Here is a 57,671-nt window from a genome sequence, read left to right as displayed (position 1 = left end):
ATCACCTCCCTGGCTCCTTTGATGATGGCTGCTGCCAGCTTCTGGATCTGTTGAAAGCCGGTCCAGCCTTTTCCCGAAAAAGCGATCGCTACCTGCTCCATCCTGCCCTCGGTGTAAAACATGGGGAGCTGTGTCGCGATTGCCTGACTGAATGTTTCAAAATCAGTCTCGCTGTCCTCCGATATTTTCAGAACCGGTACGTTTTTCAAAGGAAGCTTGCCTTTGTCATACCGGATGGTGCTGCCGCTTACATCTGTAGAATGTGTTCCTGCACCCACGACCGTAGCGCGGATTGTCTCCTTCGCCTGATAGCGGGTCAGTGCCGCGATCGTCCTGTTCTCGCGGATGGCCTTCCCCAGCAAAACGCCGATATCCCCGTAGCGGAACAGTTCACTGTCGTTTTCCTGATAAATGCAGTCAGCGACACCTCCGGAATATGTGACCGCACGGATGCCGATATCTTCTCTCAGCATCTTGCCGTCATTGGTATACAGGGCGCGATGCTCGTCGTCAGGCTGCACCAGACGCAGCGCTTTCGCGAGCTCATCTGCCATGATCCGGCAGACCTTCATCAGCACCTCCGGATCTGCACGGTCACCCTCAGCGATTCTGATTCCGTGGTTTGCCGCCAGTTTCACGATTTTGTGGAAAATATAAGAAATTTTCCCATCTACGATCTTGATCAGGCGTCCGCCGATATCCAGGCAGCAAGTGCCTTTAAGCGCGCCTTTTTCATAGACCGCAATGTTGGTGGTGCCGCCTCCGATATCCAGGTTTGCCACCGTCGTGTGATTTTCCTGAGAAATCGCATCTGTGCCGGCGCCGCGTGCCGCCAGCACCGACTCAAGATCTGGTCCGGCAGTGGCTACCACAAAATCGCCGGCCATATCCGAGAGAGCTTCCAGCACCTCATTGGCATTTTTCTTGCGCGCTGTCTCACCTGTGATGATCACGGCGCCGGTTGACAGATCCTCCGGTTTCATACCCGCAGCCTGATACTCACTCCGGATAATTTTCTTGATCGCGTCCGCATCAATCTCGGTTGCGGATTTCAGCGGAGTGAAATAAATCCTGCTTCGGTAAATAACCTCTTTTTCAATGATCGAAACCCGCGGAACCGTGTAGTTTCCGGCAACGTTTTCGATCACCAGCCGGCTGAAAACCAGCTGTGTAGTTGATGTGCCGATATCAATTCCGATACTCTTGATTTCCTGTCTCATTTTTTTATAGCCTCTTGTCTCCTACGATCACTTATCGATAGGTTTCATGATCTGATTAAGCCAGCTGAACCAGGTCCTTGTTCCGCTGCTGTCAGAGGAGATTCGAATATTCCCTCTCAGCTTGTCACGCACGAAGGAACGTACAATCAACATGCCGAAATTCTCGCTGCTCTGATCAGAAGCATCATATCCCACGCCGTTATCCTCGACCGTAAGCTCCGAATACAGCTCTCCCTGATGCACATGGATACTGATCTGACCTTCCTCCCGATCCGGAAATGCGTATTTCACGGCGTTCTGTATCAACTCGTTGACCACAACGGAAACCGAAGTCGCGACATCCGAATCGACCTTGAAATCCTCTCCACTCACAGTAATGGCAATCTTTCTATTTCCGGAAAACGCAAGGGTGATATTATTTTTCAGGTTCTCCAGTACCTCCCGGAGACTCACATTGTCCGCAACCTCGCTTGACAGCAGCTCGTGGGTATTTGCAATGGAAAAAATGCGATTCATCGTCTCCATCAGCACTTCCCGTACTTCGTCATTATCCGATTTCCGCATCTGAAGATTCAGCAGGCTGATAATTGTCTGAAGACTGTTCTTGACCCGGTGATGCATCTCCCGGATCGCTGTCTTTCTCAGCACCAGCTCCTTCTCCTGTTCCTTCTGCCGCGTGATATCGCGCATCAGCACAGCTTTGGAATAGTGCCCGGATTCGATCGGAACGGTTTTTACGCTGATGATCCTGCTTCCAACCAGTACCTCTTCGTACGAATAATCATGATCATACGTGTCGACGCTTTCCGCAGTCAGTCTCACGTTCGCGTAAGGCTGATGCAGAAGATCTTTCACATAGCCAAGTTCTTCATACATTTCTTTCGCGACATGGTTCCTCAGCGATATGATTCCTTTTTTATCCACCAGCAGCAATGCCTCGTCGATACACTCCGCAAGCCAGTTGTTGTCCGGCATGATTTTTGTGACCGCCGCGGCGATCTCTTTATAACCGCTCATCGAGATATGCAGTTTTTCGCGTGGCTGTATTTCGTCACTGGTCTGTTTCTCGAAGATCAGCACACCGATCACGCGGTCATGCAGTTTGATCGGCTCTACCGTCTGAATGGTGATGCCCTTTTCCTGTGTCGTTGCCTTCATCTGCCGTGTGCCCACCCCCAACCGGAACGTTCTGGCCACAGCAGGCTCATTTTCCTTCGCAGCGATCATGCCGACGACACTGCCCTTATAAGCGGACGGAACCTTTGTCGGCTTTGCTTCTGCCACCACAAGAGAATCTCCGCTATGCATCAGGCAATCAATGAATACATCCGCCTCTTCGATATCGGCGATTGATGGAAGCAGTTTCGCCATCGTAAGAATCTGCGTGATTTCCTCTTCCGTCAGATCCACATATTTCCTGCACAGTTCGCACAGGCTTTGCTCATCCATATTCATATACTCCTAACAAGTATCATCTCCGAGACCCTTCTCATGGACAGATGCTTTTGCTGACTGATCTGCCTGATATAACTGTAAGCATCTTCCTCGCTCTTTTGATCGCGCAGCATGATCAGGCCCTTGGCCTTTTCAATAATGACGCGGCTTTCCAGTCTTTCCTGTGCCCTTTCCACTTCTGCGCGTATCTTCCTCATCTCCCGGCTGCGGCTGACAGCCAGCTCAATGCTCGGAATCAGCGATTTCTCGTAATACGGCTTCACCAGATATCCAGATACGCCGCAGTCCTTCGCCGACTCAATAAATTCCGGATCCGTATAGGCAGTCAGCAGAATGATCGTGTCCGCCAGCTTTTCCTGAAAAATAATCTTTGATGCCGAGAGTCCGTCGAGAAACGGCATCTTGATGTCGAGCAGGACAAGATCCGGCTTGTTTTTCCGGCACTCCTCCACCGCATCAAAGCCGTCGGAGGCCTCTCCGACAACCTCATATCCCGAATCTTCGAGAAGTTCTCTTAAGTCCATCTTTGCGATCGGCTCATCATCTGCTATTACTATTCTTAATGCGTGTTCTGTCTTTTCCATTTATCAGAGCCTTCATTCAGCCGCGTTCGTTTATCCGCGACATTGTCAATCCTCCGGCATATCCAGTGCCCGGAGCAGTTCATCCACACCTTCACCTGTCACGCTGCTGATGCGGTAAATTTTTTGTGCTCCCGCTGCTCTCAGATACACCTCTGCATCATTGATTTGTTTTATACCTGCGATATCGATCTTCGTCACAACACCCAGACACGGTTTGGTGAACATCGTCGAAAACTGTGCCGGATACATTGTTCCGTTCTCCGTCGCATCCTGCAGAAAAAGAATGATGTCCGCATCGGCCGATGTGACCATCAGCGCTCCCCGGTATCCCCTCCGCTCCAGGTATTCCCCCGGCGTGTCAATCATCACCTCATGTTCCACGGTGACGGTCTGGGTTTTGTGATACCGGATATCCTCGTTGAAAATTCTCTGGCACAGCGTCGTTTTTCCGGCCGTTGACCGCCCGATCAGCATAATTCTTTTTCTATTCTGATTTGTCATCTGTCTGTCCGTCATGTCCTTGTGATCACCGTGGAAGAAAATCCCATCATGCCGCAGAGAACATTCATGACGTTTTTCAACGCCTCCCCCACAGCCGCAACATCGCCGGTAATCACCAGCGATCCGTTGAAGCGGTCCACAAAGCCGATTTTAATATCCGCAGCCTTCGAAGCCACATCAGCAGCGATCATAGCGCCCTCACTCGGCGTGATCGTCATGATTCCGATTGCGCCCGATGCGTCCAGAAGACCCAGCTTCGAATATAAATCCGCATCCGGGCTGGCGATCACATGCGCCAGAGTAACCTGTTTTCCGGGAACAAATTCCTGGATAATTCTCTCTTTGTTCCCGCCGTTCCCGGCGTTCGATTCAAACATAGCCCCTCCTTCCGGCCTGCATACCGGCAATCATCCCTGGTAAGCTATTTCTTACGCCCTGCCGGTAAACGCCTGACGATAAAGCGTCTTGATATCCTCCAGCGTGACCTCTCTCGGGTTCGATGCAGTGCACGGATCAGCAAGCGCTGCCTTTGCCATCTCATCCAGCTGTGCATTAAAATCATCTTCTGTGACACCTGCCTCTGCGATTGTCGCCGGCATGTTCATTTTCTCCATAAAGCGTTTTGCAGTGCGGATCAGCATCAACGCGCTCTGACGCGTTCCCACGCTGTCCATGCCCAGCTGCGCGACGATCTCCGCGTATCGGCTTGCGGCCGGTGTCAGATGGTCATGGCATCCGGCATTGAAGCTCATGACATACGGAAGAAGAATTCCGTTTGCCCGCCCATGCGGAATATGAAAATGCGCACCCATGGCGTGCGCCATACCGTGGTTCAGCCCGAGACCGGAATTTGCGAACGCAATACCAGCCATGCACGAAGCGTTGTGCATGCTCTGCCGCGCGTGAAGGTTCTCGGGATTTTTATACACTTCAAGGAGGTTGTTCTGTAAAAGCTGCAGTGACTTGATGGCCATGGCATCCGTAAAATCATTGTGTTCCCTGGAGACAAAGGCTTCCACCGCATGTGTAAATACGTCAATGCCCGTATCTCCGGTGACCTTCGGCGGCGCGCTGACGACCAGACTTGCGTCCAGTACAGCGATATCCGGCACCAGACTCTCGTCCACGAGCGGATATTTTGTCTGCGTCGTTTTGTCTGTAATAACGGCAAATGTGCTCACCTCGGAACCGGTTCCGCTGGTCGTCGGAATCGCGATGAAGCGGATGTTTTTATATTTTTCATTTACACGTCTCGCGATAAAAACGATCGCTTTCGCCGCGTCGATGGACGCGCCGCCGCCGAGGCAGATGACCGTATCGGGATCCAGCGCCTCCAGCCTTTTGATACCGGCAGTCACTACTCCCAGATCCGGCTCAGCCGCCACATCCGAAAAAACATCGTACTGCTTTCCCGCGCGATCCAGCCGGTCCGTCACATACGAAACCTTTTTGCTGACCGCAAGAAAATGATCCGCTACAACAAACACCTTTTTCATATCATTCACCAGCTGATCGAGCTGATCACCGATCATGATCCTGGTGCTGACTCTGAATTCTCCCATTGCTTCCCCTTTCTTCTGTGTTAAATTAATAGTAAATTTTTACTGTTATTCCGAGACAAAAAAAGCAGCATTTTAAACATACTGTTTAAAATGCTGCATCGCACTTAAATACATATTACCTCATTCTTCTACGGCTTCCTCGCCCGGCAGAAAAACACACTTCCCCCTGCTTCGTATTCACACTCAAAGGAAAGAACGAATACGCAAAGCGAAAAGCCGACAGGAAAATGCGGGTTTATGAAATTGTTGGCATCCTTTCAAAGCGAAAAAGAAAAGGGAAAGCACCGACCGTTCCGCCCGACACTTTCCCTTTCGACATTGCATCCGCCGGATTGATAATTAAGAGAGGTGGCGCAATGTAAAAAAATTCGATGGCGAAGCACTTAACGGTCTTCCCTGTTCATAAAGTACCGGTTCCATTCCATGGACACGGCCGAAAAGCCATCAGCTGCATCGCTGAGGGCAGGCACTCTCCCAGATCCGAGGAGAATTCATGTGCGTTATACACGGGCAGGTCTTCTGACTGCGGCGTCATCACTTTTTCTCACCTTCTCAGGTTTCCCCAATGGCATAAGAGAAAAAGCTAAGCCAACACAGCAACGGCATTGTGCAGGATTCACACCTGCTTCCCTTTTCACCGGCAACAATTTACCGACACCTATGTACCATCAAATTTATGTTGTCAGTTTATAATATTGACAACCTTTTGTCAAGCGTCATGTTTTGTATAATTTTATCAGCTGATTCTGTATATTTTGCCGGATATTTGTCCAAACACCACTGGTTAATAAATCCCGCTCCTGCTAATATAGGATGTGCGCAAAGCACGCACATGCTCAGATCTTCTGTTAAAGACCGTAAGCCCCATATGATACATCGTGCCACATACAGTATCAGCTGCGGATCGCTCCGTACTTCGCCGCTAAGATACAACAGAAGATTCATGACTCATGCAGCAATGATACAGCAACCATGACGCAGCAACTATGATACAGCACAATGATGCAGCAGCAATGACGCGGCAGCAATGATACAGCACAAAAATATTAACAACGAGGTTATTTCACAAATGTCATCATCTGATTCCAAAGCAATTACCCAAAACAAAAGAACCGCCAGAAATGAGATCGATATGATCCACGGCGGCCTGGCAGGGAAAATCATGCTCTTCGCGCTCCCGATCGCTGCCGCGAGCATTCTGCAGCAGCTCTTCAATTCAGCGGATTCCGCGGTCATCGGACAGTTTTCCTCTCCTGAAGCTCTGGCTGCCGTCGGCCTCAATGCGGAACCCATCGGCATCATCCTCGGTCTGATCACCGGTCTCTCCGTCGGCGTCAATGTCCTGATCGCCCGCTACATCGGAATGAACCGCCGGAAAGAAATTCCTGCGGCTATTCACACATCCATGCTCTTCAGTCTCATTGTCGGCGTCATCCTGATGATCTGCGGACTCGTGTCCGCCCGGCCGCTGCTGATCCTGATATCCACTCCGGACAATATCCTCGATCTCGGCGTGCGCTATCTTCAGATTTACATGCTCGGAAGTCCGTTCATCGTAATTTACAACTTCGCAAGCGCCATTCTGCGGGCTAAGGGTGACACCAGAAGACCCCTTTATGCTCTGATTTCCGCGGGAATTCTTAATGTCATACTGAATCTTTTCTTTGTTATTGTGTGCCGCTTAAATGTAACCGGTGTCGCTCTCGCGACGGACATCTCCAATGCCCTGAGCGCAGCGCTCACCGTTTCCTTTCTGATGAAGGAAACCGATGAATTTCATCTCTCCCTGCGCAATCTTCGTCTTAAGGGAGGTCATGTGAAGCGTCTCCTGGCCATCGGCCTGCCGGCAGGTATACAGGAGGCAGTGTTCTGCGTCTCAAATGTATTCATCCAGGCCGCCATCAACGGCTTCGGGTCCGACGCCATTGCAGGAAGCGCCGCCGCCCTGAATTTTGAGTACTTTGGATACTTTGCCGTAGCCGCCTTCACGCAGGCCGCCACCACCTTCATCAGCCAGAACCACGCCGCCGGACAGAAGAAACGCTGCGGAAAAATTTTCCTGTACTGCCTCATCTTTGGAGCCCTGGCCGGCGCCGTGCTCAGCGTTCCGATCGCGCTCTCCGGGACCTTCTTCATGCGGATTTTCTCCTCAAAAGAGGCCGTCCTGATGTACGCCATCCGTCGGAACCGCCTGGTCCTCCTCTGGGAATACCTCGTCACCCTGTATGAGATTCCTGCAGCTGTTCTCCGCGGAAGAGGTCATTCTCTGCTCCCCTCCGTTGAGATTCTGTGCGGCACCATCCTGTTCCGGCTGATCTGGCTGTTTACCGTTTTCGCACGCCACCCGGTTTACGAAGTCCTCTGCCTCGTCTGGCCGGTCTCCTGGCTTCTGACGGCCGCAGCCCTGTATATATCAATTCTGATCATGAAGAAACTGAATCTTTACGACTGACTGTTTCCATATCCTGTCTGTCCGCTTCCATTTCGCGGCTGACCGCTTCCATTTCGCGGCTGATTGTTTCTATATCCCGGAGGAAGAAAGCACGCAGTACTTCAGCGGCTTTCCTGTCCGGAAAACGAAATCTTCCAAGAGACTGCACCGGCATGATTCCCATCAGAGAATTGGTGATGAACATGCCGGTGAATTTTTTCAGATCTTCCGTCCGCACCACCTGTTCCCGGAATTCCAGACAGTCCCCTTCCTTCGGACCCAGCGTCCATTTTTTCCCCGGATCAAGCAGATAACTCCGTATCGTTCCCTTCAAAAGCCCGCTTGTTACCGGCGGAGTCACAACTTCATTTTCCCTGGTGAAAAAAACATTGCTTACGGATCCCTCGCAGATCTCGCCCTTTGTATTCACAAAAACCGCTTCATCATATCCCATCTTCCGGATCTGCCGGTGTACCAGAATATTGTCCCCGCAATTCAATGTCTTATAGTAAGTGAACGGCGAGGTTTCATTTCGGAGAACCGGGCTGAAACGCAGCCGGAGTCCCTCCCGGAACTGCCGGGCGGTATACGGATTCTCCCGGGTACTGAACAGCAGATTCTCCTCCGTCACGGTAATTTTCAGCGCCCCTTTTTCCCATACCCGTCCTTTCTCAAGTCCCGACAGATATCCGCGGAGCGCCTCCGTCAGCCAGGCCTCCATCCCGCTTTTTTCGCCGTTTCCGCACCATTCCCCTCTGCCACGCTCTTCCTTCCACTTCAGATACGCTCTGTTTTCAATATGCAGGTCACGAAGTCCGCCTGCCAGCCTGCGGATATGCAGATCCTCCAGCATTGCCGTCCCATGGATTATTGCAATTGTCTCGAATAATCCCATTCCGAAGAAAAAGCCGTCATCCACCTTACATCTGATCTCTTCCATCTCACACCTCTGTTTCCGATTCTTTCTGTCTGAACTGTACCGCATTTCTCCCCGTCCAGAGCTCTTCCTGCTCTCCTGTTGCCGCACAGATGTTGCCGCGCAGACCGTCTCGTGCAGCGACGCCTGCTATCTTATTCCCTTATCCTCTCATTCTTTTACTGTATAAGTCCAGTCGCAATGTTCTTGGCCCACGGGGAGCTTGCTCACCAGTGGGCAAGAACATTAGCGACGACAACAGGTATGAGCATGGAGCGGTGCGAAGCAACGCGGGAATGCTCATATGCGCGGGCAGTGAGCCACATCCGCTCACACAAAGTGTGAAGCGGTGGGGCGAACGCCGCGACAGACCGACGAAGTCGGTCACCTGTTAGCGGCACGGAAGCTGCGAAGCAGCGAAGTGACGCGGGGACTTATACAGTCTGTGGCGCTGTTTACAGCATGTGGTTTACCGCACGAATCGCCTCGAGCAGTGCCGCCGCTTTCTGATTTGTCTCCTCATATTCGAATTCCGGATCCGAATCCACGGTAATTCCCCCGCCGACTCCGATGCTGCAGCAGCCATTTCGACAGACCGCCGTCCGGATCACGATATTAAAATCACAGTTCCCGTCCAATCCCAGATAGCCGATGACTCCTGTATACAGTCCCCTGCTGCTGTTCTCCTGTTCATCGATGATTTCCATCGCACGACGCTTCGGTGCGCCTGTGATTGACCCGCCCGGAAAAGCCGCATCGAGCAGATCCACCGCGCTGCAATCCGGTCTCAGCCTCCCCGTTACATCCGAGATAAGATGATGCACCGTTGCGAAGCTTTCGATGTAATACATGCGCGGCACCTTCACGGATCCCGGCACACACACCCGGTTCAGGTCATTCCGCTCCAGATCCACGATCATCAGCAGCTCACTTTTGTCCTTCTCCGACTCCGCAAGCTCCTGCCTCAGTCTCTGATCCTCCTCAGGCGTATCCCCTCTTTTTCGCGTTCCCTTGATCGGACTGGTCTCCACGGCTCCATCCCGAACCCGCAGGAAGCGCTCCGGGGAGGCGCACACAATCTCATACTCTCCGAAGGACAGGAATGCGCCGAACGGCGACGGATTATACTTCCGCAGATACCGGAACATCTGATACGGATCCCCGATGTGTTCCGCTGTAATCCTGCGGGTCATATTCATGACGTAGATATCTCCTGCCCTCATATACTCGATCAGCCTACGGATTGTCTCTTCGTAATCCTCTTCTCCGTAATCAGAGGAAAAAATCACTTCTCCGGTACCTTCTCCGGCATCCGCCCTTTCCGAATCACCGGATATGACCGCTTTTTCCCTCTCCTCCATCCTGTCCGGATCATTCCGCACAATCCGTTTGTCATTCGTAACGTTCTCCGCACAAACGCACGCTGTTTCCCCGGCCCACATCCGGACTTTCTCCCGATAATCACCAATTCCGGCCAGATTTTCCCCGGTGCAGATCCAGATTCTGTTCTCCAGAAGATCTTCAACCAGATACAGATCATAAAAGACAAATCTCCCGTCGGGCAGACCTCCGTCAACGGAAAAATCATCGTTTTCATGCCGTCCCGGTATCTCCGCCCTTTTCCTTCCGTAATCATAACTTAACCAGCCGATAGCACCTGCGGTCATGACCGGTCCGCTATCCCGCCGCTTCGAATCGGTTCCGCTCTCATCCTTCTTCCGCTCACTGCCGGATTCACAGCCTGCAAGCTTCCGCTCCCCGCCTCTTTCGCAGCCGGCTTCCTTTTGCTCACCACTTGTTCCGCAGCCGGTAGTCTTCCGCTCCCCGCCGGTCCCGGATTCCCTGTTCTGTCTATCCCGGTTATTCTCGATATAATCCTTCAGGAAAGCCAGAAGATCGCCCGTCCGCCTCTCTCCATTCACGAACAGCTCCCCTTCTCTTTCCTCCGCCTCAAGATAGGGATACAGGCCAAGAATCGAATATCTTCCGTCCGGTCCTTTCAGCGAGGAATCCAGAAATGCCCAGTCCGATCCGCTGATGCCATCCCTCCGGATGACATCCGCAAGCCGTTCCAGCGTCAGCCCTTCTCCACTCCACTCTTCCGTTATTATCCGTCTCATTGCTTTCTCCCGCTCACTTTCAAGTCCGTCACCTTTTATCTCCTGCCCATTCTGCAGTTTCTGCAAATCTGTAGTTTCTGCAAATCTTAAGAAAATTTTCCAGCAGCTCATAACCGTATGCCGTGAGAACCGCCTCAGGGTGAAACTGAACACCGTACACCGGGCAGTATTTGTGATGCATTGCCATAATTATTCCTTCCCCGTCCACCGCGTCAACCGCAAGCACTGGCGGGAGATTTTCTCCGGACACAATCAGTGAATGATAACGCGTCACCGCAAATTCACCCGGCAGACCCGAAAACAATCCCGTCCCGTTATTGTATGCAGGAAGAACCTTGCCATGCATCGGTGCTCTCCCGCGCCGGATCTCTGCTCCATAAGTAGATCCGATGATCTGATGCCCGAGGCAGACTCCGAGTATCGGCACTCTGTCCTGAAATGTCCGGATCACCGCCACCGAAGGGTCCTCTTCGGAAGGAGATCCCGGTCCCGGCGAAATGACAATTCCCTCCAGATCCTTCATCCTCCCGATGCGATCCGGGGAAATCCGGTCTCTCCGGATCACCGTCACCGCCTCCCCGAGCTCCCGGAAATAACTCACCAGGTTGTACGTGTAGGAATCAAAGTTATCAATCATTGCAAGCATTTTGTCCCCCTCAAATACTGTGCGCTTCGCAGCTTTCGTGCCGCTAACAGGCATGAGCACTTTCGTGCCGCTTGCGCGTCACTTCGTGCTCATACCTGTTGTCGTCGCTAATGTTCTTGCCCACTGCTGAGCAAGCTCCCCGTGGGCCAAGAACATTGCGACTGGACTTATACACAACGAGATAAAACACGCTGCGCGAGTTTTATCTCGCTATCGCGACGCTCGCCGCACACGAATACTTCGCATTCGGCTGCGGCTCACTGTTCGCGTAAAAAAAACCGGAGCAGAACGGGAGCATCATAATGACACTCCGCATTCTGTTCCGGCAGTATTCTTAAGCTGAGATAACGCCCAAGGCACACCAGTCAGTTTTTATAAAAATAGTACCATATCTTTACCATGCAGCCAAGGCCTTAGTTTTTACTTAGTCCCAGCCCAGCTTTTTTCTCTTCTCCTTCATATCCGCGACAATCTGCTCACCGAGCTTGACCGGGTCCACATTTACCACCATGTGAGATCCGAGTGTTTCCTCGGTTCCCTGCTTCAGGAACTCAATTACATTCTTCGAACCGAAGATCTGCGCCTCAACACAATGGTAAGAGGAAATTCCCAGAAGACGGAAGGCCAGAGCCGCATCGATTCCCTTTTCATTGCTCCACTCAGGAGAAGTGAACGCATACGGCATATCCGGCAGTTTCTGGCCGAGCGCACCCGCAATGCCTGCCATGATGGCACTCGATCTCGTGTTGTCGATACACTCTCCCACATGCCACACCGGCGGAAGATCCGGCTCAAGGAAACCGCGGAGTTTTTCTCCCGCAAGCCTGTTTGCGTCCTTCGCGCAGTAGCCGAGCTTCATCAGCGGATACGACGCGCATCCGTTCGTGAGGATGATTACATTATTCTCAATCAGCACCTTCGCCACATCCGCGATGCACCGTTCATACGGCACCTTCGGGTTATTGCAGCCGACCATGTTGACGATTCCGAGAATCCGTCCGTCCTTCAGCGCCTCCGCGATCGGACCGAAGCCTCCGAAACGGCGGCTCAGATATTCGGCAGAAAAACCGACTTCCGCGGTGACTTCATACGGCGGAATGTAGACCGGAATACCCTTCCTGTCCTCGAAACTCTCGATTCCGCGCAGGACGATCTTCCGCGCCAGCTCCTTCGCCTCACCGATGTTGGAATGATGACGGTCGAACTCCATTCTCTCGGCACCGGGCAGATGCGCGGAAGCACTCGTCGTCACAACCGTCGTGCGGTAACATTTTGCGACATCCATGATCGCCGGGAACACATCCTGAACATCCGCCACCCAGAGATCCAGCGCTCCGGTCATCAGAACCAGCTCCGCGGAAACCGCGTTGGACAGCGGAATAACGCCGTCATAGCGGTACATCGCGGAAAGTCCGCTGCAGCAGATTCCGTAGAAACGGATTCCCTTCGCACCCTTTTCCTTCGCAAGGTTAATCATTTCCTCTGTCTGGCCGCATTTCACAATTTCCTTTACCAGAAGCGGCAGATGACCGTGAACCGCAATGTTCACGTACCCTTTCTCCAGTGCTCCGATATTCACCTTCGAGGTCACACGGTCGCCGATACCGAACAGAGAATCGGTCGCGATCGACGCTCCCGCCACACCGGTGAAACAGAAGGCGAGTCCGCAGCGCAGGAAATGCTCCATCGTGCTTCTCCAGTCTCCGTCAGTTCCCACCGCCGTCTTGTGGTACGCTTCAAAAACCTCATGATAGGCGCTGATCGGCATGATATCCAGATCCTTCCAGAGCTTTACGCGCTCAGGCGGAGCACAGACCTCCGCTGTCTTGTATACGTGAGCCGGATCCGGGCTGGAAAGATCGTCCAGCAGAGCCTTTGCCAGATCGTATGCGACATCCTTCACCTCACGGCCCTCTGTCGGAATTCCGAAGCCCTTCGCCGTGGTCAGAATCTTCTGCTCACCCAGGAGCGGCACATCCAGCTTGCCCTCTGCGGCCCACATCAGCTCAAGCATCAGCTCTCTCGCATGCATGCCGTGCTGCGCGGCTCCGGCAGCTGCCGCACGCAGAAGATTCCGCGCGACAATCAGATCGGCGTCCGCCCCGCAGACACCCTTCTTCGCCTTCTGCGTGATACGGCACGGTCCCATATTGCAGATCTTGCAGCAGATGCCGGCCATACCAAAATTACACTGCGGCTGCTGTTTATCGAACCGGTCGAAAGTTGTGTCAATACCCAGCTGCTCCGAGCGCAGAAGCATCTCACGGATTGCCGGGTCCGGTGTCTTGTCAATCTGATCCTGCTTGGACGGGAAGGTCTTGCGGTATGCGGTTACGGCATTCATATAGTCCCGGATAAACGCGTTCTCATCTTCCTCTGTGTCGACACATGCCGCGCCCTCCGCAGAATGGTGCCCCATTCCCGTTCCCTCGTCTGCATGAATCTTTTCTTTTCCGTCATGCACAGATTCCGGATCTCTTCCTTCCTCTACTGCGCGGTACTCCGCGTCTATTTTTTCCGGATCATGCGCGGATGCTTTCTGAATCACGACCGGGATTCCATTTTCATCAAACCCAATCAGATTACGATGTGTGTGAATGTGTTCGAGCATGCTTCTGATATCCTCCTCTTTTTTCCTCCTGCGGCATCATCGGCTGCCGCAATCTGCCTGTGCCGGCAGCTGCAATCTGTTCTTTTCCGGACAAAAACACAACATACCTGAAAAAAACAATACCCAGCAAAATCCCGGCAATTATACATTCTACATCTGCCAGTACCAAAAATACAGACACAATATCATTTCCCCGTCCCGGCACAAATCCGGAAAGGTTTTTCCCCCAGTCCCCCGCACGAAGCGCGTTCCATGTCAGCCGGGTTCCGATTGCGGTATTGATGAACGGAAACGTAAATCCCGAAAATGACGGATAAAATGTTCCCCCGATGTATCGGGATACCTGCACCAGTCCGAGCACATAGAAGACGCTGGAGAACAGAAAGATCACCAGAAATACAGCAGGATCCTTTGTCTCAAAGGACTGATGATATCCCACCAGACACAGGCTGAACGGCGCCGCACAGATCGCCGTCAGAGGCGCAAGCGGCTTCTCCGCAGGGAGCTTACGATAGCGTACCGCCATCAGGATCATCAGTACCGACGTCGCTGCCAGACCGTAAACCGTCAGCACTCTGCCGAGCGCCTGCATCCCGAAAGCAGGGCTCGTCGCCGCAGCCGCCACAATGCCCACATAGACCAGAAACCAGGTCATGTATACGTTTTTCAGCTGAAAATAACGCACAAAGGACGCTGTAAACCACACGATCAGCAACGCGTGAAGCACCAGCGCCGCCCACCAGACTGGCACACCAGCCGGAACGCTGACACTCTTCAGACTGACTGCGAGGAACATCAGTCCCATGGAAAAAGTCCCCGCAGCGCCGGCTATGGCAGGATTCTTCATATCCCGGCGCAAATCTTCCGGATACAGAAGAGCCTTCAGAACCAGCAGCACCAGAAGCGCCACGGATACCAACTCCATGAGAACCCACACAAGATTCGAATAGCTCTTCAGAAAATTCCCAAATGCCGCAAAAGCAAGCATCACTCCTGCTATCGGAACCGGCACTCTCCTGATCATGCTCTTCATGCGTCCCTTCCTCCAGAAAAAATACACCTGCCGCTCATTATGTTACGAAACCACAGCCGGAGCTTCTCCTAATGCCAGCCCACATCCACAGTTCCTCATAACACCACTTCCACTGCCGCAGTTCCTCATAATACCGGCTCTCAACCACGTTTTTGCATTACGCTTCTGTATTTATTATATTTCCTATCAACTAAATATGATTTTGAATTATACAGGAACATTCCGGCAATGTCAACGAAAAAGAAAGCTCATTCGCGTTGCTCATTCCTGCTGCCTTCGAAACGAGATAAAACACGCTGCGCGAGTTTTATCTCGCTATCGCGACGCTCGCCGCACACGAATACTTCGCATTCGGCTGCGGCTCACTATTCGCGTAAATCACGGCCAGTCTCTTACACACGCTTCGCGTGTAACGATCCTGTCTGCGTTTTTGAGGAGCTGATGCGATACCTGGCCATATGTTCAGAATCTTCAAGCGAATCGCCGCCACCCGTGAAACGGGTGGTTCGGTCCGGGCTATAAGCCCGTGTTGCTAGGCCAGCGTCTCAAGGCGCTGGCTTTCACTTTATGGCTACGGGAAGTTTCTTTGATCACTTCCCGCAGCTCCGTTCAAGCCACATTGCTTTTTACTCGTCGCTGCCCCTCAAGGGGCATCCGTATTACTTACCCTGACCCTTAAAAGGGTCTTCGTATTCCTTTACGCTGAGCTTGTCCTGTATGATATCCGCCCGCTCCTGGTCTTGGATATATTTTCTGATGGTAGCTTCATTTAACCCTACTGTACTGACATAATATCCTTCTGACCAAAAATGTCTGTTTCCAAACTTGTATTTTAAATTTGCGTGCCTGTCAAACATCATAAGGGCACTTTTCCCCTTCAAATATCCCATAAATGACGCCACACTGATCTTAGGTGGTATGCTAACCAGCATATGTACATGATCTGGCATCAGATGACCTTCGATAATTGTGACACCTTTATATGTACATAATTGATGAAGTATCTCTGCAAGGTCTTGCTTGTATTGATTGTAAATGATTTTTCGCCTATACTTTGGTGTGAACACGATATGGTACTTGCACAGCCATTTGGTATGCGCAAGGCTATTCGCCTGGTTCGCCATGAGATCACCTCTTTCTTTTAAATAGTGGCTTGGACACCTCTATTATAGAAAGAGTTGATCTCAATTGTATAACCATTTGACTCTCACCCGCATAGCGGGTGGTTTTTTATTTCGCTCGGCTCATATTTCCGTTGGGAAATACTCGCTCGAGCTCAACAGGCTAAAGCCCATAACAAGGAAGGCCGCCACGCAACAGTTTGCGCAGCGGCCTTCTTCTACATATCTTCCGTATCGTATTATATATTTTCAGTATTATATATTTTCAGTATTCTATATCTGCCATATTTTATATCTGCAGTATTCCATATCTGCCGTATCCCACTATCTGGTTCCCCAGACGTTTACAATCACACACCCGATGATAATCAGCACGATTCCAAAGACGCCGACACCGGTCAGCTTCTGCCGGAACAGCAGATAGCCGATGACATTTGTGGCGATCAGTCCCACTCCGCACCAGATTGCGTAGGCGACGCCCACGTTCATACGATCCATGACGTGAGAAAAGGTGTAGTAGCACACACAATAACACGCGATACAGATAATTGACGGTAACGGCCGGGTAAAGTGATGCGTATACTTCAGGAGCGACGTTGCCGCCACCTCCGAAGCGATCAGTACTGTCAGCAGAAAAACAGTCATTTTGATTCCTCCTGCATGTTCACTTACACGGATGCTGTCTCATACTGCGACCGACCGGGAATTCCTGCGCTGCATCATCCACGGACATTCCGGCCTTCAGCGTCTCATACTGCGACCGTCCGGAAATTCCCGCACACGCGCCGTCTCAGTGCCTCGCCCGTGCCTTATGCCACGCTCTGTCTCGAATTACCTCCCGCAAGCGCCATCCCTCTGACCCTTATCATCGCCTTATTCACGGCCGGTATGAGAAGCAGCACAATGGTAAGTCCGCACTCCACGAAGATGTAGATCGCATTGTAGGCAAGGGAGTATCCGATCGCCGACATTCCGTATTCATTGCCATAGCTTCCAAAGAAAATGTAGCCTGAAAGAACCGCGAAGAAATACCTGCCGACAACTCCAAGCAGATAGCCTTTGATCAGTCCGTGTTTCGCCCCGGAAAACACACCGGAGAGTCCGAGAACCGTAAACGCAAACACATAATCCACCAGCATTTGCGGCAGAGAAATAATATAGGGATCGATGATCAGCTGGAGAAGACCGTAGGCAAGACCTGCAAACAGCCCTGTCCCAAGGCCGTACCAATATCCCACAAGCGATATCAGCAGCATGGAAAAGAAGGTTATGCTGCCGCCCATCGGCAGATGAAACAGCTTGATCATGGATGCGACCGTCGCAAGCGCGATTGCCATCGCCGAGAATACAAGCTTTCTTGTGCCGAGCACACCCTTCTGGTCCGGTTTCCGGATCAGGCAGACCAGAAGCAGTGCCAGAATGATCACGGCAATTACTGCAATGTAGCCGACCTGCGTCAGCTGATATACTCCGTCACTTCCAAGAGTAGCAAATACAGACATAATATAATCCTCCTCACAGTTGTCTGCGGGAGGATTTCACTTTTCAAAAATACGGAACTCTCAGAAACATTCATTTCTTTGATCACACAGCCTGCATTCAGACTCAGCTTCCCTACGCCGGCATTAACCGGATCAGGTCATCAGGGTCAGCCGCATGCACGGCACTCTCAGCTTCCGCTCCCCCAGCAGTTTTTCTTTGTATTTACAGTATAGCAGATAAAGCAAAACCGTCAATTCATTTTCCTGCTGATTCAGTGACCGCTCATTTCCCCGCTGATTCAGTGACCCGCGAAGTGCTCCTTCGCGAATTCCATATCCTGCACCAACTCCGCAGCCCCAAGATAATTGCCCTTCCGGTCTCTTACGGCAAGATAGTTCACCAGCATGGTCCTTCCGTTTTTCTCCATCCATACCGGTACACTGTCCCTGCTTCCGTCCCGGAAGCTGTCCAGAATACTGCGGACCATGGGCTCTACCTTTGGCGGATGGCAGGAAAAGACCTCCCGGTCAATGGCCATTCCCGCGCGCTTGAAGACCTTCGGTCCCTCATTGAAGTAGCGGTTGATGTTGTCCGCATCAATAAAACTGATCTCCATCGGTATGGTGTTCAGCAGTGCTGTAAGCTGCGGAACCGTCATATGTCCGCCCGGCATCACAACCTCGCCCTGGGAGAGGCCAGGCTTTTCTGCCTTTTTCTCTGCGTTCAGAGCCTGCTCCGCTTCTTCCCAGTCCGTAAAGGACTGACCGAGGATCTCCGTATAATCTCCGGAGTCCCGGTACACCGAATACCAGTCTTCCGCCGTGAAATTCACCGCGCAGATCGGGAAGAGAATATTATTTTCTTTGTAAATCATTTCCTCCGCCCGGTCAAGCACCGCCGACAGCCGGCCGTACCAGTCGTCGTCGTGATCTTCATCCTTTGAAAGCGCACTGATCTCGTCGCGGATCTCATCATCCACGGTCCACATGACATCTGACGGGCCGGAGATATCATAACGCACCTTCAGATGCGGATAGAGCAGATCTCCTTTCTTCGCGTAGTGAACTGCAATCTCGCGAAGCTGTGACATAAGCCCGTCGTCCGCACTCTTTCCGGCGACAGCCTCACGCGCACGGAGAAGAAGCGTCTCGATTGCCTGATTCTCCCTCTCAAAAAGATTCAGCGGATGGCCCGGAACCGATGCGAGCGAAGCCGCCAGCTCTTTGCGGTCGCCCGGATCTGCAGCTGCCGTTGAGGTCATCTCCGCTATACGAGAGAAGTCTGCTGTCCTCTGCTCAGCGGCAGAAGCACCGGCTCTCTTCTTCTCTGCAGCAGAGGAACCTCCTGTCGCCCCTGCTGCAACAGAGGAATCTCCGGCCTTCCCTGCTACAACAGAGGAATCTCCGGTCTTCCCTGCTGCAACAGAGGAGTCTCCGCTCTTCTTCATAAGAGAATCCTCTACCGCCTTTTCCGCATTGGCGATCTTCTCTTCTCTTGTCGCACCGTGGAAAAGCGCGGAATGTACATCGCAGAGCTTCTGCACCTCCTCAAGAGGAGTCCCGGATTTCAGAAGATCCTGCTCTGCTCTCATGATTTCGGAGGCATCAACATCACGGAAATTTTTCACAAAATCGGCTCTTACCGCTTCAAGGTCCTCACCGCTGCCGAGTCTTCTCAGGTAGCTCTTGAGAAGTTCGTTGCGCTCCTCAGTCATGCCGCCTTCTGTCTGCGCCGCCTCCCGGCTCACACTGTCGCCATCTGCCTGTGCCGCCACCCGGCTCACACTGCCGCCTTCTGCCTGCGCCGCCGCCCGGCTCACGCTGTCACCGGCTGCCTGTGCGTCCTTTGCTTCCTCCCAGGGCATTTTCAGCTCCGGCATTTCTCCCTCGATCTCAAAGCCGTGCGTCATGAGTGCCATGACCACATCCATCATCGAGATATTTTTCATCTTCGCGCCCTTCGGAATCGTCATGACTCTTCCGACAGAACCGAGCATTCCCTTTTTCGTGATCTCCCGGAATCCGACGCCGGAAAGGATGTCTCTCAGCTCCGGGTACTCCTGCACCAGTTCATACACAGATTTGTTAAAGTCAATCTTCTTTGCCATATCTCTGCTTACTCCAATACTCATATATATGTACAAGTTCAGACTCAGTTGTCAGTAAACGTCGGTCAGTCAAGTGTCAGCAGCAATGCCATCTTGAACTTTTCCGAGGCCTTCACAAAATGACGTCCTCCCTTAGCAAAATGAAAGTTCTCGCCGGCTTTGATTTTGTGCTCTTTTCCCTCATATCCGATGATTCCCTCTCCGTCCAGCGCAAAAACAATCGCTTCTCCCGGAGCCGCGTGCTCGGAAAGACCCGTTCCCTTATCAAACGACATCACTACAAATTTCATTTTATCGTTGTGGACAACATCCATATTCACAATCCTGCCCGCCTGATAAGGAACCACCTCTGCCAGCTGAAATACCTCACCCGCCTTAATTGTATTGTTCATAATATCCTCCTTCTGAATTAAAATCTCCGTGTAAACCACGCCCTTCTGCGTGCGCATTCCCATCGGGGTATCTGTCAGAGTCACGATAGCCCCGCCGGCATTCAGTTCCCTGATAAATCCTTCTCTTCCATATACTTCCATGCTTCCATCCGCCACCAGAATCAGCTTATAGCTGGAATAAATTTCAGCACTGATATCTGTGCCGGCTGCCAATGAAAAATACGTGATGGAATTGGTACCGCTGTACACTTCCCTTGAGATGGTGCATCCCGGAACCGGATTGTTATCTTTTGCAATAGAAAAAACGTCTCCAACTTTTTCTTTCATTTTCTTCACCATCCTTTCCGATACAACACGAGCATACACAAAGGAATCAAAAAAATCCGTATCCCAGGATACGGATCAAACATTTTTCTCTTTACCAAAACATATGCCGACTTATATCCCTGTTGCATTAGCTACGGGGATATAAGACGGCAATTATTTTTCTGAAAGGTATCAGATACCTGTGCTATAAAACCGGATTCACCTTCACAGATTCCTCAGACAAGTCTGCAGCATATTTCCCACCGTATCCGCGAAAAGATCAAGCTTCCGGATCCTCGCGAAATGCCTGCCGTAGATACGCTGCACTGCCGGAAGACTTTTTTCATCGCCGGTAAAAACGCACAGAACGGTAATGCCCTGCATCCTTGCCCGATGCACCTCCGCGGCGGTATCCTCCACACCGGTTGTGCCAGCATAATCCTTATATGAACCGGACGAAGTCCGCACCTTGATGGCGTCGTTCGGCTTCCCGTCAGACAGGACAATCAGCAGCCGGTGATCGGCATCATTTTTTTCGATCATTCCCGCGGCGAGACGGATCGCCAGACCATCCCGGTTGGCCCCCGTCGTAAAATACCGGAAGATGTTCCGGTTCTTCTTCACTTCATGGTAATCACGGAACAGGTTTACAACGGTATATCCATTCATCGAGCAAAACGAATACACTCTGACCGGGATTCCGCATCGCGTAAGACTCTCCGCGATCATATAGCCCTGCGCCGCGACAACCGGCTGCCGGTGTACCTGCGAGGTAGACGCGTCAAGCAGGATATCGACCGAAAGATTGCCGCTGTCCCCGGGAAGTACCTTCCGGAATATACGGTCGTCATCCAGCTCAAGCCCGCGCCAGATCAAAGACGCATCGAGTCTCCCCGAATTCGACTTCACCACCTGATTGTCCATGTGCATCAGCATGGAATTCCGGATCCGATTCGTCAGGCGGAGAATTTCCATGCGGTATTTCGCGACATTCTCCTGAAATGCCTCCTCATTTTCCTTCGCCTGCTCCACCGCCTGCTTCCGCATTTTTCCCGCAAAACCGCTCTTCAGCATCTCATCGTCATACGCGCCGTCCGTGAAATGAAGATGAACATCCGTATGATTTCCCGTGCAGTACTCCTTCTCCAGACGGCGCACGGTCTTCTGATCATAGAGAGGTTTCCCGAAATAATTTGTGATATACTCCTTTAAACCCTCGTCGGTCTGTGCAGAATACTTCGCAAAAGCAACGCTCAGACGGCTCTGGTCCAGAACCTCGCTCCCGTATTCCGACAGATGCTCGCCGTATCCGAAGGCGAGCCGGCGGATCGGGCCCATACTCCCGGCCTCTCTCCTCTGTTTTCTCCGCAGGAAAAACAAAGAAAACGGATTTACACTGCTCTTCGGCACCGGCTTCGTCGATCCCGGCCGCCGGTATGTAAAGTACGTCTCCAGAGTGTCGGCAATCCTGTCGATCACCTGATCCGTATCCAGGTCCCCGCTCACCTCGATGTCATTCAGAAGCTTCACATCTACGACATCCGGAAGTCCCTCATTCTCGCCCAGGACTCTCCGGAAGTGCCCGTGCATCACAGCCAGCACTCTCTGCCCTGCAGAGTCCTCCAGCGCGAAGCTCCCCTCCAGCGATTTCAGCTGACGCTTTGCGTACTCCCGTCTCAGATAAGGAAAAACAGGCCTCACATCCTTTTCCTTCTCGAAGGTACAATTCTCCATCGCGATCCAGAAAAGGCTCTCATAAGCCGTCTGGTCAATCTTCTCGTGAAAGGTGTTGTAGAATCTCTCCAGCTTCTCCCAGTCATAGTGCTTATGTACTGCGCCGACGATACTGTTCCAGTACAGATCGGCGTGCCCCTCTCTGTCGAAGACACGGAATCCGGGCTCAATACTATAATTCTCCGCTCCGTTCCAGATCAGATTCGCGGCGCGTTTCTTTTCAAATTCCGAGATTTCCATACCCTTTCCTCATATAATCTGACAGACGGAACAAGCCGCCTGCAGATCTCTTCCCGTCAAATTCCAACACAAGCTGCCTGAAGATCCGTTCCCGTCAAATTCCGACACACGCTGCCCGCTGCGCAGGCAGCTGTACTCAATCGCAAAAGATTTTATCTCTCCCGAGATCTCCCGGGAAACGCACGGTAATCATATCCTTGACGAGCTGCCGCTCATAGTCATCAAAGCATTTGTTGACGATTCCCAGCTCAATGGCGTCGATGACGCCGAGGCCGTGGCGGATCAGATTGATCGATGCCATCAGCCCGCGCAGATCCAGCGCCTTCGTGGAAATCTCGCCTCCCTCACACTTTCTGCGAATGTCATGGAACAGCTGCGAAAACTGCTCCGCGTACTCCTCCCGGATATCCGGGTACTTGTCGCGAATCAGCTTTTTCAGATTTTCTTCGCTGATGACAGGCATCTGAATGATCAGGAACCGCGAGGCGAGTGCCTCATTGACCTCACGGGTTCCGGCGTACCCGTAGTTCATCGTCCCGATAAACCGTGAAGCCTCATTCAGGCAGATGCGGTCGTATCCGGGAACATCGATGACCCGGCGGAAATCCAGAACGGCGTGAAGAACAGCCAGCGATTCATTTTTCGCCATATTGATCTCATCAAGAACGCCGAAACCGCCCTCCTCTGCCACCCGCAGAATCGGTCCCTTCCGCAGGCGAACCGCGCCGTTCTCAAACGTATCCGTTCCAATCAGCGAAGCGGCATCTGTATTGATATAAAGAGAAATATCCCACTCCGGTCTCCCGAAAACCGCGGCCAGATCCTGCGCCAGAACGTTTTTTCCGGTAGCCTTCGGACCGGACAGAAGCAGATGCTCGCCGACCAGCAGCGCGGACAGTGCCTTTTCCCACACATCCGCTCCGTAGTAATGGTACATCGGATCCGGTATCCTCCGTTCCATTCCCGGATTCAGCTTATAGTAAGAACGGAAGGATTCGACCTCCGAAAGTATCCGGTCCGAAATCCCCTCCTTTTTCAAAAAACTGATCATTTCCGTATCACCCATCTGATTAACGCTCCTTCTTTTCCTATTCCAGTTCGCTGTCCATGCACGGCCTTCAAGGCACACGGAAATCCACTGCCGCCGCATGAATACCACCGCATTATTATATCAAAAAGGAGACAGCCCGCACAGATGGCTGATGGCTGTCCCCCTCCTGTCATATTCAGTTGTCACACACAGCAGCTTGCAGATTCGCCCATTCCGTCCATCCGGAACAGCCCGTATTCCAGTTTATGCTGCTGCTCTCTCGCCAGCTTTCTTTTTGCCATTCATTAGAATAACAACAAGATAAACAATTGTAAATGCCGCCGCAACTCCGTATGCCGCCGGCCACGGAAGATGGAAGCCGATCTTTGCGTTCAGAATGAACGAGGATGTAACGAATGCATAGAACGCCGCCGGAATCAGAGGCATCCACACGAACTTTGCTTTTTTGTTGACACACATCCACGCGCCGATGCCGGCAAGTGCAAACAGAGATATCATCTGGTTGGACCATGCGAAATATCTCCAAAGAATGTTGAAGCCGTTCGCATCGAACTTTGCCCATACAAGGATGACTGCAACCAGAGCAAATACCGGAATTGCCAGTCCGATACGCTTTGCGTTGCTGTCCTGTTTCAGATGGAAGGTATCAGAAAGAGTCAGACGCAGAGCACGCAGAGCGGTATCGCCGGAAGTGATCGGAAGTACAATAACTCCGATCAGAGCGATGATTCCGCCTACCGGACCAAGGGCATTCTTGCAGAGCACACCTACCACTGAGGTCGCGCTGATCTTTGTAAGCTCGCCGTTGACCATTCCGAAGAATGACCAAACGCCATCAACCTGCTGCATGGTAACGCCGCCGTTTGCCGCGCCGAGGTTGATCATAGCCATTGCGCCGGCTGCCCAGCACATCGCGATGAATCCCTCTACAACCATCATGTTGTAGAAGGTCATGCGGCCTTCCTTCTCGCTCTCAATGGTACGGGAGATCAATGCGGTCTGTGTCGAATGGAATCCGGACAGAATACCGCAGGCAACCGTAACGAAGAAGATCGGGATGAAATGACCGGCACTGAAGTAAGAAGCATAATCAAATCCCGCGCCGTTCACCGCTGTATTCCAGCTGCCCCACAGCTCTGTCAGCGGATAGCTTCTCGCGAAAATCGCAATGAAGATACCAACTGCAGAAAATACCAGAATCATACCGAAAATCGGGTAAATCCGTCCGATAATTTTATCGATCGGGAATACCGTGGCAATCAGATAGTAAACAAAGATTATCGCATACACAATCCAGGTTGTCGGATCGGTCGGAGCGCCGCTCCATCCGAAAATCTGTGTTGTGGCGATGTCGCCCGGCGTGTAGATGAATACCGCGCCGACCAGAAGCAGCAGCAGGCAGATGAATACATCATACAGCCAGAACACAGCCTTATTTGTGTAGTTCTTCACAAAATCCGGCATCTGGGTACCGCCATCACGGGTGCAGATCATACCGGAAAAATAATCGTGCATCGAACCGCCGATGACGTTTCCGATCGGGATCGCCAGAAAGGCAATCGGTCCGAACAGAATACCCTGAATCGGTCCCAGAATCGGGCCGGTTCCGGCGATATTCAGAAGGTTAATTAAAGAATTTCTCCAGGTCTTCATTGGAACGTAATCTACACCGTCCTGTTTTGCGTAAGCCGGTGTCTCACGGTCATCCGGACCGAAGACTGTCTCGCAAAGCTTTCCGTAGAGCGCACCACCTACGAAAAGGATTACGAGACCAATGATAAATGTGATCATAGCGTATCTCCTTTTCCTCCCACGGTCCGCTGATCCTTAACGCCGTGGGATATATAATTATTTTTTATTATACCTGCTTTTCATCAAAAAATAATCAATTTTTTATAGTTTATTTATTTTCGATAATTTTTTGTCTGAAACAGGTTATTTCTGCTGATTTTTTGGTCTTGATGGCAGAATTCACGAAAACTCCGAAATTTTTATCGTCGTTCTCGTCACTAAAAAAATTATTTTGTTTCGAAAACGTTTTTCTCTGCAATAATTTGCACGCAATCAGCCCCGAAAACGATTCATAACACACAATCGTCCCCGGGGCTGCACAATGCATATATCCTTATATTTACCTATATCGCTGTACCGCACCGGCGATCCCGCCGGTCAGAAAACCATCCTCTCAGTAATATCCGCTGATCCACAAACTGCCTTCGTGAAAACTGCCGGCCGAAAGGCCTGTGCTCTCAGTGGTATCCGCTCACGAAAGCCCTGTTCTCGCGAAGAACCGCCGAACAAAATCACCGTACTCTCACCGGTAATTGCTGACAAGGAAAAGAGGCTTGATCTGCACGACCTCTTCGTAGTCCTGTCTGTCCAGCTGTACGGTGTGATCCATCTGCTTCAGATCCTCCTTCAGAACCGCCAGCGCGCCATCCAGATCAGCAGCCCGCTCTTCCTTCAGGATGCGGATCATCCGGTCACAGACAGCCGGATGGCAATAGCACGCAGGAAGCGGAAAACCCGGATAGCTGTTGATGTGATGCTGCATATGGTCAAGTGCCTTCTCCCACGCCCGTTCCGCCGATCTCCGGTTCCTGCCCGGCGTGGGAAGGATTCTGCTGTTCACCATCATCAGAACCGCTGCCGCGCCGATCAGAATCAGCATGATTGCGGTCATTTTCGGGAGCCCGGCACGAAGACCGGCCAGGGAACCCACAATGCAGCAGATGCCCGCGGCAAGGATCACCGCAGCCAGGGCCTGCCAGCCCGGACGGATCAGATCACAGCTTCTCTTGATCCTGGCTCTTGCGATCAGCTCCTTGTAAAGCGCCGGTCTCTTATTCAGAATTTCCTTCGCGTTTTCCAGCTTCCGCGCCGCGCGTGCCGCTTCTCCCTCCAGGACGACCGAATCCAGCCTCCGACGTCTCTCCTCCTTTTCCCTATCTGCCGCCTCACTTCCGGGCTTTTTCAGAGAAATCTCCGGGTGGGTTCGTTCCAGCTCCGTGAGCATCTCATCGGCTTCATTCAGGTACCGGAAACTGCACTGCTTCTCTTTTCCATCATCGTAACGGACTACGAGATACAGAATCGGCGTGAGAAACGCCTTCCCACTGCCCTTGCTGACCGCCACCCTTTTGAACACATGGGTAACCTGAGAATACGGCACATAAAACCTTCTCGGAGTCAGCCATCCTCCGACGTAAATCGCCTTCTCTCCCAGACCGCACTGGTCAAACCTCCTGCTCTTCCTGCGGTCCGCCCGGATTTCCTCCGGATCAATTGTTACTGTGCTCAGTGGCTTTGGTCCACGCATTTTCTATCCCTCTCATCCTCCATCACCCAAACCGCACAAAACATTCCCGATGTTTCATTACATACGGCGGTAACAGACTTGCTTCTTCTCCCATCACCTGACCCGATCAACGCGGGCGGTCTGTATCTGATAAAATTTTTATATTTTATCAGGCGGTCTGTATCTGATATAGCTTTTGTATTTTGAAAATTGCAGCCCAAACCGGATCCTCACGGAACGATCTGCAGCGAACCCCGTTTGCCGCGCTGTTTAGAAGCATCACAAGGGATCAGACATCCTTACTTCTCAGATCCAGGTACAGAACCTCATCCTCCGTGAGATCGATGTGAAGCGCTTCTATGTTCTCCTGCATTCTCGATATTTTCCGGGTGCTTACTACGGCAAAGGCATTGATCTTCTGCCGGAAGATCCACGCCATCGCGATCTGAGGCACGGTGCAGTGCTTCCTCTCCGCCAGCTTCTCACATCTGCGGAGCCGCTCCAGGTTATCCGGGCACCAGTAACCCTTCATCGCCACCGTATCCATAATTTCCCCCGCCTTCTCCGACGCGTCCGCATGTACCCTTCCCGAGAAAAGACCACGCCCAAGGCTGGAATACGCGATGACAGGCATCTGTGTTCTGCGGTACCAGCTTCGCGCCTCCTCATTTGACGGACCGGAAATCGTAACGCACCCGCCGCCCCACGGATCCGCCACCTGATCTGCCAGCCCAAAATTCGGGCTGGAGACAGAAAACGGAACCAGGCCATGCTTATAAGCGTACTCATTTGCTTCCTCTATTCTCCGGTGCGTCCAGTTCGATCCTCCGAAAACTCCGATCTTCCCTTCCGCCTTCAAGCCGTTCATGATCTCCACAATCACGCCGGCCTCCACATCCGGATCGTCCCGGTGCAGCAGGTAGATATCAATATAATCCGTGCACAGATACCGGCTTGATTTCTCAAAATCCTTCCGGATCTCCCTCTCGCTGATCCTCTTCCTTCCGCCCGGGCCGGGATGCCCGCACTTGCTCAGAAGAACAATCCGGTCACGATTTCCTCTGGCGGAAATCCATTTCCCCAGAGATTTCTCCGAATCCATATACTGCCGCGCCGTATCAAAAGCATTCACTCCCGCGTCAAAAACCGCGTCGAGAAGCGCGTTATTGTCCAGCCCTTTCAAAAAGGTATCACCGGCTGTTCCAAAAAAAATCCTCGACACCTTCTTATTTATACCGGGAATGTCCCCATACATCATCTCTGTCATCTCTGAGTCCCGCTCCTTCGATGCCCTGAAAATCTGTTCTGCAGAAAATTTGTTCTGCAGAAAAATCTTTCCTCAGAAAATTCCATCTACATTACGGTTATTACATTGCCGCCACGCCGCTTCCTCGCTCCGGTCACAGACGTTCCATCTGCGGCGATGCAAAATTTACACGGCCATGCCATTCTGTCCGCTTCCTCACCCGGTCACATATGCTCCATCTGCGGCGCCGCAAATATACACGGCCTTGTCATTCTGTCCGCTTCCTCACCCGGAAATTCTCGGAAGGTCCCAGCGAAAATGTGCCGCCAGGTAGCGAAGCAGTACAATAATCCCGAAGCTGATCATCATCGCCATGCTGAAATCGATCCAGCGCGGAAGAAGATAGGCAGCCACAGCACCGGCTACAGAAGCCAGCGCATATACATGCCGCACAAAGACATAGGGCTTTTTCCCCGCAAACAGATCCCGGAGTATTCCTCCCCCGATCCCGGTAACCACCCCGAGAAAAACGGAAAGGAAGAGATTCGTCTGCGCCAGAGACCGTCCCGCCGAGACACCATCAATCGTAAACGCTGCCAACCCCAGAGTATCCGAGATCAGCAGCGCCCGCTCATAAATGTTCTTCAGCCGTTCCAGATGAAGCCGTCGCCTCTGAAGCTTTAACACGACGAAGACAACGCCTGCAGTCGCAAAGGAAAGAATGATATAGACCGGATCCCGGAACACCACCGGCGGGAGATTCCCGATCGTAAGATCACGGATAAAGCCCCCTCCGGCCGCTGTCGTCAGAGCCAGAATCATGATACCGAAGAGATCCAGTCCCTGCTGGATCGCCGTCATCGCCCCCGAAATCGCAAAGGCGCACGTTCCCAGCAGGTCCATGACATAGATAAAATCCCTTGCCATCTGTCATGGAAATCAGAACGATACCGTTACCGGATCTTCAGTAAAGCTGCAGATCGACGCGGCTGCATTCTTCAGATAAAAAACAGCGGTATTGCCGTCTCCGGCCGCATACATATCCTTCAGCTCCGGATTTGCGTCAAGCATCGCCTGCTGCGCCTCTATCCTCTCGTCATAAACCGCCTCCGCATTCAGGCGGATCCATTTGCCCTTGGCCATTCCACTAATTGCGATATGCGGATGCGCCAGCAGCTGCTTCGCCACGTTCTTCTTCAGTCCGGTCTGAATATACAGCTTTCCCTCAAAGATATTCTGTGCCCCGAAGGGACGCACCTGAGGATTTCCCTCATCATCCACGGTCGCCAGATACCAGGTTCCGGCATTCTTTAAAAATTCGAATACTTCTTCCATTCTGTACCTCTCTTTTGCCTGGAATCAATCTGTTATGTTCCCTTACGGATGATTCGATTTATCCGATCGGTTCAAAATCCGCAGCTCCGTGCTTGCAGATCGGGCAGATGAAATCCGGCGGGAGCTCCTCTCCCTCATAGACATAGCCACAGACGGTACATACCCAGCCCTTCTTGCCTTCTGTCTTCGGCTTCGGCTTTACATTCTTCTGATAGTAGGTATAGGTCATCGTATCCTTGTCCGACAGTACACGGGCCTCCGAAACGGTGCAGATGAACATACCGTGCGTATCCAGATCCACATAGGACTCCACTTCAAGAGACATCACCGCATTGATATAGCGGGGCAGAATCCGCAGTCCATTGTCGGAGCGGAACTCCTCAATTCCCTCAAACTTGTCGGCAGCCCGTCCGCTCTGGAATCCGTAACGCTCAAAAACGGAGAACGGTGCCTCCACAGACAGACAGTTCACATTCAGCTTTCCAGTCTGCTTGATCACGTGATAGGTGTAGTTTCTCTTGTTGATATTCACGGCAATCCGGTTCGGTGTATCTGTCAGCTGCGTTACCGTATTGCAGATCATTCCGTTATCCTTCTTGCCATCGTTGGTGGTGATTACATACAGGCCGTATCCGATCCGGAACAAAGCGGTCATATCGTTCTTCGCTGCTTTTTCCGTAGACAGAGCCTTATAATCCATCGTCAGCTCCTCCGCCATCTTCTTCAGCGCATCCTTGCTGTCCGCCTTCAGTGCAGAATGGATCGTGACACTGGTATTGACATATGTCATCTTCTTGCAGCCAGCCAGCTTCTCCTTCATCAACTTCAGCGCAAGCGGAGACCAGGTTCCGTTCTCGATAAAGGCAACCGTGCGGTTCTGGAAGTTTCTCTCGGTCAGATGATCGATGAACTGACGCATGAACGGGAAGAGCTCCGCATTGTAGGTCGTCGTCGCCAGAACCAGTTTGCTGTAACGGAACGCATCCGCAACGGCAAGAGACATATCCGTTCTCGCCAGATCGTGAACCACAACCTTCGGCGCACCGCCCTCACGAAGCATCTCGGCCAGCTGCTCCACCGCGGCTCTGGTGTGTCCATAAACGGAAGTGAATGCGATTACGATTCCCTCTTCCTCCGGTGTATAGGAAGACCACTTGTCATACAGATCAATATAATGTCCCAGATTCTCCGACAGAACCGGTCCATGAAGCGGGCAGATCATCTGGATGTCCAGCGTCGCAGCAGTCTTCAGAAGCTTCTGAACCTGCGCGCCGTATTTTCCGACAATGCCAATGTAATAGCGACGGCTTTCATCATCCCACGGCTCCTCCTCATCGAGAGCACCGAATTTGCCGAAGCCGTCAGCAGAGAACAGAACCTTATCTGTACTGTCATAGGTGACCATAACCTCCGGCCAGTGTACCATCGGCGCAAACACAAAGGTCAGAGTGTGCTTTCCAAGGCAGAGCGTTCCCCCGTTTTCTACTTCTTCCGTGTGAATGGACGGATCCATGTCAAAGAACTGATTCATCATCGCGAACGTCTTCTTGTTCGCCACGATAACGGTGTCCGGATAAATCTTCATGAAGTTCATGATGTTCGCGGAATGATCCGGCTCCATATGCTGTACAATCAGATAATCCGGTCTGCGCTCTCCCAGCACCTCCGCCAGATTGTCCAGCCACTCATGCGTGAACCTTATATCCACAGTGTCCATGACCGCAATCTTCTCATCCATGATTACATATGAATTGTAAGACATTCCGTGGGGAACTTTATACTGCCCCTCGAAAAGGTCAATCTTGTGGTCGTTGACTCCGATGTAGCGGATGTCCTCTGTAACCCTCATTTCAGTAAGCCTCCTTCATTCAGAATGCAAAATTCCAGTATATATACAACTTCGTTCATTTTTTATCATACTATAGAAAGCAAGGTTTTTCCACCGGAAGATTAATTTCACTACCGCGCTCAATATCATTCTTCATTTTCCAACTTATGGGACCATGTCTCAACCAGATAAAGCGGAATTTTGCCCCGCAGGCGGGGCCCCACATGCTGTATTGGCTTCGGATTGCTCGCTGCTCTGCATTTTTGCCATCAAAGGCGTTATGATATAACTCGTTGACGAAAAAACAGATAGCGCGATGATTTTCAAGATGCTATAGTGGGGAAGAACTAATTGGGAAAGAAAAAAAGATAAGAAATGGAGCGTTTTTATATATGACCCATCAGAACACAAGAACCCGGGAAATCGTCCGCGTCGGACGCACAGCCATCCTTGTCAGTGTCGTCCTGGCACTCCTCGAGGCATTGGAGGGTGTCTTTTCTGGATCTGTTTCCATGATCCTCGACGGCCTGAGTCATATCACCGAAGCAAGCAATGCCGTGATCACAGTTCTCGGCGCAAGGCTTGCCGGAAAGCCCGCAGACCGCAAGCACCCCTTCGGGTATGGAAGAGTAGAGTATCTCAGCGGACTTCTCATTGCCGGCCTGACAGCCTATGCGGGAATCACCGGTATTCTGGGCGGCATTCAGTCCGTCCTGCATCCGTCGCGCCCTCGCTTCACCGTTTATTCCTTCTCGATTATTATCATCAGCATGATCGCACGGATTGTTGTGGGACGCCATGACATTCATACCGGTAAGCACACAGACTCCAGAGCTCTCACACAGACCGGAAAATCCGAGCTCAAGCATTCTCTGCTGTCTCTGGTAACCGTCGCCGGAATGCTGGTTTACACCGTTTTCCATATCTCCATTGAGTCCTGGCTTGCCATCGTGATTTCGGCGGACATTCTGTTCGGGGGTCTGATCATGGTGCGGGATATGCTGTCATCCATGCTCGGCGAGAGAATGGAAGAAGAACTGGCTCAGGACGTCGAAAGAACGATCCTCGAAGAAGAACAGGTCTTTGGCGCATATGATATGTCCCTCAACAATTATGGTCCGGGACGTCACACCGGTTCGGTTCATATCGCAATCCCGGACACACTCTCGGTGGTCGAACTGGACAAGATCACACGCAGAATCACACAGCGTGTATATCAAAAGCACGGCGTATTCCTGACCGGCATCGGTATCTATACGCAGAACACGACAGATCCTGAAGTCATCCGGATCCGCGAGGATATCACCGCTCACGCCATGAGCCATCCCTACGTCGAACAGGTCCACGGCTTCTATCTGGATCCCGACGAGAAGAAAATCCGCTTCGATACCGTCGTGAGCTTTGACGCGCCCGACCGCATGCAGGTAAGAGACCAAATCCGCAGTGAAACCGCCGAAAGATACCCGGAATACTCCGTTCAAGTATCGCTCGACACCGATTTTGGAATGCTCCCCGCTAAAAAATAAGGCACCTGAGAAATCCTTCAGGTAAAATCACTCCCCTGATTCGTGCGAAACGCTGTCACAGAAAACAGATGAGCAGAGAACCGCTCTCACAGTTCACGGTCCAGGTTTCCCACCCAGCTGACATTTTCCTCCTCTTACCTTCGAAATCTGAAAGAATAAGATCAGAAATTAATCTGCCCCAGCTGCAATCGGCATCGCATATTCCGGAAGCCGGCCCGGTGGTATCACGAGCTTCGGGTAATCCGTGAAAAGGAGAAAGTAATAAATGAAAAGACAGGAACTGATTCAGCGATCGATATCCATCATCACCGAATATTACAAGAACAATCTCGAGCCCTTCTTTGATTGCCTCGCCGACGATGTGCTGTGGTTCGGTCCCAGGAAAGACCAGATCCTGCGCGGCAGAGAAACGATAATCCGCACATGGCGTTCCGTGGATCAGCATCCGACCTTTTCCATGGGAAATATCACGGAACACAGCGTCTCCATCGGAACAAACGTCCTGGAGATCATGCTGGAATATGACGTCTACACCTACTTTGAAAACGGTGAGGTTGACCGTCACCATCAGCGGCTGCACATGTCCTGGGGATACCGGAGGGAGCAGACTGACAGCGGAAGCCGGGAACTGATCCCCCGGGTTTACATGATCCACATATCCAATATCATTGAGGAGGAGCCAGCGGCACCTGAAAGCGGCAATGCTCAGAACCGCTCTGCACTCCCGAAAGTCTACGCCGGCTCCTCCTCCGAATCTCATATCGATGCCGCCGGTACCGGGTATTCGGGGCTCTCCTTCCGAAGCGTCATGGGAAAGGGTGACAACATCATCACATACTTTTTCAACTCCGCTTCAGTTCTGTGGATTGAAAGCACGGACAACGGACGTCATTCTCTGATCCATGCCCTCGACGGCACCTACAAATCCATTGAGCCGCTCCGGTATTATGAGTCGGGCTTCTCGGGCTCACTTCTTCGCGCACACGTGAGCTACCTGGTCAACCCGCTGTACGTGCGTTCCCTGAAGCGCTTCGAAATAACAATGACCGACGGCACCATTCTGCCGGTGCCCGAGAAAAAATACACCGCCTTCCGCGACCGTCTCCTGAACTGGAAACCGGAGGTTCCCCGGTGAAGCGCCCGTCCCGAACCATCCCCGGAGGTACCTTAACCGCATAATACTCAAACTGCTTCCGGCCGGCATGAATTCTTATTCTGCCTCACAAACCGGACACCAGGATGTGTGAAAATTTTGCGTTATGAAAGTACTTCCTTCTTTCGTATTGCTATAGTGTCTGATAGAATAAAAGAAAAGAAAAATCTGTCGCACATCTTACGATTGAATCGGGAGGAGGGAAAGAAATGAGAAGATGGTTTTACGTCATGACATCCGGCATGCTTGCTGCTGTCTTTGTGATGGGAGGATGCGGCGCGGCGCAGGATCCGGCAGGCATTTCTGCCGGCAGTTCCACAGACGCGAAAAGTGTGAAGCCTGTTCACGCCTCTTCCACGGACAGCCGGCAGGCTCTGTCTGCTTCCTCCGCGGAAACTCTCACGGCATCGTCTTCCTGTTCCGCTTCTTCCACAGGTGGCAGTGAGAAGGATCCTTCCGCTGTCCGTGACCCATCCGCTGTCTATGACCCGGTCTCCGGGCAGTCTGCAAACCCTGCGGCCGTTTCCGATCTTCAGCTGGTCTGTGAAACAACCTTTAATGGTGTCTGGGACGGGGATGTGACCTGGGTAGATGCATCCTATCAGCAGCTGTCATTTGACGAGACCGATTACAGCGGCCCCCTGACCGGCACGGACGATCTCTCCTCAGCGGCGAAATCCTTGCTCAGCCGCGCCGCAGACACCCTGAACCGCGATGTTGCAGCAAAGGCAGACAGCGCGGTCGAAGATCTGCGGGTCATGGCACAGAGCGAGTATGAGGAGCCTGCGCCGGAGGGCAGCGACCCGTATTACCATAATTACGAGAAGCTCTATGTCCAGCGTGCGGACGCATCCGTGCTGAGTGTGCTGTCGCTTACGGATGTCTACAGCCACGGCGCACACGGCAGTGTCATTCTCAGGGGATGCAATTACGATCCTGCAACCGGAAACGAGCTGAAAATCGATGATGTCTTCACGGATAAAAACGCGTTGCCGGACATCATAGCCTTCGCACTCACAGATCAGTACCCGGATCTCATTCTTTTCTCGGCAACGGATTCAAGAGATACCGCCTCACTGATCCGAGAAATCATGAACAATACCGACAGCTATGGCGGTCTTCAATTTACTCTCGACCCGAAGGGCGTCACCTTCTGGTTCAGCGCCGGAGACATCACGGCCTATGCATCCGGCGCCCAGACACCTTCTGTCAGGTATGCGGATCTCTCCGGCATCATTGATCCGTCTTTCGTACCGGAGACGGACGACAGCTATGCCGTTGCCGTTCCGGAATACGTGCCGATGACCATTACGGACGACAGCGGCCGCGGATTCAGCAGCTTTCAGGTTGAGTCTGATCCTGCAACAACTGAGGAAGGCTATGATGCCGGGGCAAGAAATATAACGATTTCGGTGAACGGACAGTCCAGAACCTTTGAGCTCCCGGGCCATCATGCACCCGATTATTATCTGATCACGCGCGGCGAGAGACGTTTTCTCCTCATCAACACACATCAGGAAGACGACTGGGAAAATGTTCACCTCTATGAACTTCCGTCCGCCTCATCCGACGGCGTTGCTCCGCACATGGTCTGGACCCCGGATGATACAGATTCTGTGAATGATACAGGTTCGGCGAATCACGAATCTTCGACATATCCGTCATCGACGGATACTGCTGCACATGACAGTTCCGACGATGGCGGCATGACGGCTGAATATTCATGCGGGCTCTACTATCATGTTCTTCTTAACCCCGACCGTTTTCTCCTGTCCACGAGATCGCAGCTTCTCGGAACCACTGTCTGCGCAAATCTCTTCCGGCTCGACGATGACGGAAACCCTGTCGCCGGAAGCGCATGGTACACTGCAGCGCCTGTATCGGAGAATGACATCGTGCTGCGCGAAACACGCACCCTCGACACTGCTTCCGACCGGTCCGGATCCCCGGAGAATCTGACCTTCCGCCAGACGGAGATACCGGGCGGTACTGTGCTCCAGTATTACCGGACCAATCTGACAGACAGCGTCGATTTCCTCACACCCGATAACCGGATTGTCCGCATCCGCGTCGACAATAGCGACGCTTATCCGCAGACAGTAAACGGCATCGACGCTGAAAATATGTTCACCGGCATTGCCTATTCCGGATGAACAGCACCGCCAATTACGGATGATCGGAACGATATTGCCCTTATCGAATAAACGGACCAGCGGTATCGCTGGTCCGTAAAAGCCGGTCACAATATTATGCGTCCTGTGTGGATTAACAAATCTTTAATAGACTCTTTTCTCCAGAAGATCCTGTGTTACCGGCGTCACAGGATAGGTCTTCCCATCTACAATTACAGAGTGAATCTCCTGGTTTCCGGCATATATTCCTTCATCTACATACCGGATCTTCTCGACGCTCTTTCCCTCTTCCAGAGCGAGGATCATCTTCTCAATTTCCGGCCCGAGAAAAGGATTGCACTCACCGTCACAGGCAATGAGTCCCTTTCTTACATACGACAGTGCCTTCTTCGCCGCGTCAAATGCGACAATCATGATCTCTCCGTTATTGATGTCTGTTCCTATGGTTTTCCCTGCGGCCTCCAGTGCCTCAATCGCGCCGTAAGCCTCATTGTCATTGTCGCAGTAGACAATATTCAGATCCGGATATTTTCCCAGCAGCGCATCCATTGCCTCTCTGCCCTTAGCCTGCGTAAATTCACCTCTTTCTGAACCCACGATCGACCATCCATAGTCCGACGCCGCCTCACGAAGTGCTTTTTCACGACCGATCTGCGGACTGGACCCGATTGTTCCCTGAATGATCCCAACACGAAACTGTGATTCGTCCAGTCCTCTTTTCTCTGCAAGAGCGTGCAGCCAGGCACATACTTTATCCCCTTCCAATTCCGGATCGGAGCCGACCCAGGCTGTATAAAGCGAATCATCCTCCAATGTCAGCTGCCTGTCGGCAACGATAACAGGAATTCCTGCTTTTTGCACATCTCCCAGTACCTTATCCCATCCCGTTTTCACAATTGGTTCCAGGACAATATAATCCACACCCTGCTGAATGAACCGGCTGACCGCACTCACCTGTGCGTCCGGGTCGTTCTGTGCATCCTCAAACAGCAGATTATATCCTCTGTCCGTTGTAAAGGTATTACGCACGGAATCAGAATTTGTTCTTCTCCAGTCCGATTCCTCACCGACCTGCGCAAATCCGATGGTGATCGTATGCCCGTCATCTGCGGCAAACTGGCCAGTGCTGTCATCCTGGGAAAAAGAGATGGAAGTTACCGCTTCATTGTGTTCCGTGCCGCAGCCCGTGAAGCCGCAGAGAGCAGCCAGCAGAAGTCCGCAGAATGGAGCAATTCGATGCTTATTGCGTTTGTGGTACTGCTTATAGCATGACAATTTATTTTGCATAATCACCCCTATCCCTTCTTTCCTAAATCCGGAATTTTCTGATACCTCTCTTATGGATAATTTCCCCAGCTCCGGACAGATCTGAATTTGTATCCGGATCCGCTATTCTGGATAATTCCCCCGGTCCGGGCAGATCTGAATTTCCCGGTGACGTCAGCGCCGGAATCCTCACGCACACACAAGTACCTTCTCCATACACGCTCTCCACCGTGGCCCCGTATTCCGGACCGTATCGCAGCTGAATCCGCTGCTGTACATTGGCAACTCCAAACCCATGATCAGATTCATCCCTGGCCTGCCCCGAAATCAGTTCACGCATATGCTCCAGCTCCTCAGGCTTCATGCCAATGCCATCATCCTTTACGGTGAATACAAGATCACCGCCATCCTTCTCCCCTATGACAAGAATGTGACCCATTGCGCGGCGGTTTTTAATACCGTGATACAGCGCATTTTCCACGATCGGCTGCAGCATCAGCCGCATCATATAATATCCACCGATTTCCTCCGGAATTCTGATTTCATAGCTCAGGATATCCTGATAGCGAAACTGCTGGATCTCCAGGTAGCTCCTGGTATGACTTTCCTCATCCCTTACCGTGATCCAGTCCCGCCCCTTCGAGAGACCGGTCCGGAAAAATGTCGACAGCGAACTCACCATCTTCACAGCAAGCGCATTTTCCCCTGCCTCTGCCAGCCACATGATGGCATCCAGCGAATTATACAGAAAATGCGGATTGACCTGCTCCTGCAGAAGCTTCAGCTCGAGATCCCGCATCTGGCGCTCATCCCGGTGTATGTTTTCCACGAGAAGCGAAATCTCCCTGACCATATCGTTAAAACTGTCCGCCAGCACGTCGATCTCATCGTGAGAATTGGATTCAAAACGAACGGAAAAATTTCCCCCAGAGAACATCTTCGTTGCCTTAACCAGTCCAAAAATGGGATCTGTAATCTTATGAGTCATCCACCGGGAGAAGGATACCGTCGCCGCAAAAGCAAACGCAATCAGCACGACGATGATCCAGGTAAGCACACGCACGTTGCGTGCTATTTCCTCACGGGATTGCTCCATAAGGGCCGCTTCCCGATAGATATACTTCTGGATATTCTCCTGAATCATATCTGTCATGACATAAATATCCGTCTTCAGAATCTCAATATTGTCGTCGTAATGACCGCCCTCTCGGATATTATCCGCAACCTCATCGACACATTTTTCCAGATTGTCAAGAACACGGAAAATCATATCCAGATTATTCTCAACTTCTGAATCATCATTGTCGGCGGCAAGGCTCTTGAAATGGCTTCGCATATCATCGATCAGATAATATGGATTGTCCGCATTCTTCTCCTTAATGATCTTATCCCAGTCATTGGCCTCCACTATGAGATAATACATGGTACTGTTCATGTTTTTCTCCCAGTCAAGATTATAACTGTTGACTGCCGTAATGTTCTGTACGCTTCTGTCATACCGGGTGTATATCATATTCAGCAGAACCAGACAGACAACGGACAGTGCCGTCAGCGGGATCGTAATAACGAGTATGATTCTCCAGATCCTGCGTAAAATACTGGTTCTTTTCTCGGTAACGCCTTCCGCCGTTTTCACAAAAGTCCCCCTCTTCTGCCTGTTCCCCTGCCCGTCCCGCGCATACGTCTGTTTTGCGTTCATGGCTCCTCAGCCTCTGTCACGCGGTTCCGATACTCCTTCGGCGTCATATCCAGCGTCTTCTTGAAAATATAATAGAAATAATGAGCATCGCTGTATCCTACCTTCATGCCGATCTCCGCGCTCGTGAGGTCCGTGGTCTTCATCAGTTTTTTTGCCTGATCCATCCGCAACCCTGTCAGATACTCGATAAAGGTATGTCCTGTCTTCTGGCTGAACATATGACTCAGATAATTTGACGAAACGCCGATTGCGCCAGCCACCTTTCCCAGCGACAGGTCATTCTCGCAAAAATGCTTCTTGATGTATTTCTGTGCTTCCTGCGTTAACGAAAGAGACTGTGTTTCCGAATACTTGTCCCGGAGCGCCAGCGTCGCCGAAAAACATTGCTTCAGCTGTCTTTCCGCCTCTTCCATGGAAGCTGAAAACCCTTGTGAATAAAAGGCACCGCAGGCTTCCTCAATCTCATCCTTTGTACACCCGCAGTTTCCCAGAAAGCCAGCACAGATGAGATATACATCCATCATGATATACTGACGGAAAAGCAGAGACGAAAGATTCCGGATCCCGATATTTTTCACGATTGTGTCACAGAATACATCGATATCATCGACGTCTCCGCTTGCCAGAAAATTATGAATGTATGTCCTGTCCATCTGCCAGAACTCCACAGCGTCACGGTCCGACAGACTTCCCCGGCCGCTGTCCCGGCTCTCAGAACCCGGCCGTCTCGAAGACGCATCCCTGTCATAGACAAATTCGCGCCCCTCATCATACAGGAAGCGCTGCGCGAACATCCGTCCGGCCAGATGATAGGAATCGGCAATCTCACTGATATGTTCCACAGCCGGTCCTGTAGAAGTAAAATAAATGTAGCCGTCCGCATCTGCCATGCCCCGTCTGATCGCCTCCATCACGGAAGCTCGGTTCTGCTCCATCGAATCCGCATCCGATCCGGTAACCAGTATGCACACAGATCCGCCCACCTGCTCACAGCAGAAAACATCCCGCAGCGCATCCAGCATATCCATCACACCGTCGCCCGGATTGTTCCTTCGGCCTGCCCGCCTGTCCTGGCTCACCAGACACTGAAACAGAATGATCTGATAGAACGCTGCTGAAAGACGGATGCCCAGCTCATGACTCATTTCCATCAGGCGCGTCATAGAATATCGTCCGCTGATCACATTTTTCAGGAAAGCAGAACGTTCCAGCCGGATACGCTCCTCATGTTCCTTTTCATAAATCGCGCGATAGTTTTCCCTCTCCCGCTCCGCTGCAATATCGGTCCCGATTTTTTTCATCGTCTCCAGAAGCTTTGCGCCTGTCACCGGCTTCAAGAGATATTCCGTCACCCCGATACTGATCGCTTCCCTTGCATAGGAAAAATCGTCATAACCACTCAGAATGATGATTCTCGTGTGCGGAAGACTGCTGCACACCAGTCTGGAGAGTTCCAGCCCATCCATAAACGGCATACGGATATCGGTGATCAGAATATCCGGTCTGCTCTGCATGATCATCGGATATGCCTTTTCTCCGTCACCTGCCTCACCGGTCAGCTCAAATCCCTCCTGCTCCCAGTTTATCGTTTTTCGGATTGCCTCACGAATAATATATTCGTCTTCCACCAGAAATACCTTCAGCATATCGAACGCCTCCTGTACGGCACAAACTCACTCTATTAAAACACATCCTGCATCTGTCGTCATCCCCGCGTCCATACGCACATCAGGATAGAATCTGACAACGGACACCCCGTTGAACAGTGATCGTCTTGCTTCTATACACGCATCATGAACGAATCCGACAACGAACACCCCGTTGAACAGTGATCGTCTTGCTTCTATATGCACATTATGAACGAATCCGCCACACTTCGAACCTGTTTATTATACAACACGTCCGGATCCATTGCTCCCCATAAACGGATCAACGGATCCGGGACATATCAAAGGTACTCTGACTGCATCCTGATTCGAGATCACAAAGAGATTCAGACAGAGCGGACAACTCTGCCTGAATCTCCAATATACCTGCTGTCACCCTCAGTTTTCTCTTCGTCTCTTGATGTAGGCAAAAATGGCCTGCAGCAGAATGAAAACGCAGAGAAGCGCTGCCGTCATGATGTTCGCCCAGCTCGACAGGAGCTTTCCATTCGTCATGACCAGCGAATTGATGGTACCTGTGATCATTACGCCAATCAGCGTCCCCCATACATTGCCGAAACCTCCGGTAAGCAGCGTGCCGCCGATAACCGCGGCAGCGATGGCATCCATCTCAAATCCCTTCGCCTGCTGGACCGAACCGGTCATCGTGTTCAGGCAGTACAGAATGGAACCAATGGAACAGAGCACAGAAGAAAGAATATACGCCTCCATCTTCGTCTTCCGGACATTCAGTCCCATCATCCTGGCACTGCTCTCGTTTCCTCCGACCGCATAGAGCACCCGCCCGAACTTGGTATACTTCAGGACAAAAAAGATAACGAACACAACGGCAAGCGCGATGATCACCGTAGGCCGGATGAACGGCGCGATCATCTTCTTTTTGCCCATGTACCCCAGAAAGGATGGAAGCAGAATCTTTGCATTTGCCCAGCCGTAAAACAGACTGCTTGCGTCCTTCGTGATCGGAACCTGTTCTGTGTTGATCACGGCTGTCATTCCTCTTCCGAAGAACATGCCCGCCATCGTTACGATAAACGGCTGAATATCCAGATAACCGATCAGGAATCCCTGCACACAGCCCCACACCACACCGACAATCATTACCAGTACGACAAGCAGAACCGCATTCATATGCTTATTTGCCATACCATCGGCAAGGATCATGCAATTCATCGCAATCAGGGAACCGACAGAGATATCGATCCCTCCCGTAAGCATGACGCAGGTCATGCCGGAAGCCACACAGATCAGACCCGCATTGGTAATGAACAGATTCAGGAAAGTCTGAAAATGAGTGAATCCTTTGCCCGCGTAAATCACGCATCCGATGGCGTACATGCCGATAAACAAAAGTATCGTGATAAACAGAAGCAGATTGTTGCTGTTGATTGCCTTCTTCTTTCTCACACTCTGAATTTGTCCAGCCATCATTCTGCCTCCTTTCCTGCCTCAGCTCTTTTTGTCCGGCGCATTGCAGACCATTCCTTGAAAACCGGAGACTGGATCACAACGATGATCACAATGATCACAGCCATAATCGCCGGAGACTGATCTGTAGACACGCCCATGGCAAGCAGCGTCGTCATAATTGCCTGGATTGTATAGGCTCCGACAATAGATCCCGCAAGATTAAATTTGCCGCCGGCAAGGCTGTTCCCGCCGAGAGCGACTGCCAGAATGGAGTACATCTCATTATTCAGTCCGATATTATTCGAATCCGCCGAATAAATTCTGGAAGAGGCAATCATACCGGCAACACCTGCGCAGAGACCGCAGATCGCATAACAGATGAAGCAGATCTTATCCGAGTTGATACCGCAGATCCTGGAGGCCCGGCTGTTGATGCCGACAGACTGAATATATGTCTCCAGCGCTGTTTTTCTGAGAACCAGCTGTGCTGCGGCAATCACGATGATCGTCACGATGATCGGCGTCGGTATGGGAACACCCGGAAGGAAATTTCCCAGATACTGATACGGCTCATATCGGATATAGATAATCTGATTGTTGCACAGAAGCAGTCCAATAGCACGTGCAGCCGTGAACAGAATCAGAGTCGCCACCATCGGCTGAATCTTCAGTTTGGCAACCATCGCGCCGTTGACACAGCCGCTTCCGAAGCCGAACAGCATACCGACGATAATTCCTACGGCAATCGGGGCCACAATACCCGTTACCGAGGTATTCCCGTAACCTGCCAGCACCATGCAGCCTCCGCAGGCCGCCAGTGACATAACCGATCCGACCGAGATATCGGTTCCGGCGGAAACAGCGACAACGAGCGTCTGTCCTACCGCAAGAATGGCGATTTCACTTCCGCGGTTCAGCACATCAATCAATCTTCCGTACAGCACACCGTTCTTGATTGCAATCGCAAAAAAAGACGGATCCTTGAACAGGTTGATCAAAAGCACCAGGATCAGCATCAGGATCGGCATGAAGAGCGGATGTTTTCTCAATTTTTTCCAGATATTCATTCCGTTTCACCTCCAGCGATCGCACCCATGACGCTCTCCTGCGTCAGTTCAACTTCATTGGAATCCAGTTCCCCTACCTTGTGACCGTCACGCATAATCAGAATCCGGGAGCAGGTTCGCAGCATTTCATCGATTTCCGAAGAAATAAAAATAACGCTCATGCCCTGCGATGCGAGCTGCAGAACCAGCTTCTGAATCTCTGTTTTTGTACCGATATCAATACCTCTGGTCGGCTCATCCAGAATCAGAAACTTCGGATTCGTCGCCAGCCAGCGCGCCAGAATCACCTTCTGCTGATTGCCGCCCGAGAGCTGACTGATCAGCGTTTCACGGGAGGCTGTTTTGATCTGAAGCATCTTGATATATTTGTCTGCAATCTCATTCTGCTTCGCCGTCGGAATCCGGTGAAACACTCCTGCCCTTGCCTGCAGTGCGATACAGATATTTTCACGGATCGACAGGCCGGCGATGCAGCCATCCAGCTTTCGATCATCCGGCAGATAGCCCATACCCGCCCGAATCGAGTCCAGCGGCGTATGGATCTTCAGGGTCTTCCCCTCCATCTCCGCATATCCGGTCTGTGAGTTGTCTATTCCGTAGATGCACCGCACCAGCTCGCTTCGTCCGCTCCCGAGCAGCCCTGCCAGCCCGACAACCTCTCCTTTTCGAATTGAAAAATCAAACGGCTTGATTGTCCCGCGATGGCTCAGATTCTCCGCCTTATAGAGGGTTTCATCTGAGACAGTATGTTCTCCTTCCTTGCGGATGGAGGCGAGATCATCAAAATCCTTGCCCAGCATCGCGGCCACGAGCTTTACCCTTGGCAGCTCAGCCACCGAATAATCACCGACAAATCCGCCGTTTCTCATAACGGTGATTCTGTCGCACACCTCATATACCTGTTCCAGAAAATGTGTGACAAATATGATGCCAACACCTTTTTTCTTCAGCGTACGCATCATATCAAACAGTTTTTCCACCTCGTGGTCATCGAGAGATGAGGTCGGCTCATCGAGAATCAAAACCTTTGCGTCCATGTCGACCGCACGGACAATCGCAACCATCTGCTGAATGGCAATGGAATAGTTTTCCAGCGTTCTGGTTACGTCTACCTCGATCTTCATACGCTGCATAAGTTCCTTCGCCTTACGGTTCATTGTCCGCCAGTCGATGGTATTCAGCTTTGTTCTCGGCTCACGTCCGATATAAAGGTTTTCTGCAACAGAAAGATTCGGACAGAGATTGACTTCCTGATATACTGTCGCAATACCGATCTTCTGGGCATCCATCGTCGAATGGCAGTGAACATTGCCTTCGACGCCTTTCACATACACATCGCCGCTGTCCCTTTCATACACACCTGTCAGGCACTTGATAATTGTAGACTTGCCGGCGCCGTTTTCTCCCATCAGCGCATGGATTTCTCCGCTCCGCAGCGTAAGCGAGGCATGATCAAGTGCTACAACGCCCGGAAAGGTTTTGACGATGTTCTTCATTTCCACAAGAACATTTTCTTCCATAATGATCCGCTCTCCTGTTATCCCAATGCAATTGTCTTCAGGCTGATTCCTTCCATCACGCGCGTCATGCACACAAACACGATTGCAGAAGGGATTTCCGCCAGCCTGAAGTTCCGTCTCGCGCACGTCATGCACACAAAAGCTATGATGGCATGTCACTCCACGCAAAAGGGCTGCTGCTCGAAAAGCGACAGCCCTTCCAGAATTCAGCTGGTGCAACTGCCGGACTTCTTAAAGTCCGTACGTCTGACCATCAGTATCCTGCATCAACGATGCTCTGATCAACTACAATCATATCCTCTGTGACATCCTTGCCTGCTGCGTTGGTGTAACTTACACTCTTAACCGTATCATCATGTGCGTACCACGGCTCAGCCATGTAGGTCTTTTCCGGAACATCTTTGCCTGCAGCAAGCTCAGATACGATCTTTGCACAGTCAGGTCCCTGCAGCGGGTTGCACTGGAAGTCTGCGTTGATATCGCCGTCAAGAACCATCTGAAGTCCTGCCTTGCATGCATCAAACGAGATGACAATGACATCACCGTCAACACCGTAGGAAACGCCTGCTGCTTTCATCGCATCTACAGCGCCGAACGCCTCGTTATCATTCTGACATACTACTACATTGAACTTTCCTTCGTAGGACTTGCAGTAGGACTCCATAACCTTCTGGCCGCCGTCCTGTGTGAAATCTCCGGTCTGCTCATCCAGCTTGTTCCATCCCTCAGATTCTACATACTGATCAAAGCCCTCGCTTCGTCCGATCTGTGCTGAAGATCCGGTTGTTCCGGAGATAACAAGGATATTGAGATCCTTAAGACCCTTTGCCTCTGCATAAGCCTTCAGCCATGCTCCTGCCGCAAGGCCTTCGTTCTTCGTCTCTGTTCCGATCCATGCTGTATATTTATCGGAATCATCGATCGTACGGTCAATGACGATAACCGGAATATCTGCATCCTGAGCCTCTGTCAGAACAGTGTCCCATCCGGTTGCAACAATCGGGTCAATAATGATGTAATCAACCTGCTGCTGAATGAAGTTTCTGACCGACTCAAGCTGTGCCTCGGAGTCATTGTCGCAGTCAACAAACTGAAGATCAAAGCCATTTGCCTCAGAGAAGGCTTCCTTGACGGAATTCGTCGAAGCGGTACGCCAGTCTGACTCATGTCCTACCTGAGAAAATCCTACGGTAATGAGATCTCCGTCCGTATTTCCCGCATCAGCGGAAATCGAGCTTGCAAGCTCCTCCATATCCTCTGAAGAATCTGCCGCTGCCGCTTCTTCTGAAGATGCTGAAGATGCCTCAGATGACTCTGATTTTGCCGACGTTGCTGAACTCGCAGATGATCCACATGCCGCAAGTCCTGTGGCCATTACCATGGCAATGATAGTTGCTACGACTTTTCTTTTCATTTTTTTCCCTCCCTTGAAAGAACAATGAAATAAATTTTTGACACCCCGTGTCAATGATCTTGATGCCTATATCATAGCCAAGGTATCTTGTCTGGTAAATTCAATATCTTTTTGAAAATGTTGTCAAACTACCTGATTTTATCCGAAAAAAAAACAAGAAATCGCATCTCCGGCACAAATTTTCATACCGTGAGTACGATTTCTTATTCTGCATGTTTGTTTTATTGTATAAGCTCTTCGAAAACGCAGACAGGATCGTCGCTTAATCCATCACCTTCCATGGCTTCCACCGCAGAAAATCCCCTGACACCAGATGATACTGCCTGCCGCGATATTCTCCCTGTATGCTGTCATGGAACCGGCTCTCCCCATGACAATGCGCGTAAATCACCTGCTCCGCGCCATATTCTTCCGCCATATCCGTAAATCCGCTTCGTTCCTCCAGAATATTTGTCGGCGGATAATGGAGGAACATGATAAACTTCCGGTAGCCGTCTTCTTTCGCCAGCTCAAAGGATTTTCTCAGACGCTTCAGCTCCCGGTCCACCAGCTTTTTCGCATGCTCCTCCGCCGCCTCGTCCCATCCCGCGATTCTTCCGCGGCGGTCCACATAAAAGGGTCCTTCAAAAGTGAATCCCTTTGTCCCGACAAGCGCATAGTCCCGGTACGTCTCATAATTATCCTGAAGAAAGGCAAGCTGTGGCTGATATCTTTCATTCAGCTGCCCTGTTTTCTTTGCATCCCAGAACATATCGTGATTGCCGCGGGTCAGGATTTTCCTGCCGGGAAGATCACAGATATACTGAAGATCCTCTTCACATTGCGCAAGATTCTTTCCCCAGCTGTGATCTCCGACCAGAACAAGCGTATCCTCGTCCTTCATCAGCTGTGCGCAGTTTTTTTTGAATTTTTCCTCGTGCTTCTTCCATACACGGTCATGCAGCTGTCCGGGCGCCTTCAGCTCAGACTGAAAATGAAGATGCAGATCTCCAATCGCATATAAAGCCATACGCAGAAAATTGCCTCCTTCCTCCTTCAGGCATATGGTAATTTTTACCGGTTAAATTTTCATACACCTTTTCCAGAAGCCCCGAAGTGATTTTCGTCACTGCGGGGCTATGTGAGGTATCGATATTCATTGTTCTGAAGAGCGTAAACGGAGCAGCCGCAAACGCGGCAAACATGTTCCAGGCAAATGCACTCGGGAAATATCTAAAACTCCGATTTTTCCAAACATGCAAGGAGGTGTCTTCCGTGGTACCAGAGGACCGTTGGATCAAATGCACCCAGCGCTGCCACACCGGTATACCCCATCAGCTCTTTCAGCTGTCTGTTCATCTGCTGCAGCTTTTCCCTCACAGCCGGTGTCCCGTTTTTCAGCAGCCCTGGCAGGATGGCACGCCCGGTCGAAACAGCATCAGCTCCCAGCGCCATGAGTTTGTATGCATCTCTTCCATCATCCACGGAACAGTCCGCGAAAATCTTCATTTTCCCTGAGACTTTCCTGATATCAGGTAGTATCATCGCCGGCGGTACGGCAAATGGCAGTCTGCCGTGATGATGACTGACTACGATTGCATCCACGCCTGCCTTCTCACAGATGGCGGCATCCTTTATGCTGAGGACTCCCTTGGCAACAAACGGAACTCCCAATTCATGTGCAGTCTCTGCAAATCCTTCTATATCCTGATCCGTCAGTGTGCCCATTTTTTCGCCATCGACCACATCTACATTTCCATCATTTCCGATGCTGTGATCGATATCAATGCCAACCGCAAATGCCTGATGTTTCACCGCGAAGGCCATCTGCCTCCTGATCTTTTCATGATCGGCAAAAGGCTTGATGATGCGAATTGTATCAGCGCCGACTGCGGCAATGTCCGCATAATCCGCGTCGGACTCCATGCCGACCCAGTTGACGAGTCCCAGATCCTTTGCCGCCTGCGCATACTCTTCCATTGGCCGGTGATCGAGCCCTGCCTTGTTTAAATGCGAAAATGCCGGCATCATGATCGGAGATGTAAATTTCCGCCCCCAAAGCATCATCGAGATATCTGCCGTATGCGTTCCGATGATGCGCTCTTCTATGAGAATTTCATCCAAAAAATGCCTTGTGTGCCAGCTTGCGTTCGATGCATCTTTTGGCAGCGCCGGAATAAGCCCCTCCGGTCCCGGCCAGTTTGCTTCTTTCTCCATCTGTCAACCTCCATATCGCGAATCCGAATCTTTTAAGAATACAATCGCTGTAACAATATGTAAACCTTTATAACTATAAGCATGAGCACTTACCTCAATAGCTCATCGTACTTTGATGCTTCCGCTTTAAAAATCCTCCATCGGCACCTGTACTATACTTTTGTTATGTCAAATTTGACAGTGATCTCATGACGAGATCTACATCCTGATTTTCCAGTTCCTGAATAACGTGCAGGTATGTCTTTTGCGTTGTTGTCATACTGGCATGCCCAAGCCTTCTTGCGACACTGGCAATAGAAACCCCGGCATAGAGCAGTATCGATGCGTGCGTGTGCCGCAACCCGTGCACAGAGATCACCGGGATTCCCAGTTTTTTGCAGTACCGCTCCAGCAAATCATTCACGGTAGAATTGTACACCTTCTTATCTGTCGCAAAGATCGGCTGATCTGCAGGCAAATCTTTTACGAGTGTTGCAAACTGCATTACTACCTGCCAGTCAATCTGGATCTTTCGGACCGAGGAACGATTTTTAGTTGGGGCAAAGCCTCCTCCCTCCTTGTAATTCCACGTCTTGCTGACAGAAATGGTCTGATGGGCAAAATCAAAATCTGCCGGGGTGACCGCCAGTGCCTCCGAGAAACGCATGCCGGTCTTTGCCACAAGAAGAATGAACCAGTCCCAGCTGACCGTTTCTCCAAGCGTCAGATTTGTCAAAAGTGTGTGAAGCTCAAACTGGTTCAGATATTTTCTTTTTTTCTCAGCAGGTGTCTTTCCCTTGATAATAACCTTTCGCGTCGGATCGTGAGGAATCAAGCCTTCATCAACAGCATCCAGAACAGCTCCCTTCAGCTGATGATGAAAATCCATCGTCGTCTGCCGCTCATGTTCTTTTGCATACTCATTGATGATCTGCTGATATACCGTCCGTGTAACATCGCAGAGCTTCAGATCCGGCACCAGTTTTTCAATCCAGACAAGGCTCATCTTGTACTTGGACAGGGTAACATCACGAATTGCGCCCTCCTTGTACACAGATATCCAATTCCGATAGTATTCCTTCAGCTGATCGGTCGGTTGAAATTCATAAGGCATATTTTTCTCCTTTCATTGCTATGCCGATGAAGGACCGACCGCCTTCTGTTTATTTTCCATCTTTCTGTTCCGGATCCGGGATGTCGAACCCATCTGCCAGAATAAAATCTGTAAGGAGCTTATCCACCCGGTTGCTCACCAAAAACGGCGGAAGCATCTTCCCATCCACCTGTGAGAAATACGTCTGTGCTTTGTCACGCACAACGGTCGCCTTCAGCGCATCAAAGCGGCCGTACTCGTTCAGCTTATTTTTCGTCAGATGGGCTTTCATCATATCTGTAAGCTGTGTCTCTGAGACGCCAAGGTACTTCACCACGCGCTTTACCTGTTCTGATTTCGCATTTTTTTCATACATGACGATATAATCCCGGAAACTTCTGTCCGGAACGAGATGAACATCTCCGGTCTGCACATCATGCAGGAAAATGTTGGCGTATTTCTGATCTTCCTGAGAGAGGAAGGCATAGGACTTGTGCAGATCTGCCAGCATCTTCTCTTTTTCCTCCTGCGGGACACTTGGGTCACTGAGAGGTTTCTTCCATTTTTCGAATCTGGCATTCATATAATCGTTGTCGATAACACCGGTATTCTCTTCCGTCAAATAGGGATCTATCGGGAAGGTGATTTCCTCCTCCTGATCATCCACGCCTCTGCCACGCTGCAGTTCTCTGTACCTCTGCTGAAGAATGTTGTATTGCTTCACCGTTGGAATCAACGTAATCGTCTCCTCCCTGCTCTCATCTTCCGGATCGATCCGGGAGGAATACTCCCGTCTGTCCCAGCGCATTCCCTGGATCCTGGCAGCCTGCAGATAAGTGGAGAATTCCCGGTACAGCTTCGCGAACTTTGCCTTTGACGGAACATCCCCTGGCAGACGGTCCATATCCGGAATCCCTGCACTTCGGAATATTTCCGTCATGTCCCGGAAGGTTACATTCATATGGGTGATATTATCCGGCAGATGATCTGCAAAAAGGCCCTGCGGGCGGTCGCCCGAATAGAGCCGGACGGCATCCGCGATGTTCCGCTTCATGGTATGTGGCATCCGGTAATATCGAATGATTCCGAACGGTTTTTCATTAATGTTGAATAAACGGTTCGTCCTGGAAAAAGCCTGAATCAAGTTCTGATAGACAAGCACCTTATCCAGATACAGCGTGTTGATCCACTTGGAATCAAATCCGGTAAGCATCTGATTGACGACAATCAGAAGATTAAGCTGCTCTTCCGGCTTTACCCGAGCGTAGGGTTTCTTATGCGCCAGCCTTGCAGAAACATCCTTCTTGAATGCAGCATAACCGCCAATATCAAAGTTCTGACCAAAGGTGTTGTTGTAATCTGTCAGCATCTCCTTCAGCCCGTCTTCCTTAGTAAACACTTTCTTTCCACTCTGATTGTCGATTGTCGGGTCAAAGAGTCCCGTCACCTTCAGTTCCGGGTATTTTTCGCGGAAGATCCGGTAATATTCGACCGCCTCCGGGATACTGGATGTGGCAAAAATAGCATGGAATTTACCATTTCTGCTGAGCGTCCGCCAGTTCTCCATGATGTCATTCACCACGGCATTCTGATACACTGGTGTCTGCCAGGCTTCCCTTTCAACATAATCTTCGATGCCCTTCTCGTATCTGCCATCTTCTCCTTTACGCCCTGCCATCGGAACTTCCGATGCGGACATAAAGTGATAGTACTTCTGACTCATCACCGGATCTGTCACAGCTTCTTCTTCTGAAAGAGCGCCGGATTCCTGTTTTGCAACCCTCTTGCGCAAATCCTTATCACGGTACACCAGCACCATTGTCGGATCAAAACCCAGAACGTTTTTATCTCGAATTCCATCTGCAATACTATAACGATGCAGTTCATCTCCGAAAATATCCGCCGTCGTGTTCATTGCCTTTTCATTTTCCGTAAACACAGGTGTACCAGTAAAACCGAAAAACAGTGCCTTCGGAAAAGTTGCCTTGATCGTTGATAGCATTTCGCCAAATGTAGAGCGGTGACATTCATCAATAATGAAGACGATTTTCTTGCTCTGCATCTCTTCCAGATCTCTGGCGCGCATTTTTGCAGTTGCATCTTCGCGGATGTTGCTCATCTTTTGAATAGAAGAAACGATCAGTGTGTTTCTTGGATCATTACTCTTCAGTTTGGAGATAAGGGTAATCGTGTCTTCCGTTGCCTGCACATCATCCGTATCATCCGCAAACGCCCGGTACTCCTTCAACGACTGAACTCCAAGCTCGATTCGGTCCATCAGGAAGACCACCTTATCGGCATCCTTAGAATTGGCAATCAGCTGCGCGGACTTAAAGGAAGTCATTGTCTTTCCGGAACCAGTTGTGTGCCACACATATCCGCCCAGCTGATTTCCCTCCATCCAATCATTTTTTGACACACGGTCAGAGATCTTGTTCGCCGCATAATACTGGTAGCTGCGCATTACCTTCAGCACACCATCGGAATCATCCGCAACCGTGTAGAATCCGATCAGCTGATGCGCCATCGGAATAGAAAGCAGCTTCTCCGCAACCAGCTTCCAGTTGTTAACCGGCTCGTTATTCACATCCTCCCAATGAAAGAAAAAGTCAGCATTGAACCTGCCATCCGGTCCGGGATTGGCAAAATACAGTGTCTCCTCCGGGTTCATGGCCACAAATACCTGCACAAGAGAAAACAGACCGGTAAACACGCCTTCATGCGCATACTTCTGGATCTGATTCACCGCCTCCTGAACCGGTACTCCGGAACGTTTCAGTTCTATATGAAACACCGGCATTCCATTGATGAGAAGCATAAGGTCTCCGCGGCGGTCCTGCAGCACCTTTTCATGTCTCGGAAAAAGCGGCTGCTCTACGATCTGGTACCGGCTTTGTCCGGCAGCGATCTCCATGCGGTCATAGATCTTCAGGCTGACCTCCTTCCCATAGTGATCCTTATCTTTTGGATTTTTGCGGGTAATGGAAACTGTTTTTCCGTTAATAAATCCATTCAGAGCAAGTGGAGTCCGCGCTTCTCTGATCTGCTCCAGCAGCTCATCCATTTCCTCCGGAATCAATGGGCAGTCATTCAGCCTGTCCTTGCCACGATTGTTCTCAAACAGAATATCTGCCCAGTTCTGGATCAGGTCTTTCTCTGTCGGATGGTCAATTACCTTCTTCTCCCATCCATATCCCTGAAGTGCAGCGATAAGCGCTTTCTCAAAATCAGCTTCTATTTCAAAATGATCCATTTATATGCTCCTGAAATAACAAATTTTTATGCGTTTTTGCTTTCGATGATGAAGGGTGATGAGGTTGTCGAGTCCTTGAAAAAAAGCCCCAATTTTCTGCTGTTCAGGATAAGACGGCACCACGAATGTTTCCTGCAAAAAATCATTTGCTACAAGGTTCGTCATCATTGTTGACGCTTTTGTACTTCTCAAAAGTATGCCACCCATAAGTCGTTCATTGTTGATAGCGTACTTCCAAAACTGCAAATCATAAGGCTTCATTATTGGCTTGAATACATCAAAAACGTGTGAAACTATGCCGTTTCCGATAGTATTCTCAACAAAACGACCGTGAGCATAGTTTTTGCTTTTATTTCCCTCAAAAGCAATATCGCCAAGCTCAAAAATATTATATGTGAGCAAGTATCTTTCATCCGTGATGTATGAATCCGGTTTGAAGTACATATTGGCAACCGAAATAATGTCATATTTTCCGTAGGTCAAGTCATTCTTTCTACTTGCCTTTTCGTATAATTCGGAAAACTTCCGCTGTTCCCAATCTCCAGTGAAGCCTCCGAACCTAACTCTTGGCACAGATTCACCCTTTTGAGGGAAACAATTTTCTAGCATCGTTTTTTTCAGAATTTTCAGCTTTTCCAGCTTACGTTGATGAAGGGTGATGAGGTTGTCGATGCTCTCAAAAACAGATCCTATGGCATCTTGTTCATCTTTCTCAGAAGGTATCGGCACCATAAAATTCGATAGATTACTACGGCTTATTCTCTGTCGCGTTCCTCCGGCAAGACAGGTATTTACCTCGTTAAAGTATGGTTGTGATGACAGATACTGCACCAAAAATTTATTACTCACATCAGGTGAGGTTCTGACGATTGTGCAATCAACTGCTGTTATCATCTTTGTGCCTAAAAATGGCATAATACAAGCTCTTCCAGCAGGTTCAGGCAATCTCGAAATTAAGATATCTCCTGGTAAAACTTCTTCGCAATGGAGTCGATCAAAAGTCTCATTAGATATCCATTTTTTATTGTTTGGCTTATCGAGATATTCAGTAACACCCACGTTACCAGTCTGAATTAATCGAACACCCGAATCACTTTGATCTTCCGATTCAATCCAATCACCGTCCGTAAATTTCTCGCATAGCGATGACAACTTACGCTGTTCCCAATCATTTTGATATCCCTTGAATCGGATCGCCGGTGTTTTCCGCTTATTCATCTTCGGAACCTCCTAACAGAATACGTAGTTCCCGGATACCCTGCATATCCGACTCTGATCCGGTGAGATCTCCCAGCATATCACACAACTCTTTTTCTGTCTGATGAATCTCTGCTTCAAGGTCATTCATAGTTACCGAATATTTATTTGCAGCCGCTTCTACATCCTTGGAGAACTTTTCCAACATGGTCTCGGAAAGAGACGCGATTCCATCAAGCACGGGCTTTGCCCATTTCTGGTGAAGCAGTATACGGGCCTGCCCATCTGTCAGATTTTCGATTGTCTTCTTTGTGTCCAGATGCAGCCTTTCTTCCTTTTTCCTGATTTCACTCTTCAGAAATTTCTCTTCATTATTCAGCCGCTCCGCCTTCTGCAAGGTTGAAATCAGCTGAGGGCTGGCGTCGCTGTCTGCCTTTAGTGTTTTCAGAACAGTCTTAATATTTTTAAACACAAATGCATCATTGCTATCGTTGAGTGCGTCCGAGATTGATTCTTTTTCCTCTTCACTTAACGCATCCAGCAGTTCCTCGTAGGATGATGGGATCCCCGCAAGCTGTTCCTCCTCATCCGATAAATCCTTCCTTTCAGCAGCCAGGCAGTTTTTCTGAACGAGATCAAAAGGCAAAATATGTCCCTTCCATCCCTCCTGGACCTCCACATCTTTTCCATTCTTTTTCTTCACTACCATGTTGGGATCCACCTGGCTCACTGCTTTCCATCCTTCTGTCTGGATCAGTTCCAGATCGCCGCCGATGACAGAGAACTGGTCCTCAAAGATCTCGTAAGCCTGGTATGGATCCAGAAGCGGAATGTCGTGGAAGCGACGGAAGATCTCCCCTGTCAGATCTTCCTCTATTTTTGGCACAGAGAGTGTTTCTGCCTGGTCTATGAGGGCAGTATCCATTTTTTCACCAAGATCCTCAAAAGCCTCCCTGAATGTGTCACGGAACCGGCAGACATCTGCATTCTTCCGTATCGTTTCTTTTATATTTTCTGTGCACAGATGAAGATACCCGTTCTCCCCTGCAAACAGCTCGTCCTTCAGCGTCGGGAATACCTTCCAGAAACTGTCAAAACAGTGTAGTTCCTGCTCCGGAATACCTCCGAACATGGCAGCATAGATGTCGTAGCTCTCTGCTTCCTCAGAGGAATCCACATAGCGCGGAATATTCAGATTGTAATCATTTTCCCGGATTTCTTCGCGGCTCACCACACGGGAATATTTCGGCGTTGTCCTGCGTGCCCGCACCGTATCGGCAATCCTTCGGATATCAGATGCACGCAGCTTGTTATTTTTTCCCTCTTTGGCAAATCCTTTGGAGGCGTCAATGATCAGAACGTCTGTGCTTTCCCGCTTCTGACGCAGTACCATGATAATCGTCGGAATGCCGGTGCCGAAGAAAATATTGGCAGGAAGACCGATGATGGCATCGATATTGTTCTGCTCGATCAGGTTTCTGCGGATGGTACCTTCCTCACCGCCGCGAAAAAGAACACCATGGGGAAGGACAATGGTCATGATACCGTCCGGCTTGAGGTGATAGAGATCATGCAGAAGAAAAGCGTAGTCCGCCTTGGATTTGGGAGCCAGACCGTAACGGGCGTATCTGGCATCATTTTCCTTTCCGGAAGGATCCCACCGTTGAGAATAGGGCGGATTGCTTACGACCGCATCCACATATAACGGCTCATAAGTTCCCTGTGGATCCGATTCATCGAAATATGGCCAGTCTTCTTCAAGGGTGTCGCCATTTCTGGTCACGATATTGTCCGGAAGGATGCCTCGCATGACAAGGTTCATACGTGTCAGATTGTATGTGTTGGCTTTCAACTCCTGCGCGTAATAACGGATCCTGTTCGGGTCTTCCATATATTTAGACGCGGTCCTGCCGATGTTTATTAACAGACTTCCGGAACCAGAGGTGGGATCATAAATTTTGATTTCATCGCGACCCTTCAGGTGGTTTGCTATGATCTCGGACATGAGCAGGGACACCTCATGGGGTGTGTAGAATTCTCCGGCCTTCTTCCCTGCGTTGGCTGCGAAGTTAGAGATCAGATATTCGTAAATGAAGCCAAGCACATCATAGTCCTGTCTTCCATTCATGGGGATTTCATTGATCAGCTGGATCAGATCACTGACCGCCTTGGTCTGGGATTTTGTATTCTCACCGAGCTTGGAGAGTCCGGTCTCCAGAGTGTTGAAAATGCCTTCAAAAACCTTCTTATGCGATTCTGAAATCAGACGGTTAAACGAAGACAGCCCTGTGCGGACGTTATCAACGGAAAAATCTGATCCCATTTGGATCCAGGTCGAGAACAGATCTTTCCAGGCAATAAAATAGCCAAGGCTCTGCTGTGCACTTGTACGGCTGGAATAGGCATCGTCTGCCTCTTCATTGACATATTCACGAATACTTTCTGCGTCATATCCTCTCTGCAGGAGCCAGTGCTCCTCTTTATCAGAGAGGTATTTATAGAAAATAAATCCAAGAATGTAATCCTTGTACTCATTGGCCTCAATCTTTGACCGCATACGGTTCGCGGATTCCCAGATCTTTGCTGCCAGCTGCTGCTTGTTCATCTCGTATTGTCCCCTTTTGTGTGTCAATTATAAAATGACGTGGTCATATCAATAAAACCGGGAAACCCTGCCCCGTCCCCGGCTGTATCTGAATCCATCATGCTTCTTTTTTCTTGAAAAATAGAAATAACCTCTAAACAGGAAAAGCTGACGTCACTACTCGCTTTTCTGCTCCAGAACAGCACCTGCTGATCCCATAGCAGCCGCAACTCCGATAAATAGTAAAGGTAATGGCATATCCGACCTCCTTATAACTTAATCAGATCCTTGACGCTCTCAGAGATCACTTTTTTCCGGTCAGTGATCTCATTAACCATAGCTTCTATCGTGAGATAAGGACGATCTGTCGTCTTAATCCATTGCAGCTCTTTCTCAAGATCAAGAAGCGTAACGATACTGTTTTCCAATTCCAGGAACACAGCTTTATCGATGTTCAGCTTACGAACTACATATTTCAGTATACGACGCTCAGTCTCATCATAATTCCCGTCGCTGTTCTGCATCGATATTACTGCTGCCGACATTTTCTCCTTTTGTCTCAAGTGAAATCTCCGCGGCAACTATTTCCTTCTCTTCCCTTTTAGCAATCATATCTTTCTCGTGTTTCTCCGATGTGTATAAACCATTAATGATTCAATGATTCCGGAAACCACTCCTATCTTGCCTAATTATAACATTTGTAAGCTAATATGTAATGGCCTCACATTTGCAACATCTCGGGTTTACCTATAAACTATCATTGTCACAAGCAAGATCCGGGGACGCCAGAACCCAGCCGCTTTACTTTCTTATCACGACCGCCGGGACGGATATGAACAGTATCTGCTACGAAGTCCTCCAGAAGGCGCTCGACGTCATCGAAGGCAGGAAAATCGACCCGACATTCTACCCTGTGATCTACGGGGCGGAGGAATCCGATGACTGGACAGACCCCGCCGTCTGGAAGAAAGCGAATCCGTCCCTTGGTATCACAGTAGGAATCGACATGGTGGAAGCTGCCTGCAACTCAGCAAAGCAGACCCCCGGCGAGGAGAACGCCTTCCGGCAGCTGAGACTTCATCAATGGGTGAAGCAGGCCGTCCGGTGCTCCGCTTGATGATGGATAACATCTTCATCCGCCGTGACCCTGCAGGAAACATCAAGGCTGATAAGGAGAAATCAAAGGTAAACGGTAAACCGCCAGTACCTGTTGTACCTAGCTAGCCTTTGCGATAATGGAGTCGAATAAATCTAAGGTTTTTTCGACTTCTCCAAAGGAGGCTTGGTATTGATGGA

At 50.6% G+C, this 57,671-nt stretch carries 42 protein-coding genes, 1 pseudogene and 2 riboswitches (1 of these 45 running past the window's edge); of the genes and pseudogenes, 5 read left to right on the top strand and 38 right to left on the bottom strand.

Features of this window, described 5'->3' with window-relative positions:
• The 6 genes in view from eutA to ACTQZS_RS10230 are tightly spaced (at most 51 nt apart) and all read right to left on the bottom strand, a layout consistent with a single transcriptional unit that may run on beyond the window.
• Positions 1 to 1,220 carry the 5' portion of an ethanolamine ammonia-lyase reactivating factor EutA gene (gene eutA / locus ACTQZS_RS10255; RefSeq protein WP_441475723.1) on the bottom strand. It extends 211 nt beyond the left edge of the window, so only the first 1,220 of its 1,431 coding nucleotides appear in the window; the start codon lies at positions 1,218 to 1,220; the stop codon falls past the left edge of the window.
• Positions 1,221 to 1,247: 27 nt separating this feature from the next.
• Positions 1,248 to 2,669, bottom strand: a complete 1,422-nt coding sequence (locus ACTQZS_RS10250) for a sensor histidine kinase (RefSeq protein ID WP_441475722.1) — start codon at positions 2,667 to 2,669, stop codon at positions 1,248 to 1,250.
• A 2-nt stretch (positions 2,670 to 2,671) separates the two neighbouring features.
• Positions 2,672 to 3,259 carry an ANTAR domain-containing response regulator gene (locus ACTQZS_RS10245; protein WP_441475721.1) on the bottom strand — a complete coding sequence of 196 codons (588 nt, stop codon included), beginning with the start codon at positions 3,257 to 3,259 and terminating at the stop codon, positions 2,672 to 2,674.
• Between the two features lie 45 nt (positions 3,260 to 3,304).
• Positions 3,305 to 3,760 (bottom strand): EutP/PduV family microcompartment system protein, encoded by a 456-nt coding sequence (locus tag ACTQZS_RS10240; RefSeq protein ID WP_441475720.1) that lies wholly within the window; start codon positions 3,758 to 3,760, stop codon positions 3,305 to 3,307.
• Between the two features lie 11 nt (positions 3,761 to 3,771).
• Positions 3,772 to 4,137 carry an ethanolamine utilization microcompartment protein EutS gene (gene eutS, locus ACTQZS_RS10235; protein ID WP_441475719.1) on the bottom strand — a complete coding sequence of 122 codons (366 nt, stop codon included), beginning with the start codon at positions 4,135 to 4,137 and terminating at the stop codon, positions 3,772 to 3,774.
• 51 nt (positions 4,138 to 4,188) lie between these two features.
• Positions 4,189 to 5,322, bottom strand: coding sequence for a 1-propanol dehydrogenase PduQ (locus ACTQZS_RS10230; RefSeq protein WP_441475718.1), 1,134 nt, complete (start codon positions 5,320 to 5,322; stop codon positions 4,189 to 4,191).
• A 492-nt stretch (positions 5,323 to 5,814) separates the two neighbouring features.
• Positions 5,815 to 5,999, bottom strand: a riboswitch (cobalamin riboswitch).
• A 392-nt stretch (positions 6,000 to 6,391) separates the two neighbouring features.
• On the opposite strand from ACTQZS_RS10230, the gene ACTQZS_RS10225 reads away from it, so the two are divergent.
• On the top strand, positions 6,392 to 7,774 hold the full coding sequence (locus ACTQZS_RS10225; protein ID WP_441475717.1) for an MATE family efflux transporter: 1,383 nt from the start codon (positions 6,392 to 6,394) through the stop codon (positions 7,772 to 7,774).
• On the opposite strand, the gene ACTQZS_RS10220 is transcribed toward ACTQZS_RS10225, so the two are convergent.
• From ACTQZS_RS10220 to ACTQZS_RS10135, 18 genes are all read right to left on the bottom strand, one after another.
• Positions 7,746 to 8,693, bottom strand: a complete 948-nt coding sequence (locus ACTQZS_RS10220) for an aminotransferase class IV (RefSeq protein ID WP_441475716.1) — start codon at positions 8,691 to 8,693, stop codon at positions 7,746 to 7,748. The genes ACTQZS_RS10225 and ACTQZS_RS10220 overlap by 29 nt on opposite strands.
• 431 nt (positions 8,694 to 9,124) lie before the next feature.
• Complete coding sequence (gene pabB / locus ACTQZS_RS10215; RefSeq protein ID WP_441475715.1) at positions 9,125 to 10,789, bottom strand: aminodeoxychorismate synthase component I; 1,665 nt, start codon at positions 10,787 to 10,789, stop codon at positions 9,125 to 9,127.
• A gap of 28 nt (positions 10,790 to 10,817) precedes the next feature.
• The gene (locus ACTQZS_RS10210; protein WP_441475714.1) at positions 10,818 to 11,435 is read right to left on the bottom strand and encodes an anthranilate synthase component II; all 618 of its coding nucleotides are present in this window, start codon (positions 11,433 to 11,435) and stop codon (positions 10,818 to 10,820) included.
• 424 nt (positions 11,436 to 11,859) lie between these two features.
• A complete protein-coding gene (cooS, locus tag ACTQZS_RS10205; RefSeq protein WP_441475713.1) occupies positions 11,860 to 14,046 on the bottom strand; it encodes an anaerobic carbon-monoxide dehydrogenase catalytic subunit in 2,187 nt (728 codons plus the stop codon).
• The gene (locus ACTQZS_RS10200; protein ID WP_441475712.1) at positions 14,018 to 15,079 is read right to left on the bottom strand and encodes a TDT family transporter; all 1,062 of its coding nucleotides are present in this window, start codon (positions 15,077 to 15,079) and stop codon (positions 14,018 to 14,020) included. The genes cooS and ACTQZS_RS10200 overlap by 29 nt, the downstream gene beginning before the upstream one ends.
• Before the next feature lie 659 nt (positions 15,080 to 15,738).
• Positions 15,739 to 16,203, bottom strand: coding sequence for an IS200/IS605 family transposase (gene tnpA, locus ACTQZS_RS10195; RefSeq protein WP_441475711.1), 465 nt, complete (start codon positions 16,201 to 16,203; stop codon positions 15,739 to 15,741).
• 321 nt (positions 16,204 to 16,524) lie between these two features.
• Entirely contained in the window at positions 16,525 to 16,845 is a 321-nt protein-coding gene (locus ACTQZS_RS10190; RefSeq protein WP_441099433.1) for a DMT family transporter, read from the bottom strand.
• Between the two features lie 164 nt (positions 16,846 to 17,009).
• Positions 17,010 to 17,702, bottom strand: coding sequence for an energy-coupled thiamine transporter ThiT (locus ACTQZS_RS10185; RefSeq protein WP_441475710.1), 693 nt, complete (start codon positions 17,700 to 17,702; stop codon positions 17,010 to 17,012).
• Between the two features lie 92 nt (positions 17,703 to 17,794).
• Positions 17,795 to 17,896, bottom strand: a riboswitch (TPP riboswitch).
• A gap of 84 nt (positions 17,897 to 17,980) precedes the next feature.
• Complete coding sequence (locus tag ACTQZS_RS10180) at positions 17,981 to 19,789, bottom strand: DUF438 domain-containing protein (protein WP_441475709.1); 1,809 nt, start codon at positions 19,787 to 19,789, stop codon at positions 17,981 to 17,983.
• 65 nt (positions 19,790 to 19,854) lie between these two features.
• Complete coding sequence (locus ACTQZS_RS10175) at positions 19,855 to 20,508, bottom strand: cupin domain-containing protein (protein ID WP_441475708.1); 654 nt, start codon at positions 20,506 to 20,508, stop codon at positions 19,855 to 19,857.
• Positions 20,509 to 20,712: 204 nt separating this feature from the next.
• Entirely contained in the window at positions 20,713 to 22,461 is a 1,749-nt protein-coding gene (locus tag ACTQZS_RS10170) for a hypothetical protein (RefSeq protein ID WP_441475707.1), read from the bottom strand.
• Positions 22,462 to 22,597: 136 nt separating this feature from the next.
• Positions 22,598 to 23,527, bottom strand: a complete 930-nt coding sequence (locus tag ACTQZS_RS10165; RefSeq protein WP_441475706.1) for an AAA family ATPase — start codon at positions 23,525 to 23,527, stop codon at positions 22,598 to 22,600.
• Positions 23,528 to 23,755: 228 nt separating this feature from the next.
• Complete coding sequence (locus ACTQZS_RS10160) at positions 23,756 to 25,303, bottom strand: carbon starvation CstA family protein (RefSeq protein WP_441475705.1); 1,548 nt, start codon at positions 25,301 to 25,303, stop codon at positions 23,756 to 23,758.
• Between the two features lie 523 nt (positions 25,304 to 25,826).
• The gene (locus tag ACTQZS_RS10155; protein WP_441475704.1) at positions 25,827 to 26,831 is read right to left on the bottom strand and encodes a hypothetical protein; all 1,005 of its coding nucleotides are present in this window, start codon (positions 26,829 to 26,831) and stop codon (positions 25,827 to 25,829) included.
• Between the two features lie 268 nt (positions 26,832 to 27,099).
• Positions 27,100 to 28,077, bottom strand: coding sequence for an aldo/keto reductase (locus tag ACTQZS_RS10150; protein WP_441475703.1), 978 nt, complete (start codon positions 28,075 to 28,077; stop codon positions 27,100 to 27,102).
• Between the two features lie 264 nt (positions 28,078 to 28,341).
• Positions 28,342 to 28,983: a trimeric intracellular cation channel family protein gene (locus ACTQZS_RS10145; RefSeq protein ID WP_441475702.1), complete on the bottom strand. Its 642-nt coding sequence runs from the start codon at positions 28,981 to 28,983 to the stop codon at positions 28,342 to 28,344.
• Positions 28,984 to 28,995: 12 nt separating this feature from the next.
• Positions 28,996 to 29,391, bottom strand: coding sequence for a pyridoxamine 5'-phosphate oxidase family protein (locus ACTQZS_RS10140; RefSeq protein ID WP_441475701.1), 396 nt, complete (start codon positions 29,389 to 29,391; stop codon positions 28,996 to 28,998).
• 58 nt (positions 29,392 to 29,449) lie between these two features.
• Positions 29,450 to 31,240 (bottom strand): flavin reductase, encoded by a 1,791-nt coding sequence (locus tag ACTQZS_RS10135; RefSeq protein ID WP_441475700.1) that lies wholly within the window; start codon positions 31,238 to 31,240, stop codon positions 29,450 to 29,452.
• Positions 31,241 to 31,611: 371 nt separating this feature from the next.
• On the opposite strand from ACTQZS_RS10135, the gene ACTQZS_RS10130 reads away from it, so the two are divergent.
• From ACTQZS_RS10130 to ACTQZS_RS10120, 3 genes are all read left to right on the top strand, one after another.
• A complete protein-coding gene (locus ACTQZS_RS10130) occupies positions 31,612 to 32,745 on the top strand; it encodes a cation diffusion facilitator family transporter (protein ID WP_441475699.1) in 1,134 nt (377 codons plus the stop codon).
• Between the two features lie 265 nt (positions 32,746 to 33,010).
• Positions 33,011 to 33,880 carry a LytTR family transcriptional regulator DNA-binding domain-containing protein gene (locus ACTQZS_RS10125; protein WP_441475698.1) on the top strand — a complete coding sequence of 290 codons (870 nt, stop codon included), beginning with the start codon at positions 33,011 to 33,013 and terminating at the stop codon, positions 33,878 to 33,880.
• A gap of 227 nt (positions 33,881 to 34,107) precedes the next feature.
• Positions 34,108 to 36,051, top strand: a complete 1,944-nt coding sequence (locus ACTQZS_RS10120; RefSeq protein WP_441475697.1) for a hypothetical protein — start codon at positions 34,108 to 34,110, stop codon at positions 36,049 to 36,051.
• 123 nt (positions 36,052 to 36,174) lie between these two features.
• On the opposite strand, the gene ACTQZS_RS10115 is transcribed toward ACTQZS_RS10120, so the two are convergent.
• The 14 genes from ACTQZS_RS10115 to ACTQZS_RS10050 all read right to left on the bottom strand — a co-directional run bounded on the left by ACTQZS_RS10115 (position 36,175) and on the right by ACTQZS_RS10050 (position 56,920).
• Entirely contained in the window at positions 36,175 to 37,317 is a 1,143-nt protein-coding gene (locus ACTQZS_RS10115; RefSeq protein ID WP_441475696.1) for an ABC transporter substrate-binding protein, read from the bottom strand.
• A gap of 22 nt (positions 37,318 to 37,339) precedes the next feature.
• The gene (locus ACTQZS_RS10110; RefSeq protein ID WP_441475695.1) at positions 37,340 to 38,995 is read right to left on the bottom strand and encodes a sensor histidine kinase; all 1,656 of its coding nucleotides are present in this window, start codon (positions 38,993 to 38,995) and stop codon (positions 37,340 to 37,342) included.
• Complete coding sequence (locus tag ACTQZS_RS10105) at positions 38,992 to 40,641, bottom strand: response regulator transcription factor (protein ID WP_441475694.1); 1,650 nt, start codon at positions 40,639 to 40,641, stop codon at positions 38,992 to 38,994. The genes ACTQZS_RS10110 and ACTQZS_RS10105 overlap by 4 nt, the downstream gene beginning before the upstream one ends.
• Before the next feature lie 399 nt (positions 40,642 to 41,040).
• Positions 41,041 to 42,093, bottom strand: a complete 1,053-nt coding sequence (locus ACTQZS_RS10100; RefSeq protein WP_441475693.1) for an ABC transporter permease subunit — start codon at positions 42,091 to 42,093, stop codon at positions 41,041 to 41,043.
• Positions 42,090 to 43,139, bottom strand: coding sequence for an ABC transporter permease (locus ACTQZS_RS10095; RefSeq protein ID WP_441475692.1), 1,050 nt, complete (start codon positions 43,137 to 43,139; stop codon positions 42,090 to 42,092). Before ACTQZS_RS10095 ends, ACTQZS_RS10100 begins: the two co-directional genes overlap by 4 nt.
• Positions 43,136 to 44,659, bottom strand: a complete 1,524-nt coding sequence (locus tag ACTQZS_RS10090; protein WP_441475691.1) for a sugar ABC transporter ATP-binding protein — start codon at positions 44,657 to 44,659, stop codon at positions 43,136 to 43,138. Before ACTQZS_RS10090 ends, ACTQZS_RS10095 begins: the two co-directional genes overlap by 4 nt.
• A 253-nt stretch (positions 44,660 to 44,912) precedes the next feature.
• Complete coding sequence (locus ACTQZS_RS10085; protein ID WP_441475690.1) at positions 44,913 to 46,073, bottom strand: ABC transporter substrate-binding protein; 1,161 nt, start codon at positions 46,071 to 46,073, stop codon at positions 44,913 to 44,915.
• Positions 46,074 to 46,335: 262 nt separating this feature from the next.
• Positions 46,336 to 47,082 (bottom strand): metallophosphoesterase, encoded by a 747-nt coding sequence (locus tag ACTQZS_RS10080; RefSeq protein ID WP_441475689.1) that lies wholly within the window; start codon positions 47,080 to 47,082, stop codon positions 46,336 to 46,338.
• 203 nt (positions 47,083 to 47,285) lie between these two features.
• Complete coding sequence (locus tag ACTQZS_RS10075) at positions 47,286 to 48,269, bottom strand: alpha-hydroxy-acid oxidizing protein (protein WP_441475688.1); 984 nt, start codon at positions 48,267 to 48,269, stop codon at positions 47,286 to 47,288.
• A 163-nt stretch (positions 48,270 to 48,432) separates the two neighbouring features.
• A complete protein-coding gene (locus ACTQZS_RS10070; RefSeq protein ID WP_441475687.1) occupies positions 48,433 to 49,362 on the bottom strand; it encodes a site-specific integrase in 930 nt (309 codons plus the stop codon).
• 49 nt (positions 49,363 to 49,411) lie between these two features.
• A complete protein-coding gene (locus ACTQZS_RS10065; protein WP_441475686.1) occupies positions 49,412 to 52,594 on the bottom strand; it encodes a type I restriction endonuclease subunit R, EcoR124 family in 3,183 nt (1,060 codons plus the stop codon).
• Positions 52,595 to 53,812, bottom strand: a complete 1,218-nt coding sequence (locus ACTQZS_RS10060) for a restriction endonuclease subunit S (protein ID WP_441475685.1) — start codon at positions 53,810 to 53,812, stop codon at positions 52,595 to 52,597.
• Positions 53,805 to 56,396 carry a type I restriction-modification system subunit M gene (locus ACTQZS_RS10055; RefSeq protein ID WP_441475684.1) on the bottom strand — a complete coding sequence of 864 codons (2,592 nt, stop codon included), beginning with the start codon at positions 56,394 to 56,396 and terminating at the stop codon, positions 53,805 to 53,807. Before ACTQZS_RS10055 ends, ACTQZS_RS10060 begins: the two co-directional genes overlap by 8 nt.
• A 248-nt stretch (positions 56,397 to 56,644) precedes the next feature.
• Positions 56,645 to 56,920 (bottom strand): hypothetical protein, encoded by a 276-nt coding sequence (locus ACTQZS_RS10050; RefSeq protein ID WP_441475683.1) that lies wholly within the window; start codon positions 56,918 to 56,920, stop codon positions 56,645 to 56,647.
• A gap of 230 nt (positions 56,921 to 57,150) precedes the next feature.
• Between ACTQZS_RS10050 and ACTQZS_RS10045 the strand changes: the two are divergent.
• A pseudogene (locus tag ACTQZS_RS10045) lies at positions 57,151 to 57,480 on the top strand (terminase large subunit); the annotation flags it as partial.
• Between the last annotated feature and the right edge of the window lie 191 nt (positions 57,481 to 57,671).

This window comes from Bilifractor sp. LCP19S3_H10 (assembly GCF_052119185.1).
In the GTDB taxonomy this organism is placed as follows: Bacteria; Bacillota; Clostridia; order Lachnospirales; family Lachnospiraceae; genus Bilifractor.
This window is presented reverse-complemented; position numbering and strand designations above follow the sequence as displayed.

Coding starts and splice junctions, on each gene's coding strand:
- ACTQZS_RS10145 (WP_441475702.1), bottom strand. CDS start 28,983: ATGGCAAGGGATTTTATCTATGTCATGGACCTGCTGGGAACGTGCGCC.
- ACTQZS_RS10140 (WP_441475701.1), bottom strand. CDS start 29,391: ATGGAAGAAGTATTCGAATTTTTAAAGAATGCCGGAACCTGGTATCTG.
- ACTQZS_RS10135 (WP_441475700.1), bottom strand. CDS start 31,240: ATGAGGGTTACAGAGGACATCCGCTACATCGGAGTCAACGACCACAAG.
- ACTQZS_RS10070 (WP_441475687.1), bottom strand. CDS start 49,362: ATGCCTTATGAATTTCAACCGACCGATCAGCTGAAGGAATACTATCGG.
- ACTQZS_RS10175 (WP_441475708.1), bottom strand. CDS start 20,508: ATGAAAGAAAAAGTTGGAGACGTTTTTTCTATTGCAAAAGATAACAAT.
- ACTQZS_RS10085 (WP_441475690.1), bottom strand. CDS start 46,073: ATGAAAAGAAAAGTCGTAGCAACTATCATTGCCATGGTAATGGCCACA.
- ACTQZS_RS10185 (WP_441475710.1), bottom strand. CDS start 17,702: ATGTCTGTATTTGCTACTCTTGGAAGTGACGGAGTATATCAGCTGACG.
- ACTQZS_RS10220 (WP_441475716.1), bottom strand. CDS start 8,693: ATGGAAGAGATCAGATGTAAGGTGGATGACGGCTTTTTCTTCGGAATG.
- ACTQZS_RS10250 (WP_441475722.1), bottom strand. CDS start 2,669: ATGGATGAGCAAAGCCTGTGCGAACTGTGCAGGAAATATGTGGATCTG.
- ACTQZS_RS10225 (WP_441475717.1), top strand. CDS start 6,392: ATGTCATCATCTGATTCCAAAGCAATTACCCAAAACAAAAGAACCGCC.
- tnpA (WP_441475711.1), bottom strand. CDS start 16,203: ATGGCGAACCAGGCGAATAGCCTTGCGCATACCAAATGGCTGTGCAAG.
- ACTQZS_RS10245 (WP_441475721.1), bottom strand. CDS start 3,259: ATGGAAAAGACAGAACACGCATTAAGAATAGTAATAGCAGATGATGAG.
- pabB (WP_441475715.1), bottom strand. CDS start 10,789: ATGAGACGGATAATAACGGAAGAGTGGAGTGGAGAAGGGCTGACGCTG.
- ACTQZS_RS10075 (WP_441475688.1), bottom strand. CDS start 48,269: ATGGAGAAAGAAGCAAACTGGCCGGGACCGGAGGGGCTTATTCCGGCG.
- eutS (WP_441475719.1), bottom strand. CDS start 4,137: ATGTTTGAATCGAACGCCGGGAACGGCGGGAACAAAGAGAGAATTATC.
- ACTQZS_RS10115 (WP_441475696.1), bottom strand. CDS start 37,317: ATGCAAAATAAATTGTCATGCTATAAGCAGTACCACAAACGCAATAAG.
- ACTQZS_RS10080 (WP_441475689.1), bottom strand. CDS start 47,082: ATGGCTTTATATGCGATTGGAGATCTGCATCTTCATTTTCAGTCTGAG.
- ACTQZS_RS10190 (WP_441099433.1), bottom strand. CDS start 16,845: ATGACTGTTTTTCTGCTGACAGTACTGATCGCTTCGGAGGTGGCGGCA.
- ACTQZS_RS10055 (WP_441475684.1), bottom strand. CDS start 56,396: ATGAACAAGCAGCAGCTGGCAGCAAAGATCTGGGAATCCGCGAACCGT.
- ACTQZS_RS10160 (WP_441475705.1), bottom strand. CDS start 25,303: ATGATCACATTTATCATTGGTCTCGTAATCCTTTTCGTAGGTGGTGCG.
- ACTQZS_RS10170 (WP_441475707.1), bottom strand. CDS start 22,461: ATGGAAATCTCGGAATTTGAAAAGAAACGCGCCGCGAATCTGATCTGG.
- ACTQZS_RS10125 (WP_441475698.1), top strand. CDS start 33,011: ATGAAAAGACAGGAACTGATTCAGCGATCGATATCCATCATCACCGAA.
- ACTQZS_RS10050 (WP_441475683.1), bottom strand. CDS start 56,920: ATGTCGGCAGCAGTAATATCGATGCAGAACAGCGACGGGAATTATGAT.
- ACTQZS_RS10200 (WP_441475712.1), bottom strand. CDS start 15,079: ATGAAGAGCATGATCAGGAGAGTGCCGGTTCCGATAGCAGGAGTGATG.
- ACTQZS_RS10165 (WP_441475706.1), bottom strand. CDS start 23,527: ATGGGTGATACGGAAATGATCAGTTTTTTGAAAAAGGAGGGGATTTCG.
- ACTQZS_RS10090 (WP_441475691.1), bottom strand. CDS start 44,659: ATGGAAGAAAATGTTCTTGTGGAAATGAAGAACATCGTCAAAACCTTT.
- ACTQZS_RS10155 (WP_441475704.1), bottom strand. CDS start 26,831: ATGCGTGGACCAAAGCCACTGAGCACAGTAACAATTGATCCGGAGGAA.
- ACTQZS_RS10105 (WP_441475694.1), bottom strand. CDS start 40,641: ATGCTGAAGGTATTTCTGGTGGAAGACGAATATATTATTCGTGAGGCA.
- ACTQZS_RS10240 (WP_441475720.1), bottom strand. CDS start 3,760: ATGACAAATCAGAATAGAAAAAGAATTATGCTGATCGGGCGGTCAACG.
- ACTQZS_RS10110 (WP_441475695.1), bottom strand. CDS start 38,995: ATGAACGCAAAACAGACGTATGCGCGGGACGGGCAGGGGAACAGGCAG.
- ACTQZS_RS10100 (WP_441475693.1), bottom strand. CDS start 42,093: ATGATGGCTGGACAAATTCAGAGTGTGAGAAAGAAGAAGGCAATCAAC.
- ACTQZS_RS10120 (WP_441475697.1), top strand. CDS start 34,108: ATGAGAAGATGGTTTTACGTCATGACATCCGGCATGCTTGCTGCTGTC.
- ACTQZS_RS10150 (WP_441475703.1), bottom strand. CDS start 28,077: ATGACAGAGATGATGTATGGGGACATTCCCGGTATAAATAAGAAGGTG.
- ACTQZS_RS10130 (WP_441475699.1), top strand. CDS start 31,612: ATGACCCATCAGAACACAAGAACCCGGGAAATCGTCCGCGTCGGACGC.
- ACTQZS_RS10180 (WP_441475709.1), bottom strand. CDS start 19,789: ATGGCAAAGAAGATTGACTTTAACAAATCTGTGTATGAACTGGTGCAG.
- ACTQZS_RS10060 (WP_441475685.1), bottom strand. CDS start 53,812: ATGAATAAGCGGAAAACACCGGCGATCCGATTCAAGGGATATCAAAAT.
- ACTQZS_RS10095 (WP_441475692.1), bottom strand. CDS start 43,139: ATGAATATCTGGAAAAAATTGAGAAAACATCCGCTCTTCATGCCGATC.
- ACTQZS_RS10065 (WP_441475686.1), bottom strand. CDS start 52,594: ATGGATCATTTTGAAATAGAAGCTGATTTTGAGAAAGCGCTTATCGCT.
- cooS (WP_441475713.1), bottom strand. CDS start 14,046: ATGCTCGAACACATTCACACACATCGTAATCTGATTGGGTTTGATGAA.
- ACTQZS_RS10230 (WP_441475718.1), bottom strand. CDS start 5,322: ATGGGAGAATTCAGAGTCAGCACCAGGATCATGATCGGTGATCAGCTC.
- ACTQZS_RS10210 (WP_441475714.1), bottom strand. CDS start 11,435: ATGCTTGCAATGATTGATAACTTTGATTCCTACACGTACAACCTGGTG.